This is a genomic window from Guptibacillus hwajinpoensis, assembly GCF_005144865.1.
Taxonomy (GTDB): Bacteria; Bacillota; Bacilli; order Bacillales; family Guptibacillaceae; genus Guptibacillus; species Guptibacillus hwajinpoensis_A.
Map to the genome: position 1 here is coordinate 115,344 of NZ_SWFM01000006.1, position 56,554 is coordinate 171,897.

General features: G+C 38.9%; 64 protein-coding genes and 1 riboswitch (2 of these 65 only partly in view). Of the genes, 38 read left to right on the forward strand and 26 right to left on the reverse strand.

The genetic code is table 11. The features are described from left to right. From FBF83_RS17275 to FBF83_RS17290, 4 genes are all read left to right on the forward strand, one after another. Positions 1-405 carry the end of a sigma-54 interaction domain-containing protein gene (locus tag FBF83_RS17275; RefSeq protein ID WP_136948398.1) on the forward strand. It extends 957 nt beyond the left edge of the window, so the window shows 405 of its 1,362 coding nt (coding positions 958-1,362); its start codon lies beyond the left edge, outside the window; its stop codon occupies positions 403-405. Positions 406-523: 118 nt separating this feature from the next. Then, positions 524-1,921, forward strand: a complete 1,398-nt coding sequence (locus tag FBF83_RS17280) for a YjiH family protein (RefSeq protein ID WP_136948399.1) — start codon at positions 524-526, stop codon at positions 1,919-1,921. Between the two features lie 27 nt (positions 1,922-1,948). Next, entirely contained in the window at positions 1,949-3,274 is a 1,326-nt protein-coding gene (locus FBF83_RS17285) for an aspartate aminotransferase family protein (protein WP_136948400.1), read from the forward strand. 404 nt (positions 3,275-3,678) lie between these two features. Continuing rightward, on the forward strand, positions 3,679-4,101 hold the full coding sequence (locus tag FBF83_RS17290; RefSeq protein WP_136948401.1) for an AhpC/TSA family protein: 423 nt from the start codon (positions 3,679-3,681) through the stop codon (positions 4,099-4,101). A gap of 66 nt (positions 4,102-4,167) precedes the next feature. On the opposite strand, the gene FBF83_RS17295 is transcribed toward FBF83_RS17290, so the two are convergent. Further along, positions 4,168-5,517, reverse strand: coding sequence for a copper amine oxidase (locus FBF83_RS17295; protein ID WP_136948402.1), 1,350 nt, complete (start codon positions 5,515-5,517; stop codon positions 4,168-4,170). 283 nt (positions 5,518-5,800) lie between these two features. On the opposite strand from FBF83_RS17295, the gene FBF83_RS17300 reads away from it, so the two are divergent. Both FBF83_RS17300 and FBF83_RS17305 read left to right on the forward strand, forming a co-directional pair. Further along, on the forward strand, positions 5,801-7,909 hold the full coding sequence (locus FBF83_RS17300) for a HelD family protein (protein WP_136948403.1): 2,109 nt from the start codon (positions 5,801-5,803) through the stop codon (positions 7,907-7,909). 127 nt (positions 7,910-8,036) lie between these two features. Next, a riboswitch (cyclic di-GMP riboswitch) is annotated at positions 8,037-8,123 on the forward strand. 43 nt (positions 8,124-8,166) lie between these two features. After that, positions 8,167-9,069, forward strand: coding sequence for an amidase (locus FBF83_RS17305; protein WP_136948404.1), 903 nt, complete (start codon positions 8,167-8,169; stop codon positions 9,067-9,069). A gap of 58 nt (positions 9,070-9,127) precedes the next feature. Here the strand turns inward: FBF83_RS17305 and FBF83_RS17310 are convergent, their stop codons facing one another. Further along, positions 9,128-9,319, reverse strand: a complete 192-nt coding sequence (locus tag FBF83_RS17310; RefSeq protein WP_136948405.1) for a YwbE family protein — start codon at positions 9,317-9,319, stop codon at positions 9,128-9,130. Continuing rightward, entirely contained in the window at positions 9,297-9,476 is a 180-nt protein-coding gene (ytzI, locus tag FBF83_RS17315; protein WP_136948406.1) for a YtzI protein, read from the reverse strand. Before ytzI ends, FBF83_RS17310 begins: the two co-directional genes overlap by 23 nt. Before the next feature lie 325 nt (positions 9,477-9,801). On the opposite strand from ytzI, the gene FBF83_RS17320 reads away from it, so the two are divergent. Then, positions 9,802-10,650, forward strand: a complete 849-nt coding sequence (locus FBF83_RS17320) for a YitT family protein (protein WP_136948407.1) — start codon at positions 9,802-9,804, stop codon at positions 10,648-10,650. Positions 10,651-10,696: 46 nt separating this feature from the next. Here FBF83_RS17320 and FBF83_RS17325 read toward each other — a convergent pair whose 3' ends face one another. After that, positions 10,697-11,425 (reverse strand): TspO/MBR family protein, encoded by a 729-nt coding sequence (locus FBF83_RS17325; protein ID WP_136948408.1) that lies wholly within the window; start codon positions 11,423-11,425, stop codon positions 10,697-10,699. Positions 11,426-11,558: 133 nt separating this feature from the next. Further along, a complete protein-coding gene (locus tag FBF83_RS17330) occupies positions 11,559-12,590 on the reverse strand; it encodes an NADP-dependent oxidoreductase (RefSeq protein ID WP_136948409.1) in 1,032 nt (343 codons plus the stop codon). Positions 12,591-12,829: 239 nt separating this feature from the next. Here FBF83_RS17330 and FBF83_RS17335 point away from each other — a divergent pair, with 239 nt between their 5' ends. After that, a complete protein-coding gene (locus FBF83_RS17335; RefSeq protein ID WP_136948410.1) occupies positions 12,830-13,540 on the forward strand; it encodes a YqjF family protein in 711 nt (236 codons plus the stop codon). Positions 13,541-13,570: 30 nt separating this feature from the next. Here FBF83_RS17335 and rarD read toward each other — a convergent pair whose 3' ends face one another. After that, complete coding sequence (gene rarD, locus FBF83_RS17340) at positions 13,571-14,512, reverse strand: EamA family transporter RarD (RefSeq protein ID WP_136948411.1); 942 nt, start codon at positions 14,510-14,512, stop codon at positions 13,571-13,573. A 125-nt stretch (positions 14,513-14,637) separates the two neighbouring features. Here rarD and FBF83_RS17345 point away from each other — a divergent pair, with 125 nt between their 5' ends. Beyond that, positions 14,638-15,339, forward strand: a complete 702-nt coding sequence (locus FBF83_RS17345; protein ID WP_205665333.1) for a VCBS repeat-containing protein — start codon at positions 14,638-14,640, stop codon at positions 15,337-15,339. Between the two features lie 45 nt (positions 15,340-15,384). On the opposite strand, the gene FBF83_RS17350 is transcribed toward FBF83_RS17345, so the two are convergent. After that, positions 15,385-15,510: a DUF2639 domain-containing protein gene (locus FBF83_RS17350; RefSeq protein ID WP_084006676.1), complete on the reverse strand. Its 126-nt coding sequence runs from the start codon at positions 15,508-15,510 to the stop codon at positions 15,385-15,387. A gap of 439 nt (positions 15,511-15,949) precedes the next feature. On the opposite strand from FBF83_RS17350, the gene FBF83_RS17355 reads away from it, so the two are divergent. The 3 genes from FBF83_RS17355 to FBF83_RS17365 all read left to right on the forward strand — a co-directional run bounded on the left by FBF83_RS17355 (position 15,950) and on the right by FBF83_RS17365 (position 19,348). After that, positions 15,950-16,894, forward strand: a complete 945-nt coding sequence (locus FBF83_RS17355) for an ATP-binding cassette domain-containing protein (protein WP_136948413.1) — start codon at positions 15,950-15,952, stop codon at positions 16,892-16,894. Positions 16,895-16,897: 3 nt separating this feature from the next. Then, a complete protein-coding gene (locus FBF83_RS17360) occupies positions 16,898-17,689 on the forward strand; it encodes an ABC transporter permease (RefSeq protein WP_136948414.1) in 792 nt (263 codons plus the stop codon). A gap of 372 nt (positions 17,690-18,061) precedes the next feature. Next, positions 18,062-19,348, forward strand: a complete 1,287-nt coding sequence (locus FBF83_RS17365) for a lysine N(6)-hydroxylase/L-ornithine N(5)-oxygenase family protein (RefSeq protein ID WP_169525611.1) — start codon at positions 18,062-18,064, stop codon at positions 19,346-19,348. Positions 19,349-19,461: 113 nt separating this feature from the next. Here the strand turns inward: FBF83_RS17365 and FBF83_RS17370 are convergent, their stop codons facing one another. The 4 genes from FBF83_RS17370 to FBF83_RS17385 all read right to left on the reverse strand — a co-directional run bounded on the left by FBF83_RS17370 (position 19,462) and on the right by FBF83_RS17385 (position 22,290). Further along, on the reverse strand, positions 19,462-20,250 hold the full coding sequence (locus FBF83_RS17370) for an STAS domain-containing protein (RefSeq protein ID WP_136948416.1): 789 nt from the start codon (positions 20,248-20,250) through the stop codon (positions 19,462-19,464). Between the two features lie 65 nt (positions 20,251-20,315). Then, the gene (locus FBF83_RS17375) at positions 20,316-20,588 is read right to left on the reverse strand and encodes an acylphosphatase (RefSeq protein ID WP_136948417.1); all 273 of its coding nucleotides are present in this window, start codon (positions 20,586-20,588) and stop codon (positions 20,316-20,318) included. A gap of 48 nt (positions 20,589-20,636) precedes the next feature. Beyond that, positions 20,637-21,389, reverse strand: coding sequence for a TIGR02206 family membrane protein (locus FBF83_RS17380; protein WP_136948418.1), 753 nt, complete (start codon positions 21,387-21,389; stop codon positions 20,637-20,639). 112 nt (positions 21,390-21,501) lie between these two features. Then, entirely contained in the window at positions 21,502-22,290 is a 789-nt protein-coding gene (locus FBF83_RS17385; RefSeq protein WP_136948419.1) for an STAS domain-containing protein, read from the reverse strand. 233 nt (positions 22,291-22,523) lie between these two features. On the opposite strand from FBF83_RS17385, the gene FBF83_RS17390 reads away from it, so the two are divergent. The 6 genes from FBF83_RS17390 (at position 22,524) to FBF83_RS17415 (ending at position 27,110) form a co-directional block, all read left to right on the forward strand. After that, on the forward strand, positions 22,524-23,738 hold the full coding sequence (locus tag FBF83_RS17390; RefSeq protein WP_136948420.1) for an EAL domain-containing protein: 1,215 nt from the start codon (positions 22,524-22,526) through the stop codon (positions 23,736-23,738). A 311-nt stretch (positions 23,739-24,049) separates the two neighbouring features. Continuing rightward, a complete protein-coding gene (locus tag FBF83_RS17395) occupies positions 24,050-24,451 on the forward strand; it encodes a secondary thiamine-phosphate synthase enzyme YjbQ (RefSeq protein WP_136948421.1) in 402 nt (133 codons plus the stop codon). Between the two features lie 2 nt (positions 24,452-24,453). Next, the gene (locus FBF83_RS17400) at positions 24,454-24,924 is read left to right on the forward strand and encodes a low molecular weight protein-tyrosine-phosphatase (RefSeq protein WP_136948422.1); all 471 of its coding nucleotides are present in this window, start codon (positions 24,454-24,456) and stop codon (positions 24,922-24,924) included. Further along, positions 24,921-25,787, forward strand: a complete 867-nt coding sequence (locus FBF83_RS17405) for a fructosamine kinase family protein (RefSeq protein ID WP_136948423.1) — start codon at positions 24,921-24,923, stop codon at positions 25,785-25,787. Before FBF83_RS17400 ends, FBF83_RS17405 begins: the two co-directional genes overlap by 4 nt. Before the next feature lie 74 nt (positions 25,788-25,861). After that, complete coding sequence (locus FBF83_RS17410; protein ID WP_136948424.1) at positions 25,862-26,263, forward strand: YtxH domain-containing protein; 402 nt, start codon at positions 25,862-25,864, stop codon at positions 26,261-26,263. 22 nt (positions 26,264-26,285) lie between these two features. After that, on the forward strand, positions 26,286-27,110 hold the full coding sequence (locus FBF83_RS17415) for a YihY/virulence factor BrkB family protein (RefSeq protein WP_240688142.1): 825 nt from the start codon (positions 26,286-26,288) through the stop codon (positions 27,108-27,110). A 54-nt stretch (positions 27,111-27,164) separates the two neighbouring features. Here FBF83_RS17415 and FBF83_RS17420 read toward each other — a convergent pair whose 3' ends face one another. Next, positions 27,165-29,078 (reverse strand): heavy metal translocating P-type ATPase, encoded by a 1,914-nt coding sequence (locus FBF83_RS17420; RefSeq protein ID WP_169525599.1) that lies wholly within the window; start codon positions 29,076-29,078, stop codon positions 27,165-27,167. A 301-nt stretch (positions 29,079-29,379) separates the two neighbouring features. Between FBF83_RS17420 and FBF83_RS17425 the strand changes: the two genes are divergently transcribed. After that, a complete protein-coding gene (locus tag FBF83_RS17425; protein ID WP_136948426.1) occupies positions 29,380-30,177 on the forward strand; it encodes a VLRF1 family aeRF1-type release factor in 798 nt (265 codons plus the stop codon). 46 nt (positions 30,178-30,223) lie between these two features. Here the strand turns inward: FBF83_RS17425 and FBF83_RS17430 are convergent, their stop codons facing one another. Continuing rightward, complete coding sequence (locus tag FBF83_RS17430; protein ID WP_240688143.1) at positions 30,224-31,387, reverse strand: class I SAM-dependent methyltransferase; 1,164 nt, start codon at positions 31,385-31,387, stop codon at positions 30,224-30,226. Between the two features lie 102 nt (positions 31,388-31,489). Here FBF83_RS17430 and FBF83_RS17435 point away from each other — a divergent pair, with 102 nt between their 5' ends. Beyond that, on the forward strand, positions 31,490-31,951 hold the full coding sequence (locus FBF83_RS17435; RefSeq protein ID WP_136948427.1) for a VanZ family protein: 462 nt from the start codon (positions 31,490-31,492) through the stop codon (positions 31,949-31,951). 37 nt (positions 31,952-31,988) lie between these two features. On the opposite strand, the gene FBF83_RS17440 is transcribed toward FBF83_RS17435, so the two are convergent. Both FBF83_RS17440 and FBF83_RS17445 read right to left on the reverse strand, forming a co-directional pair. Beyond that, a complete protein-coding gene (locus FBF83_RS17440; protein ID WP_048313589.1) occupies positions 31,989-32,447 on the reverse strand; it encodes a TlpA family protein disulfide reductase in 459 nt (152 codons plus the stop codon). A 141-nt stretch (positions 32,448-32,588) separates the two neighbouring features. After that, on the reverse strand, positions 32,589-33,761 hold the full coding sequence (locus FBF83_RS17445) for an MFS transporter (RefSeq protein WP_136948428.1): 1,173 nt from the start codon (positions 33,759-33,761) through the stop codon (positions 32,589-32,591). A 130-nt stretch (positions 33,762-33,891) separates the two neighbouring features. Here FBF83_RS17445 and FBF83_RS17450 point away from each other — a divergent pair, with 130 nt between their 5' ends. Beyond that, complete coding sequence (locus FBF83_RS17450; protein WP_136948429.1) at positions 33,892-34,281, forward strand: OsmC family protein; 390 nt, start codon at positions 33,892-33,894, stop codon at positions 34,279-34,281. 62 nt (positions 34,282-34,343) lie between these two features. Here FBF83_RS17450 and FBF83_RS17455 read toward each other — a convergent pair whose 3' ends face one another. Further along, complete coding sequence (locus tag FBF83_RS17455; protein WP_136948479.1) at positions 34,344-34,766, reverse strand: pyridoxamine 5'-phosphate oxidase family protein; 423 nt, start codon at positions 34,764-34,766, stop codon at positions 34,344-34,346. A 185-nt stretch (positions 34,767-34,951) separates the two neighbouring features. Here FBF83_RS17455 and FBF83_RS17460 point away from each other — a divergent pair, with 185 nt between their 5' ends. From FBF83_RS17460 to rlmD, 6 genes are all read left to right on the forward strand, one after another. Next, entirely contained in the window at positions 34,952-36,334 is a 1,383-nt protein-coding gene (locus FBF83_RS17460; protein WP_136948430.1) for an MATE family efflux transporter, read from the forward strand. A 91-nt stretch (positions 36,335-36,425) separates the two neighbouring features. After that, a complete protein-coding gene (locus FBF83_RS17465; RefSeq protein WP_136948431.1) occupies positions 36,426-37,013 on the forward strand; it encodes a YczE/YyaS/YitT family protein in 588 nt (195 codons plus the stop codon). Positions 37,014-37,161: 148 nt separating this feature from the next. Then, positions 37,162-37,956 carry a YfkD famly protein gene (locus tag FBF83_RS17470; RefSeq protein ID WP_136948432.1) on the forward strand — a complete coding sequence of 265 codons (795 nt, stop codon included), beginning with the start codon at positions 37,162-37,164 and terminating at the stop codon, positions 37,954-37,956. A gap of 137 nt (positions 37,957-38,093) precedes the next feature. Beyond that, on the forward strand, positions 38,094-38,882 hold the full coding sequence (pdaA, locus tag FBF83_RS17475) for a delta-lactam-biosynthetic de-N-acetylase (protein WP_136948433.1): 789 nt from the start codon (positions 38,094-38,096) through the stop codon (positions 38,880-38,882). Between the two features lie 509 nt (positions 38,883-39,391). Continuing rightward, positions 39,392-40,261 carry a DNA-3-methyladenine glycosylase family protein gene (locus FBF83_RS17480; protein WP_169525601.1) on the forward strand — a complete coding sequence of 290 codons (870 nt, stop codon included), beginning with the start codon at positions 39,392-39,394 and terminating at the stop codon, positions 40,259-40,261. A 16-nt stretch (positions 40,262-40,277) separates the two neighbouring features. Beyond that, on the forward strand, positions 40,278-41,678 hold the full coding sequence (rlmD, locus tag FBF83_RS17485; protein WP_136948435.1) for a 23S rRNA (uracil(1939)-C(5))-methyltransferase RlmD: 1,401 nt from the start codon (positions 40,278-40,280) through the stop codon (positions 41,676-41,678). Positions 41,679-42,025: 347 nt separating this feature from the next. Here rlmD and FBF83_RS17490 read toward each other — a convergent pair whose 3' ends face one another. From FBF83_RS17490 to FBF83_RS17510, 5 genes are all read right to left on the reverse strand, one after another. Continuing rightward, positions 42,026-42,196, reverse strand: coding sequence for a YfhD family protein (locus tag FBF83_RS17490; protein ID WP_136948436.1), 171 nt, complete (start codon positions 42,194-42,196; stop codon positions 42,026-42,028). An 88-nt stretch (positions 42,197-42,284) separates the two neighbouring features. Beyond that, entirely contained in the window at positions 42,285-42,398 is a 114-nt protein-coding gene (locus FBF83_RS17495; protein WP_136948437.1) for a YfhE family protein, read from the reverse strand. A gap of 194 nt (positions 42,399-42,592) precedes the next feature. After that, positions 42,593-43,147 (reverse strand): GNAT family N-acetyltransferase, encoded by a 555-nt coding sequence (locus FBF83_RS17500; protein WP_136948438.1) that lies wholly within the window; start codon positions 43,145-43,147, stop codon positions 42,593-42,595. A 216-nt stretch (positions 43,148-43,363) separates the two neighbouring features. After that, the gene (locus FBF83_RS17505) at positions 43,364-44,485 is read right to left on the reverse strand and encodes an amidohydrolase (protein ID WP_136948439.1); all 1,122 of its coding nucleotides are present in this window, start codon (positions 44,483-44,485) and stop codon (positions 43,364-43,366) included. Between the two features lie 139 nt (positions 44,486-44,624). Then, complete coding sequence (locus FBF83_RS17510; RefSeq protein ID WP_136948440.1) at positions 44,625-45,527, reverse strand: TIGR01777 family oxidoreductase; 903 nt, start codon at positions 45,525-45,527, stop codon at positions 44,625-44,627. 135 nt (positions 45,528-45,662) lie between these two features. Between FBF83_RS17510 and recX the strand changes: the two genes are divergently transcribed. Continuing rightward, complete coding sequence (recX, locus tag FBF83_RS17515) at positions 45,663-46,472, forward strand: recombination regulator RecX (protein WP_136948441.1); 810 nt, start codon at positions 45,663-45,665, stop codon at positions 46,470-46,472. On the opposite strand, the gene FBF83_RS17520 is transcribed toward recX, so the two are convergent. Next, positions 46,459-47,124, reverse strand: a complete 666-nt coding sequence (locus FBF83_RS17520) for an SDR family NAD(P)-dependent oxidoreductase (protein WP_136948442.1) — start codon at positions 47,122-47,124, stop codon at positions 46,459-46,461. The two genes, recX and FBF83_RS17520, sit on opposite strands and share 14 nt — an antisense overlap. Before the next feature lie 102 nt (positions 47,125-47,226). Between FBF83_RS17520 and FBF83_RS17525 the strand changes: the two genes are divergently transcribed. Further along, entirely contained in the window at positions 47,227-47,547 is a 321-nt protein-coding gene (locus tag FBF83_RS17525) for a YfhH family protein (protein ID WP_136948443.1), read from the forward strand. 25 nt (positions 47,548-47,572) lie between these two features. Here FBF83_RS17525 and FBF83_RS17530 read toward each other — a convergent pair whose 3' ends face one another. Both FBF83_RS17530 and sspK read right to left on the reverse strand, forming a co-directional pair. Beyond that, the gene (locus tag FBF83_RS17530) at positions 47,573-47,737 is read right to left on the reverse strand and encodes a YpzG family protein (RefSeq protein WP_084006679.1); all 165 of its coding nucleotides are present in this window, start codon (positions 47,735-47,737) and stop codon (positions 47,573-47,575) included. Positions 47,738-47,760: 23 nt separating this feature from the next. Continuing rightward, positions 47,761-47,916 carry a small, acid-soluble spore protein K gene (sspK, locus tag FBF83_RS17535; protein ID WP_048313678.1) on the reverse strand — a complete coding sequence of 52 codons (156 nt, stop codon included), beginning with the start codon at positions 47,914-47,916 and terminating at the stop codon, positions 47,761-47,763. Positions 47,917-48,054: 138 nt separating this feature from the next. Here sspK and FBF83_RS17540 point away from each other — a divergent pair, with 138 nt between their 5' ends. Continuing rightward, positions 48,055-48,324, forward strand: coding sequence for a YfhJ family protein (locus tag FBF83_RS17540; protein ID WP_169525603.1), 270 nt, complete (start codon positions 48,055-48,057; stop codon positions 48,322-48,324). 41 nt (positions 48,325-48,365) lie between these two features. Here the strand turns inward: FBF83_RS17540 and FBF83_RS17545 are convergent, their stop codons facing one another. Continuing rightward, positions 48,366-49,346: a metal-dependent hydrolase gene (locus FBF83_RS17545; RefSeq protein WP_136948444.1), complete on the reverse strand. Its 981-nt coding sequence runs from the start codon at positions 49,344-49,346 to the stop codon at positions 48,366-48,368. Positions 49,347-49,581: 235 nt separating this feature from the next. On the opposite strand from FBF83_RS17545, the gene mutY reads away from it, so the two are divergent. Further along, a complete protein-coding gene (mutY, locus tag FBF83_RS17550) occupies positions 49,582-50,682 on the forward strand; it encodes an A/G-specific adenine glycosylase (RefSeq protein WP_136948445.1) in 1,101 nt (366 codons plus the stop codon). Continuing rightward, positions 50,679-51,440 (forward strand): SDR family NAD(P)-dependent oxidoreductase, encoded by a 762-nt coding sequence (locus FBF83_RS17555; RefSeq protein WP_136948446.1) that lies wholly within the window; start codon positions 50,679-50,681, stop codon positions 51,438-51,440. Before mutY ends, FBF83_RS17555 begins: the two co-directional genes overlap by 4 nt. Positions 51,441-51,519: 79 nt before the next feature. Here the strand turns inward: FBF83_RS17555 and FBF83_RS17560 are convergent, their stop codons facing one another. Beyond that, positions 51,520-51,714, reverse strand: a complete 195-nt coding sequence (locus FBF83_RS17560) for a hypothetical protein (RefSeq protein WP_048313622.1) — start codon at positions 51,712-51,714, stop codon at positions 51,520-51,522. 159 nt (positions 51,715-51,873) lie between these two features. Between FBF83_RS17560 and FBF83_RS17565 the strand changes: the two genes are divergently transcribed. The 6 genes from FBF83_RS17565 to FBF83_RS17590 all read left to right on the forward strand — a co-directional run. Further along, the gene (locus FBF83_RS17565; protein WP_136948447.1) at positions 51,874-52,170 is read left to right on the forward strand and encodes a gamma-type small acid-soluble spore protein; all 297 of its coding nucleotides are present in this window, start codon (positions 51,874-51,876) and stop codon (positions 52,168-52,170) included. Between the two features lie 102 nt (positions 52,171-52,272). After that, a complete protein-coding gene (locus FBF83_RS17570) occupies positions 52,273-52,947 on the forward strand; it encodes an SOS response-associated peptidase (RefSeq protein ID WP_136948448.1) in 675 nt (224 codons plus the stop codon). A 191-nt stretch (positions 52,948-53,138) separates the two neighbouring features. Further along, the gene (locus tag FBF83_RS17575; protein WP_136948449.1) at positions 53,139-53,360 is read left to right on the forward strand and encodes a hypothetical protein; all 222 of its coding nucleotides are present in this window, start codon (positions 53,139-53,141) and stop codon (positions 53,358-53,360) included. A 202-nt stretch (positions 53,361-53,562) separates the two neighbouring features. Continuing rightward, positions 53,563-54,090, forward strand: coding sequence for a nucleoside tri-diphosphate phosphatase (locus FBF83_RS17580; protein ID WP_048313631.1), 528 nt, complete (start codon positions 53,563-53,565; stop codon positions 54,088-54,090). A 296-nt stretch (positions 54,091-54,386) separates the two neighbouring features. Beyond that, positions 54,387-56,105 carry an ABC transporter ATP-binding protein gene (locus tag FBF83_RS17585; RefSeq protein ID WP_169525605.1) on the forward strand — a complete coding sequence of 573 codons (1,719 nt, stop codon included), beginning with the start codon at positions 54,387-54,389 and terminating at the stop codon, positions 56,103-56,105. A 188-nt stretch (positions 56,106-56,293) separates the two neighbouring features. Next, positions 56,294-56,554 carry the beginning of an ABC transporter ATP-binding protein gene (locus FBF83_RS17590; protein WP_136948451.1) on the forward strand. Its footprint extends 744 nt past the window's final position, so 261 of the gene's 1,005 nt are visible here — the first part of the coding sequence; it begins with the start codon at positions 56,294-56,296; its stop codon lies off the right edge, out of view.

A 56,554-nucleotide genomic window follows, 5' to 3' on the forward strand; every position in this document is an offset into this window, starting at 1 on the left:
GATAGAAAAGAAGATATTCTACCATTAATCCAGTCATTTCTTGACCGTTTTTGTGAAGAGTATAAACGAAAACGTATCCTTGATAAATTCGTTATTCATGAATTGAGTCAATATGAATGGAGAGGAAACGTTCGAGAGCTTATGAATCTAATTGAGCGTTTGGTCGTTACTTCTGATGCATTCACTATACAGGCATCCGATCTACCAATTAATTATAGGCTGCCAGATGAAGGTTATTCAGAAATGAATAATTTTAGTGAAACGTTACAAGAGTCACTTGAAAAAGTTGAGAAAGAACGTCTTCAAATTGCAAAGCGCCAATTTAGAACAACAACAAAGATAGCGGCAGCGCTCGGTTTAAGCCAACCTACCGTGGTTAGAAAACTCAAAAAATACAGAATTTAATAAATTTGGCATGATACTTGCATATTAAAAGAAGCAAAGAATAAAAAATGTTCTTGCTTCTTTTCTAATTTATATGCAAGAATATGAATTATTATAAAATGTCGAAGGAGAGTGAAAAATGGAAGTAAAACAAGAGAAGTCGTATTCCGTTGACAGTACAAAAAAACAGGGGGAAATTTCTTATTCTTCAAGTGCGTATTCATGGTTTATCATTCCATCATTAATCGGTATTTTCTTATTTCTAGTTCCTATCCCATTTAACGGCAAAATTACAATTGGCGTTGGGATCATGGCTGAATCGATTCAACGTGCTCTAGCTCCAATATTGCCAGGGTTCATGACAGGCATTCTTATTGTATCTGCTATTATTCCAATTATCGCTAAACTTGTTGAACCAAAGAGCATTATGTTACGCCCATTCCTTAAACAACTATTCTATGTGAATTGGTTCTGGATTGGTACAAGGATACTAGGGGGACTCTTTGCGGTTATGACCTTGCTTAAATTCGGTCCCGAATTCATTATTTCTGATGTTTCAGGTGGAACGATGCTTTATGCTCTTGTCCCTGTCCTTGCTGCATGGTTCCTATTCGCAGGTCTCCTAATGCCGCTTCTACTGGAATTCGGTCTGATGGATTTCTTCGGAACTGCATTACGTAAGGTGATGCGTCCATTATTTAAGTTGCCAGGTCGTTCATCTATTGATGCCCTTGCTTCATGGATGGGAGCAGGAACAGTAGGTGTTTTGATTACAACAAAACAGTATGAAGAAGGTTATTACACTAAAAGAGAAGCGGCTGTTATTGCTACGAATTTCTCAATTAATTCGATTGCATTCAGTCTAGTGGTTATCAGTTTCATCGGTCTTGAAGACATGTTTGTGCCATTCTATTTCACCGTTGTCGTTGCTGGTCTAACGGCTGCCATAATATGTCCTAGAATTCCACCGCTCTCTAGAAAAGCGGATACTTATTACGAGGGTACTGGGAAGCAAATTTCAGAGGATGTTCCAGAAGGTGTCTCAAGCTTTAAATGGGGAATGCAGAAGGCACTTGAGAAATCTTCTGAAGTAAAAAGTGTTAAGCATGTGGCCACTCAGGGAGTAAATACAGTTCTTGATATTTACTTTGCCCTTATTCCGCTTGTAATGGCACTTGGTACGATTGCGCTAATTATTGCTGAATTCACACCTTTCTTTACTTACTTGTCCATGCCGATTGTTCCAATCCTAGAATTAATGCAAATTCCTGAGGCTACTGCAGCTGCGCCTGCCATGTTGGTAGGTTTTGCGGACATGTTCTTACCAGCTGTTATCGGCACTGGAATTGAAAGCGAGCTAACTCGTTTTGTAATTGCAGCTGTTTCCTTAACTCAATTAATCTATATGTCTGAAATTGGTATTCTACTCGTAAAGTCCAAAATTCCAATCTCTGTGCTTGAGCTCGCTATTATTTTCTTACAGCGCACAATTATTACATTGCCAATCATTGTCGTTATGGCTCATTTCTTTATCTAATACGAAATATCAAAGGAGGATATCACATTGTCGACATCATTTGAAAAAAGATACAATCGCATGTCAGATTATCTAGCACCTAGTATGGCGAAGGATCATCCGAATTTGCCGGTTGTGAAGGAAGAAGGTTGTTATTATTATGGAGCTGACGGAAAGACCTATCTCGATTTCACTTCGGGTATTGCAGTAGCGAATACGGGACACCGCCATCCTAAGGTTGTACAGGCTATAAAGGATGGTGCTGACTCTTTAATGCACGGACCTTCAGGTGTGATTATGTATGATTCTATTCTTGAACTTGCTGAACGTTTACAAGGAATAATGCCAGATAACCTTGATTGCTTCTTCTTTGCGAATAGTGGGACTGAAGCAATTGAGGGGGCGATGAAGCTTGCAAAGTATGTTACGAAGAGACCTTATGTTATCTCTTTCACCGGTTGTTTCCATGGCCGTTCTCTTGGAGCTCTAAGCGTTAGTACATCGAAAAGTAAGTATCGAAAATTTCTTCAACCGAATGGCCTGACTTATCAGATCCCTTACGCGGATGTCGCAGGTTGTCCTGAAGACGAGAACGTAGCGGATTATTGTGTGAATGAACTTGAGAAAGATTTTGAACGACTTTTTGATCATCAAGTAACACCTGAAGAAGTGGCTTGTGTCATCTTAGAACCGGTTCTTGGTGAAGGGGGATACCTCATTCCACCTAAGGAGTGGTTGCAAAAAGTAAGAGAGATTTGTGATCGCCACGGAATGTTACTAATCTTTGACGAAGTTCAAACTGGATTTGGTCGTACGGGAAACTGGTTCGCAGCACAGACATTTGATGTGACACCTGACATTATGGCAATTGCAAAAGGAATTGCTTCAGGAATGCCGCTTAGTGCAACTGTTGCTTCGAAAGAATTGATGAGTCAGTGGCCAATGGGAACTCATGGTACAACATTTGGAGGTAATCCGATTGCCTGTTCAGCTGCTCTTGCTACCCTAGATGTAATTGAAGAGGAAGAGCTACTAGCCAATTCTCGTGAAATGGGTGCTTATGCATTAGAGAAGCTAGCCATAATTAAGGAAAAGCACCATGTCATTGGGGATGTGCGTGGAGTAGGACTTATGATTGGAATCGAGATTATTGATCCCCATACTGGTGCTCCTGACGGTAATGGCATGATGCGTATTTTGGATCTCTCTCTTGAAAAAGGGGTTCTTTTCTACCTATGCGGGAAACATCAAGAAGTCATTCGTATGATCCCACCGCTCATCGTACAGAAAGAGCAAATTGATGAAGGGCTTCGTATTTTTGAAGAAGCGGTAATGGAATACGAACAAGAAAAACAGGTTGTATCTGTAAGATAATTGATGAATTCCTCATCGTAATAGAAGCGATGGGGGATTTTTTTATTTAGGAAATATTCGTTAAACTAACGTTATTTCGAGCTGAACTATTAATTTCCGTGGAAATATTTCAAGAATCGACGAAATGATAACGAGTAAGAGTAGTATTGCTAAAATCGTAGAATACAATTGTTATCACTAGTGCGTAAAAAAAGTGTAAAATTAGTAGTTAGAACGATTAAGACAAAGGAAACGAAGTTATGATCAAGTTAGGAGAGGTTACTAGAATGAATAACTTAAACTATCAACTTGAAATACCACAAAGAGAAAATATAACACTCGAGCAATTAATCAATAAGAAGAAATCAATGGTAGTGTTTGTTAGACATCTTGGCTGACCAGTTTGCAGAGCATACCTTACGCAGTTGCGTAAGCGCGTTAATGAAATTGAACAAGAAGGTTATCAAATTATCGCCATTGCACCCTCTAATGCTACCTATATTAGTCAATTTGAAGATGCATTTGGAGAGTTCCCGTTCCTAATAGCTGGAGATCCCAAACGAAAAGCGTATCGTGGAATGGGGCACAAAACGATGCCAAAATGGAAATTACTTGGACAGGCTGCGATTGGATTTGTAACTCGTAAATTGGACGGTTTTATTCCTAAAGAACAAAAGAAAAAGGATTTTGTTTTGAAATCAATGAAAACGCAGGATGTCTATATTCAGGGTGGGACTTGGATCTATGATGAACGCGGAAAATTAATTTGGAATCATATCGATCAGTCTCCAGAGGACCATGCAAAAATCGAGACGGTAATCGATGTTCTAAAAAAGAATAAGGCATAACAAAAAGCGCTTCTGATTCTATGTCAGAGGCGCTTTTTGTTTTAGAGAAAGATGGTAACCTTATTGTTATTGATTAACTACTTTTCTACGAATGGCAAGGGCTGAACCAGCTACTGCAAGAGAGCCAATCGTAATCCAAAGAGCTGTTAGGTCAGATGATTGTTCACTTGCGCCACCCATCCCTGTTTTTGGCATACCACCAGGCATTGATTCACCTGCAAATTTATCAGGCATTTGCTTCACAATCGCTCCCCCAAGAGATTCTCCTACACCAAACATGAATGCATAGCCTTCACGGAATTGGTCTGTTGAAGCTTTGTAATCTCCAGACATATATGATTCAAATGATCCAACCACTTGCTTCTCATGAGTTATAAGTGCTTCTGTTGCAGCGTCAGTTGGTAGATTTTCTTCTGTTGCTGTTCCAAGGAATGCTCCAAAGTTTTTAGGGAAAGTTTCCAATAGGCGTTCTTTAGCCATTTTCATACTCTCTTCTTCCTCAGAAAGTGATGCTACAACTAGGTCAGCTTGTGCAGCGATATGATCTTCCTGCCAGATTTTCTCAAATTGGGCAGCTCCTTCATTACCATATATAGAGCTCATAGCAGCTTTGAAGTCTGCAGTGTTTCTGTCTTCAGCCCAGTTAACAAAATCATAGTCCTCAGATTGATCATAGCCTTTTTCAAGACCTAATGAAGAAAGTGCAAAGTGTTCAGATGCAAGACTATTTAGTGTTGAGCGCAATTCAGCAGCAGGTGTATCTGCTTTTGTGTTATCAAATTTATCAGGCATTTGCATAACGATTGCGTTAGAAAGTGCTTTACTGATTGCAAACATATGCTTATGTCCTTCACGGAATGTTGTGTAGGCTTGTTCGTAATCTCCTTCTGTATATTCATCAAACGTTGTTAGTACTTGATCTTCGTGTACTTCTAGTGCTTCTGCAGCTGCTTCCTTAGGAAGATTGCCTTCAGTGGCAGTATCTAGGAAAGTGGAGAATTCATCGACGAATTCGTCTACTTCCATTTCAGCTTCTTTACGTAGCTCTTCGTTATCTTCTTTTGCTGCTTGTACGAAATCTGTTGAGTAGTCATTATGACCTCGGAAAATATCTTCGAACTGCTCGGCTGCTTCTTCTCCATAAACAGAAGCAATAGCTGGCGTCATGTCAGCAGCATTCTGATCGAGGGCTTCAGTCACTTCCTCTGCATCTTTAGCACCATCGTATGATTTCGTCATAGAGGTAATAGCTAGTACAAAGTGCTCTGATAAAAGCTGATCAAGCGTGGCTCGTAGATCAGCAGCAGGTGTATTTACTGTTGGTTCTGCATTTGCAGCGCCTGCTACCGTCGGGAATAAAAGGGTAAGTCCCAATGCCGGAACCATTAACTTTTTAAATACTTTACTTAGTTTCATGTTACTGTCACGCTCCTTATTTTATTAACCGTCATTTTTGATTACATTGAGCTAACGGTTGGGACGTAGAGTTGGATCATTTTATTGGGAATTTTTTAAAAGGCTATTATCAAAAAAATTTCTGCTTTTGAAGAACTTTGTATAAAACACAATTAGCTAATTGGAACGGGTATGATTTATTATTTGAAGTTTCTAAAAACTCTTTGGTGATTAACTTAATTTTGTGGTAGGATTAATAGTCCGTCTCACGTTAAAGGCGAATCTCAAAAGGAGGTAACTGATCTTGGACCAAAAGAATCAAAGTGCCTATCAGAAAGAGAAGCAGCAACTCGAGAAAATCGCTGCAGAGATTACAAAACAGCAAAAGAAGCTAGCAAACTACCCACGATATTCGGGGGACAATGTAACTGAACAAGTGTTGGAAAGCATTCGGGAAGAGAATCGAACGTCACTTGCAATCGCAGCGAAAGAACCTTATTTTGCAAGAATGGACTTTCAAGAAGATGAGAAAGAATCACGCTCCTATTACATAGGTAAGGTAGGGGTAGCGCATGAAGATTCACAAGATTCATTAGTGGTAGATTGGCGAGCTCCTGTTGCAAGTATGTTCTATGCCTTTACTGGAGGAGAAGAGGAAGTTTATTATATTTCACCTGACGGAATGATTGAAGGTAATATCGAGTTAAAACGGAATATCGTAATCCGAAATCAGGAACTTCAGAGAGTGGTAGACACGTATGTTGAAGGTAGTGAAGAACTAAGTGGTTCAGATGAGTTTCTTCTATATCGATTAAGTGAAAACAAAGATAACCGTCTTCGTGATATCGTGTCTACGATACAAGCGAAGCAAAATGATATTATTCGAGCAGAACGCACAAAGCCCCTCATCATTCAGGGAGCTGCAGGAAGTGGTAAAACAACAGTCGCACTTCACAGACTTGCATACCTTTTATATGAATACAGGGATACGATACAAGCGGGTCGAATGGTTATTTTTGCACCAAACCGGATGTTCCTAGATTATATTTCAGGTGTTCTGCCTGAGCTTGGTGTAGGCGGTATACAGCAATCTACTTTTACAGACTGGACATTGAGTATGATTGAGGAAAAAGTGAAGCTTGACTCGTCCGGGGATGATTTACAAAAATGGTTCGGCAAGAAGCGACCAGAGATCGAAAAAGCAGAAGGCAGAATAAAAGGGTCTTTAGCTTTTAAAGAGTGGATTGACAGTGCAATCAAAGCGTACAGTGCAGTCGTTGGTCCAAAAGGCTCGTTTACACCATTTGAAGGGCGAACGTTGTCTGAAGCGAAAATTCAACAGTGGCTATCAGATCTTGCTTCTTACCCAGTAGGGCGGAGGCGTGAGATGATGGTGAATCGATTTAGAGTTTGGATTAAGAATGAAATCAAGACTGTTGATGGAAGTCACATACAGAAGGAATATCGAAAACTAGCTAATGAGAAGTTAAAAGAATATTTTAAAACGTGGCCGAAGCAAACAGCGCTTTCTTTCTATAAAGCCTTATTTCAAACAAACGCACCTTCTTATGTGTCTGTTTTAGAAAGAGATCAAATGTTGAATAACCTATTAATGAAGGAAACAGCGAGTCGATTGAAGAAAAAACAACTAACGCCTGACGATCTTGCACCGTTTCTTTATATTCAATTTAAATTAAATGGCATTAGTAAAGACGATGTGTTTCAGCATATCGTCATTGATGAAGCACAAGACTTTTCCCCGTTTCAACTTGCGCTATTAATAGAAGTTAACCGAAGCCGTTCATTCACAATCTTAGGTGACCTTGCTCAGGGAATCCATGCGTATAAAGGCATTCATAATTGGGAAGAGTTTCGAGAGCTTTTCAATGGCAAAGAGCTTTATATTGAGCTTGAACAAAGCTATCGTTCCACTTTGGAGATTATTGAATTTGCGAACGAAGTGATTTCGCATGCCAACATTCCTGTACAACCCGCAGTACCCGTTTTCCGAAGTGGTGAAAGCGTTTTGCAGCAGAAGGTAAACAAAGAAGAACACGTTAATGTATTGTTAGCAACAGCGAATGAAATGAGTAAACGTGGCATGAATACGATTGCAATTGTTGGTAGAAGTGAAGAGGAGTGTCATGCATTATTTGATGAAGTGAGTAAGCAGGATAAAGAAGCAAACCTCATTACAGCTCATGATCGTTCTTATGCAGGAGGTTTATCGATCGTTCCAATCTATCTAACAAAAGGATTGGAATTCGATGGTGTTATTATAGCAGATGCTAGTAAGGAACATTATTGTAAGGATGCAGAGGATGCTAAGCTCTTGTATGTCGGGTGTACTCGAGCCCTACACGAGCTGAAAATCTTCTATATAGGAGACCCCTCGCAGTTACTTCTAGGTTAAATAAACGTTTGTTTAAGTTTATCATAGAATATGGTCATAGGACTAGTTCAAGGGGGCAGACCCCAGCCTGACCCCCTGCTAAACATTCAGTCCATACAAGCCGATAAAAAAGGTATAAGGATTATAAAACTGAAAAAGGCAAACCTGTTGAAAAGCAGGGACGCAAAGTTATGGGCCTGTCCGCACATGTGCGAATGGCTGCCAGACCGCCAGGCTCCTTTTTGAGCGCTGGGTTCAGAAAAAAGGAGAGCATAAAAGTGAAGAATGTAACTGTTGCTGTTGGGATTCTCTTTTTTGTACTGGTGTTTTTTATGGAGTCGATCATTCTTCCTGAAGGAAAGGTTGAGGCGGTAGAAGTGGATAGAAGTCTCGCTACATGGCTTTGGGATACAAAGCAAATTGAGACACAGCCGTATGAAGTTCTTCAATTTTTGGAGGAAAAACAGGTAACAGATGTTTATTTACAAATTAATCGTTCAATCGCTAATCCATCCTATCATACGTTTATTGAAAACGCTTCAATGAAAGGGATCAACGTACATGCGTTAGACGGTGCGCCGAACTGGGCAACGAGTAAAGGTGAAATCTATCAAGATCGATTATTTACGTGGCTTAAAGATTATCAGATGAATGCTACGTTGGCTCAACAGTTTAAAGGGGTACATCTCGACATTGAACCATACCATCACTCAGGGTGGACAAACAATTATCAGAGAACGGTAGCTTTTTATCAGGATCGACTTTCTAACGGAAAAGAGCGTGCTGATAATCTTAGACTTTCTTTCGGCGTTGATACTCCGTTCTGGTTTGATGAACAATCGTATAATAATCGGTACGGAATCGGAAATCTTTCTGAATGGGTCATTCAAAAAGCAGATGTTACAACCTTAATGGCTTATCGTGATCGTGCGGATGGTGGAAATGGCATTATTGCGCTTGTAGGAAGAGAAATGACATTCGCTGAGCAAATTGGTAAAAGAGTATCGATAGCGGTGGAAACAGGCCAAATCTCAGAAGTTCCTTATCTGTCATTCTACGAAGAAGGCTCAGCTATCATGGATCAAGAGCTTCTGAAGGTAAGTGCAACATATGGAACTTCTCCGGCAATGAATGGTTACGCTATACATTACATTGATAGTTGGATGACATTGAAACCTTAAATATATGAAATCCCGCCTTGCTTAAGAGCAAGGCGGGATTTTTGCGTGTATTAATACTTTATAAAATCGTTTTAACACGACCAACCTGTCCATCCTCAAGACGTACTTTAATTCCATGTGGATGAGTAGGAGACTTCGTTAATATGTCTTTAACAATACCCTTAGTTGTTTTTCCTGTGCGCTGGTCTTGTTTCAGAACGATTTCAACCGTTTTACCAGGTGTGATATTACTTCGATTCTGTCCGTTCATGAGTAACCTCTTTCTCTGTCAATTCATTGTGCATCTGTTCTGGCAAAGGATCGACAGTATGTTTTACATTGTATCCTTTTGATACGGCAAGTCCAAAAGCAGCGGCAATGACAATCGTCATAATGACAACAACAATGACCATAATTGTAATAACCATTCCCGGGCCCCTTTCCGTGATATCTGATTTCACTTTACCATGATTAGCAACGTTAAGATAGCAGATGCTTGAGTAAGCTTGTTTCTAAAACCAGTTCATCACTATTTTTAGAACCAATCATAATAACAATAACCCTCGAAAATTCCGAAAATTCTTGTATATACGTGTCGAAACTACATGAATATATAGTGCATATGACCTATTTTCAGGTTGTAACCGCTTCAATTAAAAATCTTAGGTTTAGGCTGTTTACAAAGCTCTAAATCCCTATTATAATCCCGATTGTGCTAATGAAACGAAAACAAAACAACGGGAGGGATAATAGATGCTTCATCACATCAAAACTTATCTGCTAATTACTTTGGGTGCGCTCGGTGTTGCTACTCATGTTCATTTTTTCCTATCTCCTAATAGCCTTGCGACAGGGGGAGTCAGTGGTTTGTCGATCTTGATGAACCATCTAATCCCTGACCTGTCAGTTGGTATGTTTATGATTATTTTGAACGCAGTGCTTTTGTTAGTTGGAATTCTGTTTCTCGGTCCTAAATTCGGTGTTAAAACCATTTATGCAAGTTTCGCTCTATCACTTGCCGTATGGGCATTTGAACGATTTATTCCAGTAACTGAACCATTTAGTCAGGATATTCTAATTCAATTGATTATCGGACAGTGTATCGCTGCAGCTGGTATGGGTCTTGTCTTTCATCAAAAGGCTTCAACTGGTGGTACGGATATTATTGCTATGATCCTTAATAAGTACTTCTCAATGGAAGTAGGGAAAGCTGTTCTTATTTCGGATATTTCAATTGCTTTATTCTCAGTTGCTCTATTCGGTCCAGAAATCGGTATGTATGCAATCTTCGGTGTTATTCTCAATGGTCTAGTAATTGATTATACGCTGCAGACTTTCGAGGCGAAGAAAGAAATTGTCATTATCAGTAAAGAGAGCGAACTGATTCGCTCATTCATCGTTGAGGAAATCGGCAAAGGTGCTACTATTCATACCGCACGTGGTGCATTTACTTCAGACGAAAAAGAAGTCATCACAACAATTCTTGGCAGGAAAGATCTTCTTAAATTGAAAAAACATGTTGGTGCGGTTGATCAAAAAGCCTTTATTACTGTTCACAGTATGAAAGAAATTCTTGGTCAGGACTTTAAGTCGCTTGCATAACTAGAACAAATCCCCTTTACCAATTTGGTAAAGGGGATTTGTTTACTCATCTTCTCGCCTTGAAGGCGTACAGAAGCGTAATTATTAGAATAAGGGCTGCTAGTGTGTATGAAGAATAGACAACAAGTGGCTCATCCGCGTTCTGGTTTTTGATGCCTATGCCAATAAACGCCCAAACAAATACTAGTGGATATACCCAATCGTTTTCATTTTTTAAGAAAGTAAGAGCTAGAATCGTTGCCACAAGTAATAGAAGGACGGCCCAAATTGAGTCTGAAATGCCAAACCCGTTCCAGTCTACGTAGGTAAGGTAATAGCTAATATTTGCGATTGTAGCTACGCTAATCCAACCGAGATAAACAGAGAATGGGAGTAGATCAAAAAATGATGCTCCAGCTGCCTTTACGCTTACATAAAGGCGTATGAGTGTAATGAGTAAAAGAAGCATAACAATGACAGATAAGCCAAAAAATTCATAATGCCACATGAAAATCCAAAGGATATTTAAGAGGCAGCTTAGTACAAACAATCCACTCGTTTCCTGATAAAGAGGTAGGTTTCTACGACTGGATGGGAATTGGCGGATAATCCATATTCCAAGAAGAATGTAAATAAGTCCCCAAATGCTAAAAACATACCCGGCTGGTGTGAAAAGAACATTAAGCTTATTTGATATCTCCCCGGTTGTTTGTCCGTTTATTGGTAATGCATTAGCAAGACCATTTACCGTGACAACAAGAATATATGCTGCTAGATTAAGAAGAAATTTGCCCATTAGAATCCTCCCGTTTAGAAAATGTCTATGGTATATACTATTCCTTCCTAGATAGAGACATAACCTTCTTTTTATGTGCGTTTACACATAGTCACAAAAAATACCCGCTCCAGCTTGGAGCGGGTAAGTTCTATTAGCGATTTGGAAGTGTTGCGTATTCAGGATCTGCTACCTTAACTAGCTGTTTCCCTACATTTGTTCCTTCAAAGAGGCCAAGGAATGCATCAGGAACATTCTCAAAGCCTTCGACAATTGTTTCTTCGTATTTCAATTTACCTTCTTTTAGCCACTTGCCGAGTTGCTCAGCGCCTTCGCTGAAACGATCAGAATAATCTCCAACAACGAAACCTTTCATAAGTGCGCTAGATTGAATCAGTTTCGTTTGAACGCGAGGACCAAGGTCAGCTTCTTTGTTGTTATAAGATGAAATTGCACCACACACAGGGATACGTGCAAATTTATTTAGTAAGCTAATCGCTGCATCACCAATTTCGCCACCAACGTTTTCATAGTATACGTCAATGCCATTTGGACAAGCATCTTTTAGTGCTTTATAGACATCTTGTGTTTTGTAATTAATACCTTCATCAAAGCCAAGTTCATTTTTAATATAGTCAATTTTGTCATCTGATCCAGCAATTCCTACGACACGGCATCCTTTGATCTTGGCAATCTGACCGACTACTGAACCGACAGCACCAGCGGCACCTGAAACAACAACTGTTTCTCCTTCTTTCGGTTGACCAATATCAAGTAACCCAAAATATGCCGTTTGTCCAGGCATGCCAAGAATACCAAGGTGTGTAGTAATAGGCGCCACAGTTGGATCGATCTTGCGAAGGTGTTTCTCTTTCGCTACAGTATACTCTTCCCAACTTAGGTGTCCAATGACGATATCACCCTGTTTAAATTGAGAGGATTTTGATTCTGTTACTTCTGCTACAACTCCACCGTTAAGTGGCTCATTAATTTGGAAAGGCGCTACATATGACTTGGCATCTCTCATACGACCTCTCATGTACGGATCAACGGTAAGGTATAACGTTCGAAGAAGCACTTCGCCGTCTTTAGGAGTTGGAATATCAGCTTCAACGAAGTTAAAGTGTTCCATTGAAGGCATTCCTTCTGGGCGTTTTGCTAGATGGATTTGTCTTTGCTTAGTCATTAATTATCCCTCCAATTATGATTGAACCTTCATTCATTTCTTATCTAGGTTGATTTCACAATTAAACGGTACCACATTTCAATATAGCTAATCAAAGTTTTAGCATTAAGAGATTTTTTTAGAGCATTGTTTATTTTAAGAAGGATGTTGTTCATTTCCATCACACATTCGTTAAGCCTTCACCATTGAACGAGGTATACATTATTGGATATGCTAACGATAGAATAGGAGGAATCAGTATGGAAAACAGTAAGAGGAAGGGATGGATCATGAAGCAAACATGGGATGACCTTTTGTTCCTACATTGGCCCGTTGATGCTTCATGGCTACAATCATTGCTTCCTTCTGAACTTGAAGTCGATACGTTTGATGGAGTTGCCTGGATTGGAATCGTTCCATTCGAAATGAACAGTATTAGATTTAGAGGACTTCCAGCGGTGCCATTTGCTTCTCAATTGTTAGAACTCAATGTGCGTACGTATGTCAAATATAACAATAAACATGGAGTTTATTTCTTTAGTCTTGATGCGAGCCATGCAGCAGGAGTATTACTTGCAAGGAATGTTTTCCATCTTCCATATTTTAAAGCAGACATGTCCAAACAGAAGGAAAGACAACAAGTAGAATTCACCTCTGTTCGAAACCATAAAGGTGTTGAACAAGCAAAGTATCATATCATATATGAACCTATTTCAGGTCCATACGAAGCAAAGAATGGAAACCTTGATTTCTGGTTAACTGAACGCGATCGACTGTTTATTGTTCGTAACGGAAGCGTTCTACAAGGGAAAATTGATCACGATAGATGGCCACTTCAAGACGCAAGTGCTGACGTTCTTCAAGATACGTTGTCAGATCATTACAGATACAAAGAGGATCAGGTTATAACTCACTTTTCAAAATCTGTTACTACTTATTTGTGGCCGTTTGAAAAGGTAACGAACAAATAGAAAATCCCACATCGCGTGGGATTTTCTTAATTATGATAATGAATGCTTTTCTTGAAAGACTCTTGGCTCCATGCGTCGGAATAACTTTGTGCGAGAAAGTGTGAAGATCAGCAGAGCTGCCCAGATTAATATAAAGCTAATAAAATGAGCGGAAGTAAAGGTTTCGTCGTACAAAAACACGCCCTGAATCAACATTAGTGTTGGTGCAATGTATTGTAAAAACCCAATCATAGAAAGCGAGATTCGGTTAGCGCCAGTAGCGAAGAGCAATAACGGTACGGCTGTTACGATACCGGCACCAAGTAATAGCGCGAGAATCATAGTGTTTTCTACGTATAGTGCATCTCCAATGCTGTTACGGACCGTCATAAGGTAAATTAGTGCAAATGGTGTGATAAACAATGTTTCAATGGTAAGTCCAGTGAGTGCGCCAAGTTTGGCCGTTTTTTTTAACAAACCGTAAATACCAAAGCTTAAAGCGAGAACTAATGAAACCCATGGAATTTCTCCGAAACGAAATACCAGATTTAGCACACCAATTGTCGCAAGCGCAAACGAGATCATCTGCCAGAATGAAAGACGTTCTTTAAGAAAAAGGATGCCCAGCAGTACGCTGATTAACGGATTAATATAATAACCGAGACTCGTTTGTATAACATGATCGTGATTGACTGCCCAAATAAAAGCATACCAATTGATTGTAATAAACACTGAGGCGAACGCAATCGCAGTGAGTTTCTTTGGTTGACGTAGTATGGAAGCTAGTTCTTTTTGGAAAGATGGTAGCTTTCCAAGTACTAACAGAATAGCAATCATAAAAACGAAAGACCAAATGATTCGATGAGCGAGCACTTCTTCAGATGGGACATCTGCAACTAGTTTCCAGTATAGAGGGAGAATTCCCCAAAGAAAATAGGCTCCAGCACCTGATACAATACCTATTGTTTGATCTTGATCTATTCCCGCCTTCATAGGCAATCCCTCGTTTCAGTAAGTTTCACTTTTATCAGTTTAGCTTCCTTTCCAATTCATTACAACGATAATGGACTGAGGTTTTATACATAGACTAGTAATGAGAGATAGTGAGGGGGATGAAGATGAATCGGAACGATCGAATCTTATTAGATCAGAAAGTAGGCGATGTGACAGGTGATGGAGTTCCTGACATCGTCGTTTTGACCGGTACAAAACCCTTTGGTAGTGATACGCCTTTCGTTGATCAGGTGGTGTTAATGATAACAAATGGAGCTACTGGAATAGAATCATCTTTTGCTCTGCCTGGAAGTAGTGGATACAATCCCACACTTTATCTAGGAAGTTTTACTGGAAACAAAGTGAACGAAATCCTTGTCCGATCTGACTCTGGTGGGAGTGGTGGGATTACGTATGATTTCTTGTATTCTTATTTAAACCAATCGCTGAGATTATTATTTGATCAGGAAAGTTTCTATAACGCCTTTTCATACGCAGTTAACTACCTCAATAATTACCAGGCAAAAGTAGAAAATACAACATTACAGCAAACCTATATTGTGAGTCTTCTATATAAAGGGAAGGAGTATCTTTCAGAGATTTACAATGAAGATGGCATATTAAAAGCACCTGTTCAGGGTGATGTATTACCACCGGGAGGAGTATATCCTATTGACCTGCAGAGAGATGGTGTTGATGAATTACTGATTTATCAGAGGGTAATCGGGAGGTACAATGCGGATGGGCTAGGCTTTCTTTCAACACCTATTCAGTGGAAAGAAAACCGTTTTGTCCCTATGTATCAAACGCTTTGCATTTTCGGATAGTAAATATGTATAAAGGGGGATCACTCCCCCTGTAATGGAAGTTTCTTATTGCTTTTCAAGAAGAGCTGCAAGTACGTGTTTCTTGAATTTCTCAGTCTTGCGTCCTTCAATATAACGTACATCATGTTTCTTAAGCTGTTCAACGTACCAGCCTTTGCTTGCGTAATGCATCGAACCATCCTTTCTCTAATGAAAATTCTATAAGGAGTATTCTATAACCTTAACCGTGAACCATGTTAACATCTATTTCATGGTTGTGAAAAGGGAAATAGGGAAATTTTTTATTAGAAATTTTCACTTTAAATCTATGACAAATTGGATCGGAAAATAGATAATAATTGCAAGGAGGATTAGGACTTATCCTGGATTATAGCTGAAGATAAAATAAAGAGTCCGATGAAAGATGTTCGAATTTTCCTGCAGAATATCTGAAAGAATAGAACGTAAAATAACAGATTCGTAATGTAGAACCTTTATCAATTTATAAGGGTTTTCTTTTGTACACCTTGCACACTCTGTTAAAGGATAAACAGAAATGAAAAGAGAATCTAAGTAAAGTATGGTGCAATACATCATCATATCTCGCAATACTTCCAATGGAGGTTAGAAAATGGATGGATCGATTTTAGTACATGATCTTGTGAAAACATATAAAGGCGATGTGAAAGCTGTTCGGGGAGTTAGTTTTGAGGTGGCTGAAGGGGAGTTCTTCGCCTTTCTTGGCCCGAACGGTGCTGGCAAATCGACAACAGTACAAATTCTAACAACGCTTGTAAAGCCAACGTCAGGAACGATTCAAATTGGCGGTGTTAATGTAAATGAACAACCTGAACGTGTTAGATGGAATATTGGTGTTGCATTGCAAGAAACAGGTATAGATCCTGTTCTGACAGGAAGAGAATTAATTGAGATGCAGGCGAGACTTTTTGGTTTCACCAAAAAAAAGGCAAAAGAGAGAGCTAGTGAGTTACTTACATTAGTCGATTTAAACGATGCAGCCGAACGGCCTTGTGGAAAATATTCTGGAGGGATGAGGCGTCGCCTTGATCTCGCTTTGACGTTAGTTCATAAGCCCAAAATCCTTTTTCTGGACGAGCCTACGACTGGACTTGATCCTTCTAATCGAAAAGCTATTTGGAAAGAAATTAAGCGATTGAATAAAGAAGAAGGAACAACTATCTTTCTTACCACGCAATACCTTGAAGAAGCTGATCAGTTAGCGGATCGAATTAGCATTATTAACGAGGGCAGAATTGTTGCTTCTGGAAGTGTAGAAGAACTGAAAAGGACACTCGGATTTGATGCAATTCAACTTGTCTTTCATGAACCAGAAGAAGCTGAACGAGCGAGTGTGGTCTTAAATGATGTTGGCGAGAACATAGAGCGATCAAGAGAGGAAGTGACAATCTATACTGAAAATGGGACACAACTTCTTTCTGAACTCGTTCGTATGCTAGATGAACAGCAACTCTCACCAAAAACGCTTAACGTGAAGCCTCCTTCGCTTGATGATGTATTTATTAATGTAACGAATAAACAAAAGGAGAGGGTGTAGCGTATGGATGAACAGAAAAAAGGATCATTCCTTGTTGATACAATGGTTTTTACAAAAAGAAGCATCATTACGATCATTCGAAACCCGCTCATTTTCATCCCCAATTTAATCATTAGTCTTTTTTTCTTGTTTGTCTATGAAGGTGGATTAAGTGGAATATCGCAACTACCAGCATTTGAAGGCGCTAATTACCTTGCATTTATACTCCCAGTATCGATCGTTTCAGCTGCAATCGGAGGTGCTGGTGGAGCAGGACAAGCGCTCGTAAAGGATCTGGAGAATGGGTATTTCTCGAGACTTCTGTTAACACCATCTTCAAGGTTAGCCATTGTACTAGGGCCAATTATTGCTGGAATGCTTCAGCTTCTTATTCAAACAATATTAATTCTGGTGATTGCCTATTTTCTAGGTCTAGAAGTAGCTGCTGGTTTTGGTGGAGTGGTTGTAGTCCTCTTGCTTACGCTTGGATGGGGTCTTGCATTTGCAGGTTATTCGGTAGGAGTAGCACTTCGGACAAAAAATGCACAGTCTGCACAGGCAGGCACATTTGTTTTCTTCCCGCTTATCTTTTTAAGTACAACCTTTGTACCGTACGAACTTATCGAAGCGGGATGGCTTAAAATAGCGGCAACTATTAACCCAACGACCTACTTATTCGAAGCAATGCGTTCCGTCTTTATTGATGGATGGGAACCATGGCCGCTTGTAAGGGGATTTTTAGTGATTGCCCTATTATGTGCTATTACAATTACGTTCTCAGCTGTAAGTGCTTCAAAAGCTGTGAGCTCTGATTAAGACTTTAAACCCGTGAATAGCGGTTTTTTGTTTCTGGGTCCATTCTAACCGATTGTTGTTTTTAAAAAAGGTGCTGTATAAAATGACCACACTTAGCTGATTGGAGCGGAAGGTGCTCCGCTCCCGCGGAAAGCGAGCATCCTGGAGTGGAAATCAACCACTACTCTTGTCGCAACAATATCTACGAGAACAGCCTTGTTTTTAGTGGTTATCTTATTGGTAAAAAAATAATTAAATGTGCTATTAAGATTTAGAAATTGTAGCTTTGGGGTAAACCAAGATATGCGACAGTACTGTTTTGAATCTAATTATGCTATTCAATAGAGCATGGAATGGAGATCAAAGGACGTGAACACATTGAAGAATGATAAAATATATGATCTTGTAGGGATAGGCATAGGGCCATTTAATTTAGGAATGGCAGCACTTGCAGATCAAACAGAAGTAGATGCCATCTATTTCGATCAAAAGGAAGAGTTTAGTTGGCACCCAGGCATGTTAATTGATGGAGCAGATCTACAGGTGCCCTTCCTAGCAGATCTCGTTACTATTGCAGATCCTAAAAGTCCTTATACTTTTATTAATTATTTGCATGAACATAATCGACTATATCAGTTTTATTTTTTCAATAAATTAGATATACCAAGAAAAGAATATAATGCATATACACGCTGGGTAGCATCGAATCTTTCTAATTGCCATTTTGGTAAAAAGGTAATTGATGTGATCTATCATGAAGAAGGAAAGTATTATGAGGTATCTATTGAAGATGTTCAATCGTCTGAAACTCAGGTGATTAAATCGAATCATGTAGTACTTGGAACGGGGAGTGTACCAAACATTCCAGATGGATTTGAAGGTTTTTCTAATGAAGATGTTCTTCATACAAATCACTATCTCTATCGTGAAAAAGACCTGAAGAAATCGGATTCTGTTACAGTGGTTGGGTCAGGACAGAGTGCGGCAGAAGTTTTTTATGATTTTCTTCATGATCAGGAACGGTACGGTTATAGCTTGCGATGGTTAACGCGATCAGCAGGTTTCTTCCAGCTTGAACAAGCTAAGCTTGGCCAAGAAGTGTTCTCACCTGATTATGTTAGTTATTTTCATGAACTTCCATTTGAAGAGAGAACTAATGCACTAGAAACGCTTGGGACACTTCGAAAAGGGGTAGATCCTTCAACTCTTAAAAATATTTATCATTTGCTTTACCATCGTTCTACTGAAGAACAACCTGATGTCACGATACAACCTATGACAGAAGTAAATGGGATTGAAAAAAGAGGCGAAAGTTATGTTCTAAACTGTAGACAATGGCAAGAGGATCAACCGTTTGTAGTAGAAACAGACAAGGTTGTGCTTGCGACAGGCTATAAGCCACATTTCCCTGACTGGTTCAATCGAATTGGCGATGAAATTGAATGGGAAGATGAGAAGCGTTTCAAAGTAGAAATGGATCAACAGCTTGTTTTTAAAGATGGCCGTGACAATCATGTGTTTACACTTACAAACCTTGATCACTCACATGGAACTGGTGCAACGAACCTCGCGCTGTCAGTTGAGCGAAACAAGCGAGTATTAAATCGAGTGGCTGGGAAAGAACTATACTCTATTAATACAAATACTGTCTTCCAACAATTCTCTAGTAAGGGAATGTAGAAGGGGGCAAATTGTTTTCTAAAAGCTCTTTTCTAAATGATTTTTGCTATTAAGTTTACGAAAAGAGCCTTTAAGATCAAAAAAACTGACACAAATGTGTCAGCTTTTTTAATTTATTCATCTACTCTAACGAGAGAGTACCCTTCGAGATTTACCACATGATTAATACCCTGACGAAATGTAGCGAAAGTAGGGATAGAAGGATCTAGGTTAATGTTAATAAACCATTGTACAATCCGTTTAGTAATTCCAACATAGACAACTGTAACGCCCATTAAGCTTAGTGACTTGGTCATTGTCTCGCACAGTTTATGTGCTGAACTTTGTCCCATTTCAGTTAACCCCGAAAAATCGATTAGTACATAATCAGTGCTATTTGTAGCGGAGTAGTTTAACACACTCTGAATAAGCTTTTCCGAGCGATCATCAGTCATGGTACCAATAAGAGGGACAAGGATAGCATTATCGATCACAGTAGGAATAATCGCGTTCGATAATTCATTGACAAGCTTCTTATTTTCTTCGAATTCTTTCTGCTCTTCAGTGACATCGCGCCAGACTAGCATGTAGCCTATTTTGTCTCCACTCTCACCCCGGTACTCAGAGATGACAATGTTTGCTGCAAAACGATCAAACAGCTTAATTGTGCTTTCGTAAGGTAGCCGATGTTGTAAAATATTTCTCTGATGAGAAGGATTCTTATGGAATTCATCAATATTTCGTCCTATAAGGTCATTAGGCTCATCTATGTCGAGATAACTCTTTATCGATTCTAGTAAAGTTTTTGCTGGTTGATTAAACCAAACAATATTATAATTCATGTCACATACAAATATATTATCACCAAGACTATTCAGGGCCCTAGTTGTTTCCGCGTGTGTGAAGAAAGTTGTTTCTGTCAAATTACTACCCCCGAGCTAAAATATCCATTTAATCGTATTATAGTCGATAAACTCCGCAATTTCTATTAATAACGAATGGAAAAAGAACGCTCGTTATCTTGCACTTCTTTTTCTTGTGTTTTAATTTCATCAACAGATGAATAAGGACTTCCTTCTTTGATAGTTGAAATAAATCTTTCTAAAGTGGAATCTTCTCCTTGAGCTTCAATCTCGACAGACCCATCCATATGATTCATAACGTAACCACTTAGTTCATATTGAGCAGCTTTCTGCTGGGTATAGGATCTAAATCCTACACCTTGAACTTTACCTTTTACAATCAATTGATATCGTTTCATATGACCTCAACCTTTCAATTAGTGATAGTTATGTCATATCCTATTTGTTTACCTGTTAAACTGCGTTGTGCTGGAGATATTTTTAGCAGTGTTTGTCCATTTAGAAAAGATAAATGGTATATAAAGCAGGTGGAATGCAATAATTGTAATCCCTTCGAGTGAAAGCAGGTAGAATGGCCATGGACCAAGATATGATAGCAACGTGTTGCTTAGTGGCTTAGCCATTAAATACATGTAATTTGCATCAAGGAGCAGGTTTAACATGAAAATGAAAGTTACATAAAGGTTTAAACTAACAAAGGCTATCCAAACAGACTTGTAAGAGGGATTATATTTTTCGATTATAATCATAAAAAAGGTTGTTACAACAATACCACCATGAGCTATAAAAAAGTGCACGAATCTGAAGTGAGGATAGGCGTATACAAGGTCAGGTGTAATCATGGCAAAGATCGCACTCGCAGTTCCCACGAAATATGTGATCTCAAAAACGAAGAACTGTCTTGATAGCAGAAGGAATACAGCAAGAAAAAGGGAAATGCTGCTAAGTTGAAGTGGAAGAGTTGTCGCTATATCCCATTTTTGATGATATATAAACCAGAGATGAAAGCTAATTTCAGACAATACTAACACTATAGCAATACTGATTCGCACCACAAAGTTAGTTACAGCATGCCTCAGTTGATTTTTAAGGATAATCATCAAAAACAACAAAATTACAAGTATACAAAGAGCAAGAATATGTGGTGTGGAGAATAATGCGAAATCACGATTGGTGAACCATGAGAAGGAACCCATCATTACCACTACCTCTCTCTATCCAGAACAAAATAGTTTTAATTAATCTTAAGGTGCGAGACTTAAAAAAGCTTTCGAACAAGAATCGAAAGCTTTTCATGAGTAATTGAATTAATTAGTTAATATCCTTTAACGCATGTTTAACAGAAGGGAAGCTTTTCACTGATGATAATGTTAAATCATCTTTCATTCCTTCTAGCACAAACTCTGGACGAACTCCCGTAATCATGAGTCGAGCACCCATTAATTTGATGAGTTGATTTAACTGATCGACACCTTGATGGAGTTGTCTTGTGAAGTGACTAACACCGGACAGATCAAGAATCAAATATTCGTCGCCACTTTTCTGTATATGTGTACTAACATTATTGAGAAGTAATTCGACACGCTCATCATCAATATCACCAACGAGCGGAACAATGGAGACGTTGCGATCAATTGGCACGATTGGTGTCGATAAACTCTTCACTTGATCGAGATAACGGTCTGATCGTTCTTCCGCTTCTTTTCTTTTTGTAACATCCTGCTGAACGCCTACAAAGTAGGTTTGATGTTCGCTTTCTATATAGACTGGATAGATTTGCAGTTCATTCCAGAATGCTTGACCGTTTTTACGGTAGTTTTTAATTTCTACTTTAATTTTTTCTTTGTTTTTAATGGCCGTACGTAGCTTTTTAACCTTCTCTTGGTTAGTATCCTCCCCCTGGAGAAAACGACAATTGTAACCAAGAATTTCTTCAGATGAATAGCCACTTAGTTCTTCAAACCCGCGATTTGTATAAACGATAGGATTGTCTGGAAGTTCTGGATCTGTAATGACAACACCAGTTTCAACAAATTCAATAGCTGTCCTGACAAATTCATTTTTTTTCATGCGTTTGAGTTGATCCTTATTTACCCTCATAGTGACATCTCCATGACTTATTCGTTCTCATACTATCATCACCTTTTACATTCAATGTTACTACTAGTATAAAACGCTTAGTTATAAATTCCAATGAAAACCCATTTATTTAGAACAATATAACAAAACAGCTTTATTCAATATTGATAAGTAGGGTTAGGGAAAAGAAAGAGTGTTTATGCGGTTAATGGTATAATAAATATATTTACTTTTATCCGAGGGAGGGGTTAGTAATGGATGCACTTGATGTAATGGGGAAAAAAGAAGATATCTTCCCATACTTCCAGCCGATTGTTAGTGCTGACAAGCAACAGATTATTGGATACGAAGTTCTCGGACGAATTAAAACAGATGATGGGATCGAAAGTTTAGGGTTTTTCTTTCAAGACCACTCAATTCCAGAAGATTACATAATGGAAATAGATACGCATATACGAAAGTTAGCGATTTCCTATCTTCAAAAGCAAAAAAGTAATCAATGCTTATTCTTTAATTGTAGCGCAAGACATCTTCTATTTGACCATGGTGAGACAATTACGAATTCTCTTGAGGAATATGGAGAAAACGGGGTTCCATACGATAAAATTGTGATAGAAGTATCTGATTATGATATTGATGATGATGATCTTCAGAAGCTTCAACATATTCTAACTTATTATAAAAGTCTCGGTGTGCAAGTTGCGGTTAGCCATGCCGGTAATATGATGAGTAACATCGAAAAAATCGCTATTCTTAATCCGAATATTATCAAGGTTGGTTTAACGAACCTGAAAGATAAAGGAATGCCTCCTGAATATAGAGAAGTTCTTTATGCTCTCTCCATGCTTGGTCGCAAAATTGGGGCAACGTTATTGTTTGAAGGGATTGAGGGAGTTGGGCAATTGAAATATGCCTGGCAGAACGGCGGTCGTTATTACCAGGGTTATTACTTTGGAAAACCAGGACCAGAATTTCTTTTGAGCAATGAATTTAAGCCACTTCTTACAAAAGAATTTCATCAATTTATTGTTCATGAAAGAAAGCGTTTGCTTTCTTTATATGAGTTATCACAAGATTTTAATCGTCATTTACAACAGCAAATTAAGCGCACAAAGCAAAATAATTGGAATGAAATAGTGTCTGAAGCAGCGCGCTCTTTAGGGGATGCATGCTTCAGAGGGTATATTTGTGATGAAGACGGGCATCAGGTTTCTTCTAACTATTACCGTAATGGAGATGGGGTTTGGGAATTTCAGCCTAAATACGAAGGAGATAACTGGAGCTGGCGGCCATATTTTCTCGAAAACATCGTGAGAATGAGGCATGAACAGGTTGGTATCCTTTCTGATTTGTACAGTGACATTGAAACAAATGAACTTATTCGTACCTATTCCTATCCAATTAATGATACCCATTACTTGTTTCTTGATATTCCTTATCTTTACCTTTATGAACGTGATGATTATTAAAAGTGGGTTAATTCCGCTCCGATTAGTTAAGTGTGATTTTTAATTCGTTCAAAAGCAACAATCTTTTAGAATGGCTCTTTTCGTAACATTGTTGCTATAGGAGTGAGAGGGATTTCCGCTCCAGGATGCTCGCTTTCCGCGGGGCGGGCGGTGAGCCTCCTCGGCGCAAAAAGCATTGCGCCTGTGGGGTCTCACCTGTCCCGCTAGTCCCGCAGGAGTCGAGCATCCTTCCGCTCCAATCAGCTAAGTCTGACTCTTTATTAAAGGAATAAAAAAAGGGTAGTACAACTATAGAAAAGGGAGGAATAAAGATGCTTAAGAAAATTTCTGTGAAAACAAATCAACGGGATCAAATGCTTGATATTACATCTGAAGTGAGACATGCAATTGGGGAAGAGCGTTTTAAAAGCGGTATTGTAATTGTGTATTCTGCCCATACGACAGCAGGTATTACAATAAACGAAAATGCTGATCCTGATGTTAAGCACGATATGCTTATGAGACTAGATGAAGTTTATCCGTGGGAACACTCCAATTATCGTCATGCAGAAGGAAACTCGGCTTCCCATTTGAAAACGAGTACAGTAGGAGCTTCTCAGACCGTCATTGTTGAAAATGGAGAACTTATATTAGGAACGTGGCAGGGAATTTACTTTTGTGAGTTTGATGGACCTCGTAACCGTACGGTTTACATTAAAACAATGGAGGGATAACGATGATACGAGTTCTATTCGTTTGTCTTGGTAACATTTGTCGTTCACCGATGGCAGAAGCCATATTTCGCTCTAAAGTAGAGAGTGTTGGGCTTTCTGACCAAATTGATATGGATTCAGCAGGAACAGGTGACTGGCATGTTGGCGAGCCTCCGCATGAAGGAACAACAGAAATACTAAGTAAGCAAAAAATTTCTACGAACGGAATAAGGGCGAGACAGGTTAAGAAAGTGGACCTTGATCGTTTTGAATATGTTGTAGCAATGGATGCGGCAAATTTAGGGGAACTTCACGAAATGGCAGGGATGCAACCAGCTAGTTCCATTTCACGTTTAATGGATTATGTCACTGACAGCGAGTTTGAAGATGTTCCAGATCCTTATTTTGATGGAAACTTCGAACAAGTTTATGAGATGGTAACGGAAGGCTGCGAAAAGCTACTAGAGCATATTAGGGAAGATAAAGGTATATGAAGGGCGCAATAGAAGAGGCAGTAAGAGAAACTGGAGACCAAACATCAATTGAAAAATGCGATGCTGTTTCAGGAGGATCGATTAATGATGCTTTCTATATCAAAACAGGTGCACAAGAATACTTTGCAAAATTAAATCGTTCCGCTCCTGACGATTTTTTTGAAGCTGAAGAAAAAGGGCTTCGTCTTCTTGACCAACAGGGTATTCGTGTTCCAAAGCCTTTACTCATTCTCCCCCGTGAAAAATCTGAGATGGTTTTTCTTATGGAATGGATCCCATCCGTGCCATCCAACGGGAAAACTGATCGGGCACTTGGGAGTCTGGTCGCAGAAATGCATCAAAAGAGAGCAAGCACTGTGGGTTTAGATGAACCCAATTACATTGGTGAACTCCCTCAGCCCAATCACCAGGAAAGAGATTGGGTAGCTTTCTTTCGAGATCACCGACTTGGTACAATTCAGAGGATAGCGAATGAGAAAAATATTCTCTCTGTAGAACGTAACCACCAACTAGATGTATTAAAGGATAACCTTCGCTCTTTCCTTGGACATAATCCGGAAATATCGCTCCTACATGGTGATTTATGGGGAGGGAACTGGCTTGAAAGTGAGAGTGGAAAGCCATATCTAATTGACCCAGCCGTCTATTGCGGTGACAGAGAAGTTGACATTGCTTTTACATATTTATTTGGAGGGTATTCAACTGAGTTCTATAATCAGTATCAAGCGGATTATCCGCTGCTAAATGGGTGGGAAGAACGAATTCCCATTTATCAGCTATATTATCTTCTTGTTCATCTTGTCCTATTTGGGGAAAGCTATGGTAGTGCGGTGAATCGTATTCTTAAAAGATATACGGTTTAAATCATATGAATGCGTTTCATTGCTTATGATAAGGGGAAAATAGTCTCATCTTAATAAGTCGAGGAGGAAATTAAATGAGTCAGTCATATCCAGGCGGTAACCAGAATAAATTGTTTAAAGCAGTCCTGATTGGTGGACTAGCAGGTGCTCTAATCTCACTACTTGATCGAGGCACAAGAGAATCGATTAAAACAGGCTCCAAACGTGCAGGTAGTGTGTTACGTGACGTGAAAAGCAATCCATCGTACTATACTGATAAATGGAAGCAAACGGTAGATGAAGCGAGCGGACTTATGAAAGAAGTACAAGAAGACATCTCAACCTTATCAAATAAATTTAATGGACTTAAAGAAAGTTCAGTTGAAGCGTTTAATCTTGTGAAAGAAACACAACATGATCTTAAAGAAATCGGTTCAAAAGTTGTTGAAGCTGGCGAAGAGTTAACGGGTAAAGATGGAGACACAATGACACATTAAACAAGCAGCAGGAGGGTAAATAGTGGATGCAACGTTTAGTCAATTTTCAAAGCAACTTTTCTCAAGAATGAAAGAGCACTATGTAACAGATTTGTCGGCACAGCTGGCGTATTATTTCTTGCTATCGCTCTTTCCGTTTTTAATATTCGCTATTACCCTCTTGACTCATTTTGATTTTTCTCAGAATCAAATTCTAGATTTAATTTCTCAATATGCTCCTTCAGAATCATTTGTTACAATACAGGAAAATTTAATCTTAGAAGATGGGGCTCGTAAAAGCCTTCTTTCATTTGGGATTATTGCGACCATTTGGTCAGCATCAAATGCTATTAATGCAATTATTAAGTCACTGAATAGAGCTTATAATGTTCAGGAAAGCCGTCATTTTCTAATTGCTAGAGGGCTGTCAATCCTCTTGTCGTTTGCTATGATTCTTGTCATAGTTGTGGCGCTCATTTTACCGGTGTTTGGCGAAACGCTCTGGCGTTTCTTCGTCTCGTTCTTTGATATTCCAGAGTCGTTTAGCTTTATGTTTGGTTTAATTCGATGGTTTTTGAGTCTCTCCATTATGATCGTTGTGTTTATGTTCATTTATTATTACGCTCCGAATAAACGATTAAATTACAAAGATGTTTTACTTGGCTCAATTTTTGCATCAGTAATGTGGCAACTTGTATCACTTGTATTTTCTTATTACATCAATAATTTTGGTAATTATTCTGCTACTTACGGAAGTCTAGGTGGAGTGATTGCACTTATGCTCTGGTTCTATTTGACTGGACTCGTGATTATTGTAGGTGGGGAAGTGAACGCCACTTCGAACTATTTCCGTAAAAAAAGCCAATAAGCAGAGCAGCCTTGGGCTGCTCTGCTTATTGGCTTGATTTCTATTTTCTTAGCTTCATTTCAACAGGCGAAGGCCATTTAATATAACGAGAATTGTACTTCCTTCATGCCCGATTACACCAAGAGGAAGAGTTAGGAATTGAAAGAAATTCGAAGCGATTAGGATGAGAATAATTGAAATAGAGAAAATAACATTTTGTTTAACAATAAGATTTAATCGGTTCGATAAACTCACTGCTTGGGTTAGTTTACCAAGATCGTTTTTCATTAAAACAACATCTGCAGATTCAAGAGCTACATCCGTACCTTGCCCCATTGCAATGCCAACATCTGAGACTGCTAGGGCAGGAGCATCGTTTATACCATCTCCAATCATTCCAACCGTACCGTATTGCATTTTAAGTTCCTTCAGCTTCTTTACTTTATCTTCTGGAAGACAATTAGCGTAATATGTTTTGATTCCGACTTCCTCAGCAATGGCTTTAGCCGTTTGTTCGCTATCTCCAGTCAACATAACAGGTTCGATACCACGCTTTTTAAGAGCTTTAACCATAGCATTAGATTCGCTTCTAACTTTATCTTTAAGTGCAATCATTCCAGCAATACCGTTGTCATCAGATGCAATAACGATCGTTTTTCCACTTTGTTGTAATAATGTATATTGCTCATGGAATGTATCGAATCCCAACTTATCTGAGAAGAATCCTAATTTACCTACCCTCCATGTCGTTTCACCTAGTTTAGCTTCAACACCCCATCCAGAGTGATCCATCATTTGGTCAGGTTGATACCAGTCAATATGACCTGCGTAATTGACAATAGCTTTACCGAGAGGGTGTGTTGATTGACGTTCTATTGATGCTACGGCTTTAATAAACAAATCTTCCTCAATATCATCACGTGTAAAAACGTCTGTTACAACAGGAGAACCTTCTGTAAGAGTACCTGTTTTATCAAGAGCGACTGCTTTCATTGTGCCAAGCTGCTCAAGGTGAACTCCTCCTTTAAAAAGGATACCAGTCCGTGCACCTGCAGAAATAGCTGAAAGCGTTGCGGGCATAATTGAAGCGACTAAAGCACAAGGAGAAGCAACCACGAGAAATACCATGGCGCGATAAATTGTTTCATCCCAAGTCCAGCCTAGCGCGTAATGAGGAAGCACCATAAGAAGTGCACCAATTGAAAGTACACTTTTGACATACCAACCTTCTAGTTTCTCAATAAATAATTGAGAAGGTGCTTTCTGATCCTGAGCTTCCTGAACGAGTGTGATGATTTTCTGAAAGACGGTATCTTCACTGCGCTTTGTCATCTTTACTGTCAGATGTCCTGAAATATTTAAAGTACCAGCATAAACTTCTTCATCAATTTGCTTTGTAACAGGTAGTGATTCTCCTGTGATGGCTGATTGATCAACAGAAGTCTGGCCTTTTATAATAATGCCGTCCGCAGGGACACGTTCTCCAGGGCGAATTAGAAGCATATTCCCAATTAAGAGGGAATCAGCTGAAACAATACGTTCATTCCCGTTTTCAAGTATAGTAGCCGTTTCAGGTTGTATATCCATAAGAGACTCTAGCTCACGTTCACTTTTATTCAATGTATAGGTTTCAAGTGCACCACTTAACGCAAAGATGAAAATCAGTATTGCACCCTCGGTCCAGTATCCTATGCTACCAGCTCCAACCGCCGCAATAATCATGAGGAGCTCAACATTAACATCTTTATCGGCGATTGAATCCGTTATGCCTTCTTTTGCTTTAGCGAATCCCCCAATAATAAAAGCAATGATATAAAGAGTAGATTCGGTAGAAGGCGTGAATGCCCCTTCCATTAACCATGCAAAAGCAATAATAATTCCGCTCACTAATGCAGCTATTAGTTCTCCATGTCGTTTTAGTGCGTTCCACCAAAAGGAAGTATGGGGTGGGTATGTGTTGGATTGAATATTAACCTGTTCCATTATCATTCCTCCTTTTTATAATTGAGAGAGAAAGTCATCCTCAATTATCCGTGTAAAACTATAATGCTGTGATCATATTTCGATCCAAGCCAGATAAAGTGCAAAAAACAAGTGTATATATATACAGTCGGTGAGAACGATTTTCATTAGATTAGAATGATTATTATCTTTTAATGATTTCATTCTATCACATTTTGTTCACAGTGACTATACAAAAGAAAACAATTGGGCGTGATGATTTGACGTTTAATAACAGGGAAAAGGCGGGAATGGAATTTGTAACAACGAAATGATGAGGAGGACAACAATGTTATTAAAAGAAAAGCTAGAACAGGTTAAACATGCGCAGGTTCAAAAGCCAAATAAGGTTTTCACGTTATACTTAAATACAGATCGTCGTGATGCTGATCGACAAAATGGGGAATGGAGGATTCAGTTAAAAAATGGATTCCGCAATTTTGAGGAGTATTTAAAACAGAGCGACAACAAAGAGGAACTGGAAAATTTCGAGAAAGTAAAAGAGAAAGTACAGAATGAGTTAGCTCGAATCGAAAATGATTTAAATCGTGGTTTAGTCATTATTGCTTCTTCAGACGACCAAATTTGGTTTGTTGAACGAACGCAGGTACCAGTTGAAACGAATTTATACTGGGAAGAAGAGCCTGAGCTCGATCAATTACAACAACTAGAAGACAAGTATCCTAATACAGGAATTATTCTTGTTCATTATGACTATGTACGTATTCTTGAAACGGAGCTAGGTTTCCTCACAAAAAGTGAAGAATACGCATGGGATCCTGACGAAGATAACTGGAGAAAATACGAAGGGACGACTGGAAACGAAAATATTTCCGGTAACGGTAGTACTGCTCAACGCGAACTTTATGAAGATCGCATTAAAGCAAATCGAGAAAGATGGTATAAATCTATGGCGGCTAAGCTTGATAAGAAAGCCAAAAATCGTCAGTGGGAAAAGATTTACGTAGCTGGTGAAAAAGAAGAAGCTAGTGAACTAAATGATCTAATGAATAAAGAAGGAATCGTTATCGGTAAAAATTATGCTGATAAACGAGATGATGAAGTAATTAGTTCACTTGTTTCCTAATGGAGAAAGCACCCAATTGGGTGCTTTTCTAGTATGGAAATGTCTATTATTTAGTAGCTTTAACTGTAAATAGTTTTGGAATCCCTCGATCATGGAGTTTACTATTTGGTTCCTCCACTACTTGTTTAATCATTAAATTCTCATTGGCAATGGCTGTTATAATCTCACCTAGTGTCCATTTTCTTTGAAAAACAATATTCTCTTCAGTGTTATTCTCAAGATGTTTCTCATAGGCAACGCCTCTTTGATGAATGGAAGGATCAAAGTAGTTTCCGTCCACCTTATGTTTTTTACCTTTAGATGTAATAAGCTTTGTTGAAATTGGATGGAAGTCCTGAACAACAAAAGTTCCTCCAGGCATTAAAAGACGCTCAACAACATTGAAAAGTGGTTGAAGATCTAAAAAGTAGTGCAAAATTCCAAGTTCCATTACAACAACATCGAATCTCCCATCGTGTTGCTCACCGAGCTTAAGAATGTCAGATACATAATAAGACAAATCCACATTGCAATGTTCTGCAAGTTCCTTAGCATAGCGTTCATTCTCATAGGAGAAATCAATTACAGTCGATTTTGCTCCTAGCAAACTTATAGCAGTAGCTTTCATCCCGTGTGAACCCATTAGATTAGCTACATTTTTCCCTTCCAATGGAGGGAGAAAAGGCATAAGTGATTTAAGTCGTGCCACAGGATTCGCTTTCAACTTAGTCGCTGCTTCTTCAGGAGTGCCAAATCGGTTAAGAAGCGCTTCGTATGTTTGCTGATTCCATGATTTTTCATTTTGCTTTGTAACTTTATTCTGCATCATCAAAAGATGACTATTAACAAGGGAGCGCCACTCTGGTAGCTGTTGATAATAATAAAGGGAGATGCAAGGAACAGTACGATCATCAAAAGGAACTTCAATTAAATAAGGATTCGTACGAATAACTGTGTTGTAAGAGCATTCCACTAGAACCTTTTGATTATTAACATCATATATCGCGACAGATTTTTCGACCGAATGCTCTGGTGTAGCTTTTCCGAACATCTTATTGAATTCATTGATAACATACTCAAATCCATCCCATTGAATGGAAACTGTTATGATATCAGGGGCGGGGCTCACCTCTTGAAGCCAAAGTGCTGTTTCATTTATAAAGAAATAAGGAATGTTATAGTTGTTTAGGGATGTTGATAGTTTTGTTAGGACGTTTTGCTGATCGGGCATTTTTCCACCTCAAATTTGTTACATGAACATATTTTGTATAGAATACTATAGCATAAAGACTGGACATAAGGCATCTGAATGATAGGGAGAGAGACGTGTATTATGCAGACACAAAATGAACGTGTTCCACCACAGAAATGGGTGAAAAAGGGCGGTGCATTCGTTTTATGTATCTATCTACTAGCTCTTTTTTATGCTACTTTGTTTATTTATAATTATTATCCTTATGGTAAATCCGTTAACCTTGTATTGTTTGATAGTATTAAACTGATGTGGGAGAGCGGTAGCTACTGGCTAATATTAAAGAATATTATCGGTAATATTCTATTGTTTATGCCACTGGGTTTTCTTATACCGCTTGTTAGCAAGAAAGGGAACTCTGGCTTGATTATTGCCATAATCGGTTTTGCAACAAGCACTTTGATTGAGTTGCTACAATATTTTGTTGCTCAAAGAATCTTCGATATTGATGACATTCTACTTAATGCCTTAGGTGCTGTAGTAGGGTACGTGGCATTCAGGGTAGTTCTTAATCTTTACAGAAAAATGAAAAAGGTAAAATAAAAAGGCAGCCATGAGCTGCCTTTTGGTTTGTATGCTTTTAATCTTCCTTTTTGGCTTTATCCAGAAGCTTCGTGATGCGTTTAGTAAGCATCTTGCGACCTTCTCCACCTGCTTGGAAGTGACGAAGCTTACCTTCTGAATCAAATACATAGTATGCTGGCACATATTGATTGTCAAATGCGTCAGTAAGTTTGTGATCACTGTCTACGAAAATTGGTTGGCTGATATCGTGTTGGTCGGCTACCTCTTTAATTTCGTCTAAATCAAGGTCTTTTTCAGAGCGTGGCATATGAACAGCTATTACGTTCATGTCCTCGCTGTACTCGTCACGGAATTCATTGATCATTGGCATTGCCTCTTTACACAGACCACAGCTGATGGACCAAAAGTGAACGAGTGTAAGGGGCTTATTCCCAACTAAATCGCTTTTTGAAACTTCTCCGTTAAACCATGCTTTGGCACCTTCGAATTCAGGCATTTCTTCGCGTAATTTCATCCTGTATCGACTCCTTTTTTATGGGCTAATTATAATCATTATCAATTAATCACAATTATTATTATAGTATATTCAGTTCATAAGTCAATGAAAAGGGTTTTTTAATTATAGTATTAAAATGGCTAATAAAATGTTTCTTACTCATGATGAAGTAGAAAAGTTTGCTGATTGTTCAGGACTACGGTGAGTAGCAGTTGCGATAAATAAGAAGAGCAACATACCGCTAATCGCATAGAAAATACTGCCCTGTGCAAACCAATCAATGAACAAACCACCTAGATACGGTCCGAGTATACTACCAATTCCAAAGAAAATACCAGCAAGAATGTTCCCGGTAGGTAGCAGACTATTAGGAAGAAGGTCGGCTAAATAGGTAATGCTTAAAGAAAATAATGAACCGACCATCATGCCAGCAAGGAAGAATAAGATAAATAGAAATGTTACGGACGTCGTGAAAATGGCGCCAGAAAAACAAATCCATCCAATCAGCATACTAAGAAGCAATACATTTTTACGGCCAAGTTTATCGCTCCATATTCCGAGAGGCATTTGGAAAACGAGACTTCCTACAACAAATGCAGGCAGAAGTATGGAGACAGCTTTTACATCAAGTCCAGCTCTAAGAGCGTATACTGGAAAGTTACCATGAAGGGAAGCTTCTAGAAAACCATATCCAAAAGAAGGCAGTAGAGCTACCCAACCGATTTTTAATACATGCAAGTATTTAGAGAGCACGCGTTCAGAACCTGACGTTAGTGGATCAGGAAATTCATTCGTAATCCTTGTAAGCATGAACCAGGTGACTAAAGAAATACCTGATGCAATGACAAAAGGTAGGTATAGTGAAAATTGAACAAGAATCGTTGAAAGTGGACCTGCAGCAAAACCTAGACCGAATGCCGATCCGTAAATCGCGATGTTTCGTCCACGTTTCTCTTTAGAAGTGGTAGTTGTAATCCAGAGTTGTGTTGCAAAGTGAAGCAGGTTATCTCCAATTCCCACAATGATACGAAGAATAAACCAGAACCAGAATGCTTGCCATATTGGAATCAGGATAACAGATATAGCGACAAGAAGAAGTCCCACGCTAATGGCAGGTTTGTATCCAAATTTGCGAACTGGCTTTTCGATAAACGGAGAAGCAAATAGAATTCCAATATATAAGGCGGAAGCATTTAATCCATTCATGCTTGAGGAAACACCTGCCTCTTCAAGTAGAATAGAGAGGAGAGGTAGGAGCATGCCTTGAGAATAGCCTGAAATGAAAACAATTGAAATTAGAATTAAAAAACGATAACGATTTGATTCAAACATTTGTTCACATCCAAAAAAGAAGTTACAATCAATGCCAATTATAATGGAAGGGTACAAAAAGAGCCACCGTTCGCAATTTTTTAAATACTGTTCTAAAATAGATACAGCGCAATTAAAAGGAGTGAAAGTATTGGAATTTAACATGAAGAAAGAAGAAACAGGGTTTACAGCTGATTTCGGGTATGGAACTTTGCATATTTCTGGAGATGACCAGTATGGCTACCGTCCGTACCAGCTTCTTGTCTCATCTGTAGCTGTCTGCAGTGGAGGTGTACTACGCCAGATTCTTGATAAAAAGCGAATGAGTTATGAAGATATCAAAATAAAAGCTGATGTGACTCGAAATGAAGAACAGGCGAATCGTGTTGAAAAAATCCATCTTCATTTTACGTTAATCGGCGATTTGGATGAACAAAAGGTTGAAAGAGCACTTGAACTAACTAAGAAGCATTGTTCAATGGCACAATCTGTTTTAGGAAGTATTGAACTTAAAGAAACATTTGAAATTGTAGCTAAGTAGAGAAATGGAACAGGGACACCCAACGCGGTGTCCCTGTTCCATTTCAGTTATCGTTTGCAGTTCTACAACTCAAGCGTTTCTGGTGTATTCTCTCCTTCATTCATCAAGCGAATCGTATCAGGAGTAATTTTGAGTACAATGTAATTCGGATCATCTGGAGAATCGAACCATTGCTTCATCTGATCTCCCCATAATTTTTCCTTCGTTTCTTTTGAATCATCGATTGCAACATGACCTTGTACTTCAACGTAGCGATCATGCCATCCTTCACCATCATATCCAAGAAGAACATGAACATTGTGATTTTGCTCGATATCTTCTACTTTATGTGTTTTTCTACTTGTAGGCGTCATTAAAGTCAGCTCATCGTGAAAGAACGTCATAAATCTAGAATGCGGTTTGTTGTCTTTAATTGTGCTTAACGTACCTACATAGTGTGAATCGAAAATATTTAATACTTTATTTTTGATTTCAGTTTGGGACATTGCCATTGATATATTCTCCTTTCGAATTTAACTCTAGTCTTAATCTTCCTTTATTCTCGAATTCTAAAACCAGATAATATGCCAGTATTTACTAAGAGTGATTAAAGTACATTCTTCTGTTTTTTGATTCTTGGCTATGGGTATACATAATAGTGACTCTAATTCGGACTAAAGAAGGTAATCAGATGGACAAAAGCTATGATTTTACTCAAGGAAACATTGCAAAACAAATGATTTATTTTTCATTACCTATTTTTTTAACGAACTTACTTCAGACATCTTATCAATTTATAGATAGTATCTGGGTCGGGAATTTACTTGGCGCTAATGCACTTGGAGCTATTTCGATAGCAGCACCAGTTATTTTCACAGTTCTTTCTTTCATTATCGGTGTAAATAGTGCAACACTTACAGTTTTGTCCCAACGAAAAGGAGCTGGAGATGATCGAGGGTTAATTGAATCGTTAAATGCTTTTGTTGTAGCATTAACCGTTTTATCAATCGCATTTGGAATCATTGGCTATATTTTTACTGATCCTATACTTAGATTTCTAGGAACTCCTGAAGAAATTTTTAACAGTACGAAGGTTTATCTTCGTATTAATTTCTTAGGGATACTTTTCTTATTTGGATACAATTTCATTGGTACAGTGCTGCGTGCACTAGGAGATAGTAAAACGCCAATTCGCTTTGTTCTTTTCGCGGTTTTGTTAAATGCAGCAATTGATCCACTTTTTATTAGTTATTTCGATTGGGGGATTGAGGGTGCGGCATATGCAACGCTTCTTTCTCAGGGAGCAGCCTTTCTTTATGGTGTTATTTATTCTGTATGGAAGTCGAAAGTCCCCTTTACGATCCCTCATTCGCCGGATATGAAAGAGCTCAAGCGAATTTCTAAGCTCGGTATCCCAGCTGGTTTACAGATGATGACCGTATCTGCAGGTGTTACAGCAATTATGGCTATCGTCGCAGGATTCGGGACTCAAGTTGTCGCAGGTTTTGGAGCTGCTCAACGACTTGATCGTATCATCATGTTACCTGCCTTCACACTAGGAGCAGCTGTTAACAGTATGGCAGGGCAAAATATTGGATCAAAAAAATGGGGGCGCGTCTCGGACATTTCGAAAAACGGCATTATACTCATATTGACAGTATCCTTTGCTATCAGTGCCATTATTTTTCTCAGTGCTGAATCAATGATTCGTTTATTTATAGACGATCCCAAAACAATTGCCTTTGGAGAAACGTACTTAAAAACCGTAGCGTTTTTCTACCCGTTTCTTGGTATTAACTTTGTTTTGAATGGTGTAGTGAAGGCAGCTGGTGCAATGGTTCAGGTGTTAATACTAAATATTATCTCTTTCTGGGTTCTTCGTGTTCCTCTCACATATCTCTTCTCTCGATGGCTTGGAGCTGAAGGGATTGCTTACGGTATTGGAGTTAGCTTTATTATCTCAAGTATTTTTGCCACTGCATATTATCGCTATGGGAAATGGAGAGATATAGAAATTTTTGATGGCAATGATGAAGAGATTGAAGAATCGATTCCTGAAGGGAAAAAAGCATGAATAAATAGAAAAGCCTCGTCTTATAACGCACCTCTAAGTTACAATAAGTAGTGGAAATTAGTTAGCTATAGAGGGGATGCGTCAACTAAATATGAAACGATTTTCATTCTATGTTATAGGGCTTTTTATATTAACTGCAGGCGTAACATTAACGATTAAATCAGACATTGGTGCAGGAGCATGGGATGCTCTTAATGTCGGTTTATCGCATACAATCGGTTTTACAGTAGGAAGCTGGGTAATTATTGTTGGTATCATCTTGATTATCGTGAATGCTTTCCTTATGAAGGCCTGGCCAGACTTCTTGGCTCTTATTACAATTATCGTAACAGGAGTGTTCGTTGACTTCTGGCTCATCACTGTTTTTGAAAGTTGGCAAATTCAAGATGTATTTGTGGCTTATGCTGTTTTTGCTGCCGGCATGATTCTAATTGCTCTTGGGATTTCGATTTATCTTCAAGCTAAATTTGCAGTTATACCAATTGATGGATTAATGCTTGCCATTCATCGTAAAACAGGATTGAGCATTCGTACTTCAAAGACTGTGGGTGAACTGCTTGCACTTCTGGCAGCAGTGCTATTTAGCGGCCCTATTGGCATAGGAACCATTATTATTACATTTGGGATTGGTCCATTAGTACAGTTTTTCTATCCAACTTTTGAGAAAATGAACGCATAGGCGTTCATTTTTTTGTTCTTTTCTAAAAGGTTTTTGTTTGTCATTTTGAGTTTTATAATTTCTTGGATAAAAGAAAGGATTCTAGAAAAAAATACTGGTAAGAGTCAGATGTATGCTGTTGAACAGATGCATTGAAAGGAGAATTTAAATGAAGAAAATCGCTCTTATGATTATCCTTCTCACCCTTATCTTGCCAGTCCAAACGATGGCGGAAGGAGGAAAGAAGGCAGGTAAAGAACAGTCTCTACAAGTTCCAGATTCAACTGTAAATATTTCTAAAGAGAACACATACCCGAACCCAGCCCAGGATTTGCCTACATTACAACCAAGTGAGTTAACAAGAGAATTAACGGAATCTGCAAAAATAAAAATTGATAACCCTGAGCTAATCCAAATTCTAAACGACTCCTCCATCTCCCCGTCAAAAGTTGCAATTGGCTACCGTGCTAGTATTTATTTAGGTAAATGGGCATTGAATTATGAATCCCAAGAAACAAATGTAAATTGGCAGTACAAGCAAGCAAACGTAAATAAAGTGGACAATAGAGGGGGAACTGGTCCTGTTCAGATGACGTATCGTCAGGAAGCAGAAAAGAAAGTAACTGGCGGATTAACTGCATCAATTCCTGATAGTGAAGACGTTAAGAAAATGATGATGATGAAGGCTTCTGAGAAAACAAAACTTTCGCTTTCTTTCCAAACAATGATTGGTAAAGATACTAAAAAAGGTAATGTTTATAATGTTGGTGCTAAAAATTATGGTATGTTAACAAGCTATGTACCTGCTGTAAATGAAAAAGGTAAGGTAACATATGGAGAGGTATACCTCGTCTTAAAAGGTAGTAAGAAGAAAATTGAAGTGCGTAATGTAACTCAGCAGGGCATTGGTGCCTGGATACCTGTACAAGATTACTTAAGCTTTGAGTTTAATACGCGCCATTAACCAGCAGAGATGCTGGTTTTTTTATAACTGGGTTAAATCAATAAGGTATTTATTACAAAGTCAATTTTGATTGATAAGGAATAGAACCTAAGCACGTATTCAAACACTAAACAATGCTAGATAAAGGAGGCTCAAAAATGAAATTTATTGCAGTTGTTGTAGCACTAATAGTGGGACTCACTCCAATTACAGCGAGTGCTGTGAGCAATGAATCGCATGATTGGTACTTTAAACGAAGTAAAAATCATGCCCCAGCCACTACAGAACCAGAATTTGAGGAATTGCTTAAACCTTATAACAGTTATTTTATTGGCAATACAGATCAAAAGGAACTGTACGTGACATTTGATAATGGCTATGAGAACGGATATACAAGTGGGATTTTAGATGTTCTTAAAAAAGAGCAGGTACCGGCAGCGTTTTTTGTTACGGGTCATTATTTAAAAGATCAATCTGACCTTGTAAAAAGAATGGTAAAGGAAGGTCATATTGTAGGTAATCATTCCTGGAATCATCCAGATATGACCGCTATTTCTGATGTCAGGATAAGAGAAGAATTAAGTAAAGTGAAAGAGGAGTATACCCGTTTAACTGGAGATAAAACGATGCAATATTTAAGGCCACCGAGAGGCGTATTTAGCGAAAGATCTCTTGCTATCTCCCATGAGGAAGGCTATCGAAATATTTTCTGGTCACTTGCTTATAAGGATTGGGAGACGAACAATCAAAAGGGTAGTCAATATGCATATGATTCAATTATGAAACAGGTTCATCCAGGTGCCATTATGCTTCTTCATACGGTATCTAAGGATAATGCTGAAGCACTTGAACGAGTCATACAGGACTTAAAGAAGGAAGGATATAAATTCAAAAGTCTTGATGATCTTGTCCTCAAACGAACTCTTCCAGAACCACTAGCTCCATAAACAAAAGACTGCCAGAAATGGCAGTCTTTTGTTTATGTGATTGAGTTATTTGGTATGGCTCTAGCAACTGCAAGGTCTAAGCGGCCACTTCCGCTTTTCGAGATCTAGCTGCAGTGGCCAGACCCTAGGCCACTTCACCATCCAATTTGAACACAAAGGACGTGTTCAAGTTGGATCGCTCCAGTGTCTGCCGGGTCTGAACGGAGGCTTCCGCTTTTCGAGATCTAGCTGCAGCCTCCAGACCCTAGGCCACTTCACCATCCAATTTGAACACAAAGGACGTGTTCAAGTTGGATGGCTCCAGTGTCTGCCGGGTCTGAACGGAGGCTTCCGCTTTTCGTGATCTAGCTGCAGTGGCCAGACTCTCGATCGCTTCACCTCCCAAAATGAACACAAAGAGCGTGTTCTTTTTGGGAGGTTCCAGCGCTTGTCGAGTCTAAGCGGCCACTTCCGCTTTTCGTGATTGTTTGCGATAATAAGGACTACATAACATGGTTGGGGGCGGTAGAATGTGGTCTGAAATGATATATCCTCAGGCGCCTTATGATGTTGAGAGGTTATTCGGACGGGTTAGTATGGACCCGCTTCAATATATAGAACTTGAAAATAGGTTGTTGAAAGTACCTTTGGTGTTAAATCATGGCGAAGCTGTTGTGTCAATTCAATCGCAAGGTACAAAGGAACGTCCAGCTTTTGAGATTAAAGGAGAAGAAGTTAGCCAAAAAGATGAAGTTGTCAGTCGAATTTGTGCTATGTATGATTTTGATATGAAGCCACGCGCTATTTTAGCAGCGTTAAATTCTACTACTATTGGTGAGCTTGTTGGACAATATGCTGGAATGCCAATTATTTGCGAACCAGATTGTTATAGTGCGTTATTGAAAAACATCGTTCATCAGCAACTTAATATGAAATTCGCCTATACGCTTACGTATCGATTTGTGACTAGTTATGGAAGAGAGAAGCATGGTGTTTGGTTCTATCCGGATGCTGAGGTAGTCAGTAAACTAACTGTGGAAGAATTACGAGAACTGCAATTTAGTAATCGAAAAGCAGAGTACGTTATTGGAATTGCTCGAAAAATCATCAATGGAGAATTGAATATGGAAGAGCTGTCTGCGCTTTCAAATGAAGAAGTGTATAAGAAACTGCTTCCAATTAGAGGAGTCGGTCCCTGGACGGTTGAGTGCGTTCTTCTGTTCGGATTAGGGAGAAAAGATATACTACCAGCAGGGGATGTAGGTATTCAAAATGCTATCAAAAAATGGTTTAACCTTCCTACCAAACCGACCAAAGAAGAACTTTACGCTTATCATGACAAATGGTCACCGTATTCAAGCTATGTCTCCATGTATTTGTGGGAGAGTTTAAGCGAGTAGTTAGAAGGAGAGATTAATGTTGAACAAAAAAGAAGTCAAAGGATCAGGTCTAGTTAAAGGACAAACGGTCCCTCTTACAATAAAACGACTAGGAATAAATGGAGAAGGCGTTGGTTTCTTTAAGCGTACGGTTGTCTTTGTTCCTGGTGCTCTACCAGGAGAAGAAGTTACCGCAGAAATTACAACGGTTTTTCCAAATCGTGCTGAAGCGAAAGTTAAACGATTGCGAAAGAAATCTAACGATCGTATTGCACCACCATGTCCTGTCTATGAAGAGTGTGGAGGATGTCAGTTACAGCATTTAAGTTATGATGGTCAGCTGCGAGAAAAACGGGATATTGTTATTCAATCATTCGAGCGACATGCAAAGTTGGGCGAGAAGGATATTACCATTAAGCCTGTCATTGGAATGGAAGATCCCTGGAATTATCGAAACAAGAGTCAGCTTCAGGTTAGGAAACAAAAAGGGAAAATAATCGCTGGTTTGTATGGCACAGGTTCACATGAACTAGTTGAACTAACCAATTGCCTTGTCCAACATCCGGAGACAAATCGCGTAACTCGCCAGGTTGTGAGCATTCTAGAAGACTTAAATATTTCAATTTATAACGAAAAGAAACATAAGGGGCTTATTCGTACGATTGTAACGAGAGTTGGTTTTGAAACAGGCCAAATTCAACTTGTCCTCGTTACCTCTGAAGAAAATATCCCACGAAAAGAATTATTAATTAAAGAAATTAAGAAGCGTCTACCAGAAGTAAGGTCTGTTGTTCAAAATGTGAATGGTAAGCGGACGTCGATCATCTTTGGAGAGAAAACACTAGTAATTGATGGAGAAGAAGTGATCCAAGAGTCGCTAGGTGATTTGCATTTTGAATTGTCTGCTCGTGCATTTTTCCAATTGAACCCTATCCAAACCGTGAAGCTATATGATGAAGTTAAAAAGGCAGCTGAGCTTACTGGGAAAGAAAACATTATTGACGCTTACTGCGGAGTAGGAACAATTGGGTTATGGCTTGCTGATCATGCAAAAGAAGTGAGAGGCATGGATGTTATAAAAGAATCGATTGATGATGCGAGAAAGAATGCTAAACAACATGGCTACCAAACATCAATGAGATATGAAGTTGGTAAAGCAGAAGATTTAGTCCCTAGCTGGGTTAAAGAGGGCTTTAGACCAGATGTCATTGTTGTTGATCCGCCTCGGACGGGTTGTGATGATAAATTGTTATCCACAATGGTCAAAGCAAGACCAGACCGGATTGTATATGTATCCTGTAATCCATCCACACTCGCAAAAGATGCTGCATTTCTAATGAAAAAAGGATACGAAATAAAAGAATTACAACCTGTTGATATGTTCCCTCAAACGGCTCATGTTGAGGTTGTCGCGGTTTTCAAAAAGAAAAGCAACTAAATAAAAAGCCACTATAAAGGTAGCGGGACTGAGTTTACAGAAAAAAAGAATTAATCTCAACCTTTTGACTGTTTGTCTAAAGGAGTCATTAACACTTTCCACAGTGTTATGCACAGTGTAAAAGCAGATATCGTGCCTTATACACAGAATTATCAACATTATCCACAGCTGTAGTGGTTTTTTTATCCACAAAATTCACTAATTGTAACTAATAGCGGTATTACAGGATTAGTTTAAGGTTATCCACATTGTTAACAATGTGTGGATGATAAGTTTCCACAAAGGGATGTTAAGATATAGTAAAGAAACACAGTTGAAAAAGGGACCTGAAGAGGTCCCTTTTTTAATTACTTATTCTTTTTCGCTCGTTGGTTAGCTGCTTTTGCTCTTTCTGCTGCTTTTGCATCAGCAGCATCAAATTCACTTGCAAATTCTACATCTTCATTTTGCGCTGCAGGGATCGGGTTCTTTGCTTGGCGTTTTTGTTTTTCTTCTGAATAATTTGGACGTTTTGCCATCTTAATCAGCTCCTGTAAGTGAGTTTGGAGAGCATCTCTCCACTAATTAGAATGGCTAAATGGTGTTCAAATTATTCGAGAAGATAACCTATTTTTGGCCAGCACGATCAGCGCGTTTGAATTCACGACCGAATAGCACATCCTGAGTTTTTGTTAAAGTCATTTTTGATTCTTTGTTATCTTTTCCTTTGCGTTTATCCACAATTAACCCTCTTTTCTTTAAGATGGTACTAGCATTGCCATCAAGAAAAGTTCTATGCAGGTGTTCGTATTTGTTTAAACGAAAGGCTCTTTTCGTATACATTGTTGCTATATGAGCGGAAATCACTAAGTGTGTTTTTTAAATAGTTATTGAAAAGAGCCAAGCGAAAAGAAAAAAGTTCCTATTATAGGAACTTAAGCTTCTAGTTGAACTTCAACTGTTTCTGAGCGTTCACGCATGGTGTGGAGAAGGTAATTATCACGTTCTATTTCATATAAGTGATAGGCTTTTTCTCCATTGTTAATTTTTTGAAAAATTTCTGGCCATTTTTCATTTGCCTTCTCTACAAAAGGAATTTTCTCAGCGGCTTTTTGGGAACGGATGTTATCCTGATTAATGCGCATGAAAATCGTTTGAATTTGTTTATCGTAGAACATCTCATTGAAAAAAGCATCTTTTGCAAGCTGGTTGTAACCCTTCCCGTGATATGGAGTACCTATCCAAGTTCCGAGAAATCCTGTTTGTTGATCAAGATCAAAAAGGTTAATCGTACCAATAGGGGTACCCCATTCATCAAGAATAGTGCGGGATATTAATTCACCTTGTTCTTCAGCTTCAATGATTTGCTTCGTTAGAAACAGATATTCTTCGTACGAGCTTGCTTTATGACGTACAAATGGGAAGACAGCTGGGTCAACCATCAAGTCAAATAGCACATGACATTCCGACAGGTCACGATGTTTAATCATGAGTTTCCCTCCTGTCGAGGGCAGACTTAACCCCACCCTCGAATAATAGTATGTTGAATTATTATTCGGGGTGGGAATCGAACCCACTAGGACCAGTCATTGCTGGTGGCGCACCAATTGCCTTCCCATATTCACTTATGAAGTTGTTAGTTCATTTTATTTTAATTACAAAAATATCATACTCAATTTCATATAAAAAAGATACTGGTTTTTTGCTTATTTTTTATGAATAATTTTACCATCAATCATCGTTAATATTGGGCGAGCTTCAAAATGAAATGGATGGTGAGACCACAGGACTAAATCCGCGTCTTTTCCAACTTCTATGCTTCCGATTCGATGGTCTACACCAAGGCTTTTAGCAGGGTTTAGAGTAATGCCTTCCAGTGCTTTTTCCTCACTTAATCCTTCTCTCACAGCCAGTGCTGCACATACGTTTAGGTATTGAATAGGAACGTACGGATGATCAGTTACGATCGAAACTTCAATTCCGTGATTATTTAGAATTCCGTAAGTCGCCCATGTTTTGTTCTTAAGCTCAATCTTTGAGCGTCTAGTCATGGTGGGTCCCACGGATACTTTTAGGTTCTGTCCACTAAGTTCGTCAGCGATTAAATGTCCTTCGGTACAATGCTCAATTCTAAGGTCAAGATCAAACTCTCTGGCAAAACGAACAGCTGTTAAAATGTCATCAGCACGGTGCGCGTGAATTCGTACTGGAATTTCACGGTTAAGCGCTGCGATAATTGGAGCGATGCGTGGATGCTCTTTACGATCGGATCGACTTGCATGATAGAAGGCTTCGCGCAGGAGTCCCATAATCCCCATTCGTGTAATGGAATCATTGTTTGAATGACTGTGCACCCGCTTTGGATTCTCTCCAAGGGCAATCTTAAGTCCAGCAGTTTCTCGTACAATCATTTTCTCTACATTCTTGCCATGTGTTTTCAATACTGTTGTCGTTCCACCAATAATGTTTGCGCTTCCAGGCATGACCTGAACAGACGTAACGCCAAACGCAATAGCATCCCTAAATCCAACGTCGAGTGGGTTCACACCATCTATAGCACGTACATGTGGGGTAAGGGCTTCAACAGTTTCGTTCGCATCATTTCCCGCCCATCCTGTTCCTTCGTCGTAAAGCCCGACGTGAGTGTGTGCATCAATTAAACCAGGGAGAAGATGATGCCCTTTGCCGTCTATAACGGTCATATCGGGTTCCTCGGGAATGGAAGGAGATACTTTGTGAATAAGTCCATCTTTCACAAGCACATCAGCGGATGGAAGGACTGTGGAGGAAATGGGATAAACTCTTGCTTGTTTAATTAATATTGTCAAATTACTCACCTATCATCTGTTAGTTTTGGTTAGGGGTCTTTGCCCTCTCCAGTTAGTTAACTTATTATAGCCATTTATTGTAATAGATGCTATCTCATTATAGGTAATTAAGAAATTAACTGATAAATAAAACCTGCTGTTAAACCAGCAGGTTCTCTAGTGCATCTTTTAATTTAATATAACGGAAAGGATAGCCAAGTTCTTTTGCTTTTTGTGGAAGGACACATTGACCTTTAAGAACGATCCCACTCTTCTCGCCAAGAGCAACCTGCATAGGTGCTTCTGGAACGGGCATCCAATGTGGTCGGTTAAGGACCTCGGCTACAGTTTTCCCAAAATCATTCATCCGCTTAGGTTCAGGTGCTGTAACATTTAATGGTCCTTGTACAGATTCATGATCAACTGCAAAGCGAATCATACCAATAACATCATGAATATGAACCCATGAATACCACTGACGTCCATCACCAAGTTTGCCACCTATAAATAGTTTGTATGGTAGCACCATTAATGGGAGGGCTCCTTCTTCGCCAAGTACAATGCCAAAGCGTGTTAACACAGTTCGAACACCATGGTTTTGAGCATTCATTGCTTCGTCTTCCCATTTCTTTGAAACATCCGCTAGAAAATCGTTCCCAGCTTCCGTATTATTCTCGGTGAAAGATTGATCCAATGAGGATCCATAATAGCCAATAGCCGATGCATTAACAAGAACACGTGGTTTTTTTTCAAGCTTTTGGATGATAGATATTATTTCTCTGGTTGATGTAATTCGACTATCGAGAATTCGTTTTTTTCGCTCTTCTGTCCATCTTCCACTGTTAATTGATTCACCAGCCAGGTTAACGATAGCATGAATGTTAGAAAGCTCTTTTTCTGGCTCTGCATCATCCTGAAGCCACTTTACATACGTAACACCTTTTTTGACAGGCTGATTGTCTGGGTTACGTGTCAGAATATAAACCGAATGGCCATCGTTTACAAATGATTCTGTAAGAGCGCTTCCGACAAAGCCAGTTCCCCCGGTAATCGCAATGTTCATTTGATCTTCCTCCTAAGCTTACGCGATATACTTTTAATACTACTTCTTTACCCATAAAGAGAATCCTTTAATCAGTAGGTTAAATTTTCGTTTCATGGTTCTCAAAGTGCTACAATATGACATGAGGTGAGTGCATTGGTCAAGGTTACGCGTATAACGACACAAAAGAATAATAATGAGCGTTTTTCAATTTTTATTGATAAAGGTTCTGGTGAAGAGTTTGGGTTCGGCGTTGATCTAGATGTTCTTATAAGCTTTGGTCTTCGAAAAGGCGTGGAGCTTGATGACGAAATGCTTGAAAATATCCACTTTGAAGATCAAGTGAAGAAAGGTATGAACTTCGCTCTTAATTACCTGTCTTACCGCATGCGCTCTGAAAAAGAGGTGAAGGATTACCTTCTCAAAAAAGAGGTGCCTGAAGAAGCATTTCCATCGATTTTCGAGAAACTAGAGCGCTATGGATATGTAGATGACCTTGAATTTGCCAAAGCTTTTGTTCGAACTAAAATTAATGCTGGCGGCAAGGGTCCATTTGTGATTAAACAGGAGCTCAAACAAAAGGGAGTAAACAAAGACATGACAGAAAAAGCACTTGAAGAATACTCATATGAAAAACAAGTAGAGCTTGCCCAAAATGTAGCAGAAAAAAAGGCCAATAAGCTTAAAAAAGCTTCTTCAACTGAGCTCAGACAAAAAGTTAATCAAGAGTTAAGAGCAAAAGGGTTTGACCGAGATATTATTCAAGAAGTAATGGATAATATCGAATTAGAAAAGGGTGACGATGAAGAATGGGAGGCGCTGGTGCTTCAAGCACAAAAAGCTGAGCGACGTTATAGTAAGTTAGATCGTCGAGAGTTTGATCACAAAATGAAGCAATTTCTTTATCGTAAAGGCTTTCCTTTCCCACTCATCAATCGATACTTAGAAGAATTTATCGATCAATAAAAATTTCTTTCTGTCCTTCATCAAGTTGAATAATTTGTTTCGCTTTCTCTGAGGGTGATTTTAATCTGGACGTATCTTTCACATGGTCTGTGTCCGACCAGAAAGGAGTGTCCATTCCTCCCATATAAACAGCTGTTGCACTTGCATTCGTGTCTTCCAATTCTTTCCAAAGGCTTTCTGTAAAGCCACGTACCGCGTATTTAGAAGCAACATAAACCGATTCGTGATTTTTCCCCTTCAATCCTGCTGTGGAGATGATATTCATTACTCTTCCTCCACCTTTTTTCAGGGTTTTGAGTAGAGCTTGAGTTAAAAAAATCGTTCCCTTAACATTTGTATCAAGAACATGATGGATATCTTCAATCGGAATTTCTTCTAAAGCCCCAAACGCACCTACACCAGCATTATTTACAAGTAAATCAACAACTGTTTCATTCTTTTCCAATGCTTCCATAAGCTCAGCAACTTGCTTTGAATCAGAAATATCACAGGTATATATGGAGCTCGAACCGTTCTTGATAGAACGTTGAACACCTTCTAGCTTTTGCTTTGTTCTACCAACTAACACGATATGATTATCTTCATTTCCCCACTGCTTTGCTAATTCAGCACCAAGTCCTGAACCAGCACCAGTGATTAGTATTGTTTTCATAATGAATTCCTCCTCCTATGTAAGCGTAGCATATTTTTGTCATGTGTTAGAAAATGAACTATACTTGTGGGAACAGTGCATCATGAGTAATGGAGGGCAGAAATGGAGAAACGTTTTAGTGAAATGAGTGAACAAGAGTTGCGAAGTGAAATTGCTTTGCTAAGTGAAAAAGCACGCAGAGCTGAACAAATGGGAATGGTGAATGAATTCTCTGTCCATGAGCGAAGAATTGCGCTTGCTAAGTCTTATTTGTTAGATCCTGAAGATTTTACTTCAGGAGAACAATATGAAATAGATGGTGACCCTGGTTCAACATTTACGATTGATTATATGAACGGTACGTTTGCATGGGGTTACCGTAAGGGGAATAGTGAGATTGAGGCTTTCCCAATTGCAATGCTTATTAAGAAAGAGCAGCTGTAACGCTGCTCTCTAATTAGTTCATTGGTTACGACCGTTTTCTGGTTTGTACTTGAAGAACGATATCGTTATATGCCTGTTGGGTTTCCCCGTTCACTTGATGATGAGCGTGTTTTGGATTTGCACGAGGAGATTGAAATGGATCCTCATAATTCGAATGAATCCGATTTCGATTTCGATTTCTTTTACCCATAGATAGCGCCTCCTATATGAGAGTTATCCCTGTCGATTACCGGTACGGTTTGAAGCATTCATTCGTTCTTGTGGATGAGTGTTCGTAGTTCCGTCAGCACGTTTTGATGCAAATTCTTCTTTAGCACGTGGTTCACCTGAGAATTTAGCGTCTGGAAATCCGGTTTTTTTATTTCTCATCATGATGCGCCCCTTTCGATAATCTTCACCTTAACAGGCACAGATTTAGTATGCGTAGCGTTAAGGAAGTTATGTGATAGAGGCGTGTCTTTTCTCTACGGAAAGCAATGGAAGAACAACATGAAAGGAGAATGCCTGATGGAAGATTTATTTCAAAGGCTTGCTCATAACCTTCTTGAAAAAAATGATCATCTCTCATACGGTCAAGCAAGAACAATGGTTGAACTACTATGGGAAGATTTTGAATCATCCAGAGCAAAAGCTGGAAGAGAATACAAAGGTAGCGATGTTACAGAGAAAATCGTAAAGCAATGGATCGATTATTATGGTCCAGTACTACATGACTTTATGATGAATAATCCAAAATACAAGGACTATTTTGGTGATGATCGAAGTATCAAACATTAATACCAAAACCGGCTGGACGCATTGTCCAGCCGGTTTCTCATTTAGTCGAGGGCTATATCTAGTTTCTTCCTTAGTGTATCCTCACTGTAAACCCATCCAGTATAAGAACTGGTGATCTCGAGTTGATCTTCCATTTGAACGACGGCAACGAAAGGATAGTGCCCTTTGTTACGATAGCGAAGATCAATAAAGCGCACTTCGTATCCAGCTTCTTTCTCTTCAATTTCCCATCGATAAACTGGAGAAAATGAAAGAAAAGCACTTAAGTTGGGATCTTCTTTGGCTGATTCAAGTACAGGTGTTTTTGGAACAGGAACTCGTTCAAATTCATCTTGAACAGTAATCGTTGTCCCATCAGCACGTGCTACATAAAAGTTTGATTCTGATTTAACAGCAATATGCCACCTGCTCCAACTAATAGTAGGAGATACAATAATCTCTATTGCAGCTGGAATTCGCTCTTTAACGGCATTGATCACTTTTCTTTGTTCGTAAATCCTCCAGAAGTAATAGAAGATGATAACGCCGTATATGGTGAGGAAGGTATACCCAGGATTTGTCCCTGTGTACCAAAGAATCAGGCCACCAATATGAAGAAGAAAGATAAATGGATCAAAAATATTTATAACTCCCAGTGCTACCCACCTATTCGAGAAAGGTCTAATCGCTTGCGTGCCATATGCATTGAAAATATCCACAAATACATGAATGAACACAGCAAGAAATGTCCACAGCCATAGATGAAGCCAATTTGTCTCAGGGTAGAAAAGCATAATCCCGCTACTAATGATGATCGGCCATGTAAGGACAGCAGGAATTGAATGCGTAATTCCTCTATGGTGACGAATATAGACAGCATTATTTTTCAATTTAAGAACAGTATCGAAGTCCGGGGCCTGCGATCCAATCAGCGCTCCAATTAGAACGCTTTGAGCGGTAATTGGGTCCTGAGCGATAGCTGGATCCAACGTTGCTAGAGCTCCAATCCCCAGTCCCATGACCACATGTGTCCCAGTATCCATAGGGTAAGAATCCTCCTTATGAAACGTTTAAATCAATTTGTAACGTGTGTATGAGAAAATTTAAATGTCTACTCTACTTAGTTATACCCAAATATTCGAGATGTGAAAAGTTAAAAGGTGATTGTAAAGGATTGATACGTTATTATATGTGTTAGATGAAAGTTGAGGAAGGTTATTAGAAGATTTAGATGATTGTTAACATTAACCTTACTATATCATATCGGAGAGTTGATTAATGAATGAGAAAGTGACAGAGCTTCTACATTTATTCGATGAGAAGCAATTCCAGTACGATTTAATTTCCTGGTATAAAAACGAACAAAGGGACCTGCCATGGCGTGAGAATCAGGACCCCTATCGAATATGGGTATCTGAAATTATGCTTCAACAAACAAGAGTTGATACGGTTATTCCATACTTTGAACGGTTTATCTCGAAGTTCCCCTCAATCGAGGCATTAGCAAATGCTGAAGAATCGGATGTCTTAAAAGCATGGGAAGGCCTAGGATATTATTCAAGAGCGAGAAATCTGCAAAGTGCGGTTCAAGAGGTAGCAGAAACGTATAACGGGGTTGTACCAAATAACCCAAAGGAAATTGCAACACTAAAGGGTGTCGGACCATATACAGCTGGGGCTATTCTAAGTATTGCGTATAATATACCTGAACCAGCAGTAGATGGGAATGTGATGAGAGTTCTTTCAAGAATTATAGGGATATGGGAAGACATTGCCAAACCTTCAAGTAGAAAAACATTTGAGGAAGTGACAAGGCGTTTAATTTCAGAAGAAGATCCATCCTCATTCAATCAGGGTATGATGGAACTAGGTGCAATCATTTGTACACCAAAATCTCCTTCATGTCTTCTTTGTCCAGTTCAGGACCACTGCCGCGCATTTAAAGAAGGTTCACAAGAAGAATTGCCTATTAAATCAAAGAAAAAGGCACCGAGACCCGTGCCGATTGCGGTAGTCGCCCTAAAAGACCAAAACGGAAAGTATTTAATTAGGAAACGTCCAGAAAATGGTCTTCTAGCGAGTCTGTGGGAGTTTCCGAATGTAGAATTAACTGAAGGTGGCTTAAAAGAAGAGCAGCTAAAGAAACATATTAAAGAGGAATATAACTGTGATGTTGCCATTGGGGATGAAATTGCAGCTTTTAACCATATTTTTAGCCACCTTAAGTGGCAATTAACCGTTTATGTAGGTACCATCAAAGGAACAGTAAGTAGTGAAGATAATGTTCAGTTAGTTGATATAAGCGAATTACAGAAATTCGCTTTTCCAGTGGCGCATCAAAAAATTGTTGCAATTATGGAGGGTAACGAAGAGAAATGAATTTAAACCTACAAAATCGCAAGGTATTAGTTACCGGTGGTTCTAAAGGAATAGGTAAAGCAATTGCACAAGCTTTCTACGAAGAAGGAGCCCAGGTTGGAATTTGTGCAAGGAACCGCGAAGATCTTGAAGAAGCAAAGCGTGAAATTGGAGAAGAACTAGCCATTTTCGAAGCAGATATTACAGATGAACGGAAACGTGCAGAACTCATTGAATCTTTTCTAATGGCGTTTGGATCAATTGATATCCTTGTTAATAATGCAGGCGGTAGTAATGGAACCACTACAATGGAAACAGATATCTCTCAATTTCATAAAGCAATGGATCTTAATTTCTACTCTGCCGTTCATCTTAGTCAAATTGCAGCGGCTGAGATGAAAAAACAAAATAACGGAGCAATTGTAAATATTTCTTCCATTTTCGGAAGGGAATCTGGTGGTAAGCCAACTTATAATAGTGCGAAGGCTGCTATGATTAGTTTCACAAAAGCAATGGCTGATGAACTGATTGAATATGGAGTCCGAGTGAATGGTGTTGCGCCTGGAGCTATATTACACCCGTCAGGCAACTGGCAAAAAAGATTGGATGAAAACCCTGAGAAAATCAAAAAATTTGTCGAGCGTGAAATACCTGGTGGACGGTTTGGGACACCAGAGGAGGTAGCCAATACTGTTGTCTTTCTTGCTTCAGAAAAAGCATCTTGGATTGCTGGTGCAACAATAAATGTTGATGGCGGGCAGTCTAAATCCAACTTTTAAGATACTTGCTAGAAAAGCACCCTGAGATGAAATCTCAGGGTGCTTTTTACATTAAAGTAATCGTTTATTTCCCTAAAGGCTAATCTGGCATGAATGCGGAAAGTCCACCGCGCTGCTCAATTTCTTTTATAATTTCGCGATGTATCGCAACGCCTTCACTGTTTAGGTATGGGGCAATTTGCTGCATACTATGGTGAAAAAAAGAAAGTTCTTCATCAGCCCAATTTTCTTTAGACGTCATTGACAGCTCAGTCATATCACGATGATCTTCCATAATGAAAACCTCCTTCGTTTACTTAGTGTGTAGCAGGAGTACTAACGGTATGAAAGAAGAGGAATGGAAACATCGGGAAAGATTTCTAATTCTTTTTTTTAGATCGTACATAACAAAACGAGAACTGGTTATTCTATTGTTTGTGGGAGGTGATAAGCCATGGCAAAGAAACCAGGACAAACACAATCTGGTACAAGCATTCAACACGTGAAACAGCAGAATCAACAAGCTTCTGCTGGTCAAGCAGGTCAGCAACAATATGGTGCTGAATTTGCAAGTGAAACGGATGCTCAACAAGTGAAAGCTCGTAATGCGAAAGCTGCTCAAAACAAGCAGCAAGCATCTGCTGGTCAAGCAAGTCAGCAACAATATGGTGCTGAATTTGCAAGCGAAACGGATGCACAGGAAGTAAAAGCTCGCAACGCGAAGTCTGCTCAAAACAAGCAGCAACAATAATCAACTTCCCAGACAGGGCTGACTAAGTCAGCCCTGTTTTCAATTAACAAAGGGTATTTATCAAATTACAGCGAACATGTTATGTAAAAAGGAGGGATTAAGATGTGCGGAAGGTTCTCATTAACCACAGAACTTGATGATTTATTAGAACGATTTCAAATCGAACAAATGAGTATAGATGACTATGCACCACGCTATAATATTGCTCCTTCCCAACAAATTCCCGCTGTTATAAAAGCAGATAGTGGAAATCGGCTGGGCACATTAAGATGGGGATTAATTCCTTTTTGGGCAAAGGATGCTTCAATTTCTAATAAACTTATTAATGCAAGAAGTGAAACGGCTCATGAGAAAGCAAGCTTTAAACATGCGTTAAAAAGACGAAGGTGTTTATTATTATCAGACGGATTTTATGAATGGAAACGTGAGGATGATCGAAAAGTTCCTATGCACATTCAAGTGAAGAAAGGGGAGCCCTTTGCGATGGCAGGACTATGGGAGAAATGGAAGTCCGGGGGTGAAACGTTCTATACGTGCACAATTCTAACAACTAGTGCCAATGAATTAATGGAAAACATACATAGTCGTATGCCAGTTATCTTGGAAAAGGATATGGAGGATCTGTGGCTGGATCCTGAATTAGATGACATAAATGTTCTGAGAAACTGCATGCGCCCATTTCCATCCGAAAATATGAATGCATATGAAGTTTCTCCTCTCGTCAACTCTCCAAAAAATGATGAACCTGAGTGTATTGTTCCAATTGAAGATATATGACAAAACTTCCTACTTCTCTACAGAAGTTGCCAAAGGAAATTGAATTAAATTATTGAATTTCTTCTCAAAGAAAGAACAACTTTTATAAAGATTTGGGTGTATATCAGGCTATTTGAAGTCGAAAGTTTCATTTTATCTCATACACTAATTCTGTAGACACGGTAATGAAGCTGAGTGAAGGGGGAGGTAGGATGCAACGCTTCGATGTGCTCATCCAGCAACAACTTAAGCTGGCCGATCAAATGATCCAAAAGAGAGAAGAAATTCAAAAGTTAGAATGCGAAGATATGGGTCGTTCAGAACAGGTAAGTTCTACAATTACTGAATGTAAAGAAGATTTATCAGAGTTGGAAAACGAATTTGAACGTCTAATATCTGAGGTCATTTCGAGCTTTGAAAAGACACCTATATAGGGAATAAATAGCAAAGTGCCATCCTTTGGAGGGCGCTTTTATTTTTATTTTATTTTGTTAAGCGTTATAATAGAGAAGAATATAGATGAGATGTAAAATAATAGTCATGTATTGAACGGTAAGAAAGAAAGGATACTGTGAGTCTGCCTGTATGCATTAGGCATTCATCGTTTTCCGGAATTTCTTAGGAAAGGAGAAGAAGATGAGTTTCCCAACGACCGGGACGAGAATTCAAATTCAAAGCTATAAACATCGCGGTACACTTCATCGAACATGGGAAGAAAGCATCGTACTTAAAGGTACCTCTAAAGAAATAATCGGGGGAAACGATCGTATTCTCGTTACAGAAGCGGACGGAAGACAATGGAGAACGCGCGAACCTGCGATTTGCTATTTCAGTGCAAACCATTGGTTCAATGTTATAGGTATGATTAGAACGGATGGGTTATACTATTATTGTAATCTTGGTACTCCATTCACTTACGACGAAGAAGCATTAAAGTACATTGATTACGATCTTGATATCAAAATTTATCCTGATATGACCTTTAAGCTTTTGGATGAAGATGAGTACGAAGCGCATCGTGAAGAAATGAATTATCCCGAAGCGATTGATCGCATCATACAACAAAATGTTAAAGAACTTATGAACTGGATTCATCAAAGAAAAGGACCATTTGCTCCAGGTTTTGTAGACCAATGGTATGAACAGTTTCTTCAATATAGGTAAGGAAACCTGTTGAATGTTTTTCAACAGGTTTTTACATGAAAAGAATGATATTTTAAGAAGGCTCTTTTCGTAGACATTGTTTCTTTCTTTTCTAAAAGATTGTTGCATTTGAAAGAATTTTTGTAAAGAAAACCAAACTTAGCTTATTGGAGCGGAAGGATGCTCAGCGCCCGCCAGCGGAAAGCGAGCATTCTGAAGCGGAAATTAACCCACTATATATATTAAAAATAATCTGTTTTCGAGACGGGAATGGTTTAGTTAAAGGATGATGACATCTGGGAAACATAAAAAGGTATATGGCCTTTGTAACGCCATATCGTAAGCAAATCGGCATAACGATTGGAATTGGAATACTGAAATTTGGAATTCCTCTTCTATTACCACTGATTCTAAAGTATGTCATTGACGATGTTATCAATGCAGAAATGCCAGTTGGTGACAAATACGAACAGCTTATATGGTTAATGGGTGGAGCGTTCTTCCTTTTCGTTGTGGTTAGACCGCCAGTGGAATACTTTAGGCAATATTACGCACAATGGATTGGGAGCAAAATACTCTATGATATCCGTGATAAGTTATTTACACATATTCAACAACTCAGCTTAAAGTTTTACTCAAATAATAAAGCAGGGGAAATTATCTCCAGAGTAATCAATGATGTTGAACAAACGAAAACATTCGTTATTACAGGAATGATGAATGTTTGGCTTGATCTAATTACGATTATTATTATCATTGTCATTCTATCGTTTATGAATATTTGGTTAACGTTAGCGGCAATTATTCTCCTTCCATTGTATGGACTATCAGTTAAATTTTTCTATAAACGATTACGCGATTTAACGAAAGATCGCTCGCAAGCTCTTGCAGAAGTCCAAGGTCATCTGCATGAACGGGTACAGGGTATGTCGGTCATTCGAAGCTTTGCACTTGAAGATTATGAGCAAGAGCAATTCAATAAACGCAACACGAATTTCTTGGATCGAGCACTTGATCATACACGTTGGAATGCGAAAACATTTGCAGTCGTTAATACGATAACGGACGTAGCACCGTTAATTGTTATTGCGTTCTCTGCCTACCTTGTTATTTCAGGTGGCTTACAAGTTGGTGAAATGGTGGCCTTTGTCACATACATGGATCGACTATATAGTCCATTAAGACGTCTAGTGAACTCTTCAACTACCCTCACTCAATCGATTGCCTCAATGGATCGAGTATTTGAATTCGTAGATGAAAAATACGATATTGTCGACCGAGAAGATGCAATGACGTTAAAAAATGTAAGAGGGAATATTAGTTTTCAGGATGTTTCATTTAAGTATAATGAGAACGATCTTCCAGTGCTCAAGGGTATTGATCTTGAAGTACGTGCTGGTGAAACGATTGCACTTGTTGGAATGAGTGGAGGAGGAAAATCATCACTGGTTAGCCTGATTCCTCGCTTTTACGATGTTACAGGTGGAAGTATATTAATTGATGGGACCGATATTTGTGATTACCAGGCGCGAAGTCTTCGCGATAATATCGGAATGGTACTTCAAGATAATATACTATTTAGTGAATCCGTTCGGATGAACATTATGATGGGTAACCCTGATGCTTCAGAAGATGCTGTTATCCGAGCAGCTAAAGCAGCTAACGCACATGAGTTTATCTCAAGTCTTCCTGAAGGTTATGATACTCCCGTAGGCGAGCGCGGTGTTAAGCTTTCTGGCGGGCAGAAACAGCGTATTGCTATTGCTAGAGTTTTCCTTAAAAACCCACCAATTTTAATTCTAGATGAGGCTACATCTGCGCTAGATCTAGAAAGTGAACACTTAATTCAAGAGGCGCTTGAAGAGCTAGCTAAAGACCGAACTACATTTATTGTTGCACACCGTCTTGCAACTGTTACTCATGCGGATCGCATCGTAGTTGTCGAGAATGGTGAAATCTCAGAAAGTGGTAACCATAAAGAACTAATGGAACGAAAAGGGTCATACCATAATCTGTTTCAAGTACAAAATTTATAATTTACCATTAAAAAAGCACCCAAATCGGGTGCTTTTTTGTGTTTTTATGCACATTAATGCGTATAATCGTCAAAAAAAGACAGAAAATTTCCTCAATACACATTGCCAAGAGAACAATTTAATGTAATAATGATAAACAGATTTTAGTTAAATTAAAAAATTCTGAAATTGGAGAAAGGGGTGAGAGAGTGGAACAGCCAGTCTTAAACGTCAGCAAGTTAAAAACTCACTTTTTTACCGATGATGGTGAAATTCCGGCAGTCGACTCCGTAGATTTTCATATCAACAAAGGAGAGGTACTCGGAATTGTAGGTGAATCCGGTTCTGGGAAAAGCGTAACATCACTATCCATCATGCAACTCATTCAAGCTCCAGGGAAAGTTGTTGGAGGGGAAATTACATACAAAGGCGAGAATCTTCTTACTAAATCGGAGAAAGAGATGAGAAAG

Bases quoted from the DNA above. Each gene is read 5' to 3' on its own strand.
- FBF83_RS17585 (WP_169525605.1), top strand. From the start codon at position 54,387: ATGGCCTTTGTAACGCCATATCGTAAGCAAATCGGCATAACGATTGGA.
- FBF83_RS17460 (WP_136948430.1), top strand. From the start codon at position 34,952: ATGGACAAAAGCTATGATTTTACTCAAGGAAACATTGCAAAACAAATG.
- mutY (WP_136948445.1), top strand. From the start codon at position 49,582: ATGAATGAGAAAGTGACAGAGCTTCTACATTTATTCGATGAGAAGCAA.
- FBF83_RS17430 (WP_240688143.1), bottom strand. From the start codon at position 31,387: ATGCCCGATCAGCAAAACGTCCTAACAAAACTATCAACATCCCTAAAC.
- FBF83_RS17345 (WP_205665333.1), top strand. From the start codon at position 14,638: ATGAATCGGAACGATCGAATCTTATTAGATCAGAAAGTAGGCGATGTG.
- FBF83_RS17490 (WP_136948436.1), bottom strand. From the start codon at position 42,196: ATGGCAAAACGTCCAAATTATTCAGAAGAAAAACAAAAACGCCAAGCA.
- FBF83_RS17545 (WP_136948444.1), bottom strand. From the start codon at position 49,346: ATGGATACTGGGACACATGTGGTCATGGGACTGGGGATTGGAGCTCTA.
- FBF83_RS17335 (WP_136948410.1), top strand. From the start codon at position 12,830: ATGGAAAACAGTAAGAGGAAGGGATGGATCATGAAGCAAACATGGGAT.
- FBF83_RS17410 (WP_136948424.1), top strand. From the start codon at position 25,862: ATGAGTCAGTCATATCCAGGCGGTAACCAGAATAAATTGTTTAAAGCA.
- rlmD (WP_136948435.1), top strand. From the start codon at position 40,278: ATGTTGAACAAAAAAGAAGTCAAAGGATCAGGTCTAGTTAAAGGACAA.
- FBF83_RS17395 (WP_136948421.1), top strand. From the start codon at position 24,050: ATGCTTAAGAAAATTTCTGTGAAAACAAATCAACGGGATCAAATGCTT.
- rarD (WP_136948411.1), bottom strand. From the start codon at position 14,512: ATGAAGGCGGGAATAGATCAAGATCAAACAATAGGTATTGTATCAGGT.
- FBF83_RS17465 (WP_136948431.1), top strand. From the start codon at position 36,426: ATGAAACGATTTTCATTCTATGTTATAGGGCTTTTTATATTAACTGCA.
- FBF83_RS17580 (WP_048313631.1), top strand. From the start codon at position 53,563: ATGAGTTTCCCAACGACCGGGACGAGAATTCAAATTCAAAGCTATAAA.
- FBF83_RS17435 (WP_136948427.1), top strand. From the start codon at position 31,490: ATGCAGACACAAAATGAACGTGTTCCACCACAGAAATGGGTGAAAAAG.
- FBF83_RS17540 (WP_169525603.1), top strand. From the start codon at position 48,055: ATGGAAGATTTATTTCAAAGGCTTGCTCATAACCTTCTTGAAAAAAAT.
- FBF83_RS17440 (WP_048313589.1), bottom strand. From the start codon at position 32,447: ATGAAATTACGCGAAGAAATGCCTGAATTCGAAGGTGCCAAAGCATGG.
- FBF83_RS17420 (WP_169525599.1), bottom strand. From the start codon at position 29,078: ATGATAATGGAACAGGTTAATATTCAATCCAACACATACCCACCCCAT.
- FBF83_RS17480 (WP_169525601.1), top strand. From the start codon at position 39,392: ATGTGGTCTGAAATGATATATCCTCAGGCGCCTTATGATGTTGAGAGG.
- FBF83_RS17390 (WP_136948420.1), top strand. From the start codon at position 22,524: ATGGATGCACTTGATGTAATGGGGAAAAAAGAAGATATCTTCCCATAC.
- FBF83_RS17520 (WP_136948442.1), bottom strand. From the start codon at position 47,124: ATGAAAACAATACTAATCACTGGTGCTGGTTCAGGACTTGGTGCTGAA.
- FBF83_RS17455 (WP_136948479.1), bottom strand. From the start codon at position 34,766: ATGTCCCAAACTGAAATCAAAAATAAAGTATTAAATATTTTCGATTCA.
- FBF83_RS17560 (WP_048313622.1), bottom strand. From the start codon at position 51,714: ATGGAAGATCATCGTGATATGACTGAGCTGTCAATGACGTCTAAAGAA.
- FBF83_RS17555 (WP_136948446.1), top strand. From the start codon at position 50,679: ATGAATTTAAACCTACAAAATCGCAAGGTATTAGTTACCGGTGGTTCT.
- FBF83_RS17350 (WP_084006676.1), bottom strand. From the start codon at position 15,510: ATGCATTACGCAAGCAAAGGCTGGTACGTTGAACAGCTTAAGAAACAT.
- FBF83_RS17385 (WP_136948419.1), bottom strand. From the start codon at position 22,290: ATGAGGGTAAATAAGGATCAACTCAAACGCATGAAAAAAAATGAATTT.
- FBF83_RS17325 (WP_136948408.1), bottom strand. From the start codon at position 11,425: ATGGGCAAATTTCTTCTTAATCTAGCAGCATATATTCTTGTTGTCACG.
- FBF83_RS17380 (WP_136948418.1), bottom strand. From the start codon at position 21,389: ATGATGGGTTCCTTCTCATGGTTCACCAATCGTGATTTCGCATTATTC.
- FBF83_RS17525 (WP_136948443.1), top strand. From the start codon at position 47,227: ATGGAGAAACGTTTTAGTGAAATGAGTGAACAAGAGTTGCGAAGTGAA.
- FBF83_RS17330 (WP_136948409.1), bottom strand. From the start codon at position 12,590: ATGACTAAGCAAAGACAAATCCATCTAGCAAAACGCCCAGAAGGAATG.
- FBF83_RS17530 (WP_084006679.1), bottom strand. From the start codon at position 47,737: ATGGGTAAAAGAAATCGAAATCGAAATCGGATTCATTCGAATTATGAG.
- FBF83_RS17470 (WP_136948432.1), top strand. From the start codon at position 37,162: ATGAAGAAAATCGCTCTTATGATTATCCTTCTCACCCTTATCTTGCCA.
- sspK (WP_048313678.1), bottom strand. From the start codon at position 47,916: ATGAGAAATAAAAAAACCGGATTTCCAGACGCTAAATTCTCAGGTGAA.
- FBF83_RS17355 (WP_136948413.1), top strand. From the start codon at position 15,950: ATGGATGGATCGATTTTAGTACATGATCTTGTGAAAACATATAAAGGC.
- FBF83_RS17400 (WP_136948422.1), top strand. From the start codon at position 24,454: ATGATACGAGTTCTATTCGTTTGTCTTGGTAACATTTGTCGTTCACCG.
- pdaA (WP_136948433.1), top strand. From the start codon at position 38,094: ATGAAATTTATTGCAGTTGTTGTAGCACTAATAGTGGGACTCACTCCA.
- FBF83_RS17570 (WP_136948448.1), top strand. From the start codon at position 52,273: ATGTGCGGAAGGTTCTCATTAACCACAGAACTTGATGATTTATTAGAA.
- FBF83_RS17375 (WP_136948417.1), bottom strand. From the start codon at position 20,588: ATGAAACGATATCAATTGATTGTAAAAGGTAAAGTTCAAGGTGTAGGA.
- FBF83_RS17360 (WP_136948414.1), top strand. From the start codon at position 16,898: ATGGATGAACAGAAAAAAGGATCATTCCTTGTTGATACAATGGTTTTT.
- FBF83_RS17565 (WP_136948447.1), top strand. From the start codon at position 51,874: ATGGCAAAGAAACCAGGACAAACACAATCTGGTACAAGCATTCAACAC.
- FBF83_RS17575 (WP_136948449.1), top strand. From the start codon at position 53,139: ATGCAACGCTTCGATGTGCTCATCCAGCAACAACTTAAGCTGGCCGAT.
- FBF83_RS17280 (WP_136948399.1), top strand. From the start codon at position 524: ATGGAAGTAAAACAAGAGAAGTCGTATTCCGTTGACAGTACAAAAAAA.
- FBF83_RS17320 (WP_136948407.1), top strand. From the start codon at position 9,802: ATGCTTCATCACATCAAAACTTATCTGCTAATTACTTTGGGTGCGCTC.
- FBF83_RS17510 (WP_136948440.1), bottom strand. From the start codon at position 45,527: ATGAACATTGCGATTACCGGGGGAACTGGCTTTGTCGGAAGCGCTCTT.
- ytzI (WP_136948406.1), bottom strand. From the start codon at position 9,476: ATGGTTATTACAATTATGGTCATTGTTGTTGTCATTATGACGATTGTC.
- FBF83_RS17310 (WP_136948405.1), bottom strand. From the start codon at position 9,319: ATGAACGGACAGAATCGAAGTAATATCACACCTGGTAAAACGGTTGAA.
- FBF83_RS17425 (WP_136948426.1), top strand. From the start codon at position 29,380: ATGTTATTAAAAGAAAAGCTAGAACAGGTTAAACATGCGCAGGTTCAA.
- FBF83_RS17445 (WP_136948428.1), bottom strand. From the start codon at position 33,761: ATGTTTGAATCAAATCGTTATCGTTTTTTAATTCTAATTTCAATTGTT.
- FBF83_RS17295 (WP_136948402.1), bottom strand. From the start codon at position 5,517: ATGAAACTAAGTAAAGTATTTAAAAAGTTAATGGTTCCGGCATTGGGA.
- FBF83_RS17405 (WP_136948423.1), top strand. From the start codon at position 24,921: ATGAAGGGCGCAATAGAAGAGGCAGTAAGAGAAACTGGAGACCAAACA.
- FBF83_RS17500 (WP_136948438.1), bottom strand. From the start codon at position 43,147: ATGATTAAACATCGTGACCTGTCGGAATGTCATGTGCTATTTGACTTG.